The organism is Rhodopila sp. (assembly GCF_035548095.1).
Taxonomy (GTDB): domain Bacteria; phylum Pseudomonadota; class Alphaproteobacteria; order Acetobacterales; family Acetobacteraceae; genus Rhodopila.
In genome coordinates this window covers 1-57671 of sequence record NZ_DASZUV010000017.1, presented here as the reverse complement: position 1 = coordinate 57671, position 57671 = coordinate 1, and the positions used below count along the sequence as shown (strand labels likewise).

General features: G+C 68.1%; 47 protein-coding genes and 1 pseudogene. 24 read left to right on the top strand and 24 right to left on the bottom strand.

What is annotated here, in order from left to right; all coding sequences use genetic code 11:
- Window positions 1-68: 68 nt before the first annotated feature.
- The 5 genes from VHC04_RS13660 (at window position 69) to VHC04_RS13640 (ending at window position 5973) form a co-directional block, all read left to right on the top strand.
- Window positions 69-1106, top strand: a complete 1038-nt coding sequence (locus VHC04_RS13660; protein ID WP_325682108.1) for an MBL fold metallo-hydrolase — start codon at window positions 69-71, stop codon at window positions 1104-1106.
- Window positions 1107-1315: 209 nt separating this feature from the next.
- Window positions 1316-3616: a molybdopterin-dependent oxidoreductase gene (locus VHC04_RS13655; protein WP_325682106.1), complete on the top strand. Its 2301-nt coding sequence runs from the start codon at window positions 1316-1318 to the stop codon at window positions 3614-3616.
- A 269-nt stretch (window positions 3617-3885) separates the two neighbouring features.
- Window positions 3886-4197 carry a hypothetical protein gene (locus VHC04_RS13650; RefSeq protein ID WP_325682104.1) on the top strand — a complete coding sequence of 104 codons (312 nt, stop codon included), beginning with the start codon at window positions 3886-3888 and terminating at the stop codon, window positions 4195-4197.
- An 81-nt stretch (window positions 4198-4278) separates the two neighbouring features.
- Complete coding sequence (locus tag VHC04_RS13645; protein ID WP_325682102.1) at window positions 4279-5274, top strand: aldo/keto reductase; 996 nt, start codon at window positions 4279-4281, stop codon at window positions 5272-5274.
- A gap of 177 nt (window positions 5275-5451) precedes the next feature.
- A complete protein-coding gene (locus VHC04_RS13640) occupies window positions 5452-5973 on the top strand; it encodes an Hsp20/alpha crystallin family protein (RefSeq protein ID WP_325682100.1) in 522 nt (173 codons plus the stop codon).
- 298 nt (window positions 5974-6271) lie between these two features.
- On the opposite strand, the gene topA is transcribed toward VHC04_RS13640, so the two are convergent.
- From topA to VHC04_RS13615, 5 genes are all read right to left on the bottom strand, one after another.
- A complete protein-coding gene (topA, locus tag VHC04_RS13635) occupies window positions 6272-8986 on the bottom strand; it encodes a type I DNA topoisomerase (protein ID WP_325682098.1) in 2715 nt (904 codons plus the stop codon).
- Window positions 8987-9012: 26 nt separating this feature from the next.
- Entirely contained in the window at window positions 9013-10155 is a 1143-nt protein-coding gene (dprA, locus tag VHC04_RS13630) for a DNA-processing protein DprA (protein WP_325682096.1), read from the bottom strand.
- Window positions 10156-10201: 46 nt separating this feature from the next.
- Window positions 10202-10822 carry a glycerol-3-phosphate 1-O-acyltransferase PlsY gene (gene plsY, locus VHC04_RS13625; protein ID WP_325682094.1) on the bottom strand — a complete coding sequence of 207 codons (621 nt, stop codon included), beginning with the start codon at window positions 10820-10822 and terminating at the stop codon, window positions 10202-10204.
- An 11-nt stretch (window positions 10823-10833) separates the two neighbouring features.
- Complete coding sequence (locus tag VHC04_RS13620) at window positions 10834-11406, bottom strand: pyridoxamine 5'-phosphate oxidase family protein (protein WP_325682092.1); 573 nt, start codon at window positions 11404-11406, stop codon at window positions 10834-10836.
- A gap of 247 nt (window positions 11407-11653) precedes the next feature.
- Entirely contained in the window at window positions 11654-12094 is a 441-nt protein-coding gene (locus VHC04_RS13615; RefSeq protein WP_325682089.1) for a hypothetical protein, read from the bottom strand.
- Between the two features lie 497 nt (window positions 12095-12591).
- Here VHC04_RS13615 and VHC04_RS13610 point away from each other — a divergent pair, with 497 nt between their 5' ends.
- Window positions 12592-14673 (top strand): molybdopterin oxidoreductase family protein, encoded by a 2082-nt coding sequence (locus VHC04_RS13610; protein ID WP_325682087.1) that lies wholly within the window; start codon window positions 12592-12594, stop codon window positions 14671-14673.
- Between the two features lie 137 nt (window positions 14674-14810).
- Here VHC04_RS13610 and VHC04_RS13605 read toward each other — a convergent pair whose 3' ends face one another.
- Window positions 14811-17615: a DUF2339 domain-containing protein gene (locus VHC04_RS13605; protein ID WP_325682085.1), complete on the bottom strand. Its 2805-nt coding sequence runs from the start codon at window positions 17613-17615 to the stop codon at window positions 14811-14813.
- A 68-nt stretch (window positions 17616-17683) separates the two neighbouring features.
- Window positions 17684-18346: an SOS response-associated peptidase gene (locus tag VHC04_RS13600; protein WP_325682083.1), complete on the bottom strand. Its 663-nt coding sequence runs from the start codon at window positions 18344-18346 to the stop codon at window positions 17684-17686.
- A gap of 76 nt (window positions 18347-18422) precedes the next feature.
- Here VHC04_RS13600 and VHC04_RS13595 point away from each other — a divergent pair, with 76 nt between their 5' ends.
- The 7 genes from VHC04_RS13595 to VHC04_RS13565 all read left to right on the top strand — a co-directional run bounded on the left by VHC04_RS13595 (window position 18423) and on the right by VHC04_RS13565 (window position 25677).
- Window positions 18423-19250 carry an SDR family NAD(P)-dependent oxidoreductase gene (locus tag VHC04_RS13595; RefSeq protein WP_325682081.1) on the top strand — a complete coding sequence of 276 codons (828 nt, stop codon included), beginning with the start codon at window positions 18423-18425 and terminating at the stop codon, window positions 19248-19250.
- On the top strand, window positions 19247-20389 hold the full coding sequence (locus VHC04_RS13590) for an extracellular solute-binding protein (protein ID WP_325682079.1): 1143 nt from the start codon (window positions 19247-19249) through the stop codon (window positions 20387-20389). The genes VHC04_RS13595 and VHC04_RS13590 overlap by 4 nt, the downstream gene beginning before the upstream one ends.
- A gap of 6 nt (window positions 20390-20395) precedes the next feature.
- Complete coding sequence (locus VHC04_RS13585) at window positions 20396-21469, top strand: ABC transporter ATP-binding protein (protein ID WP_325682076.1); 1074 nt, start codon at window positions 20396-20398, stop codon at window positions 21467-21469.
- Window positions 21466-22305, top strand: coding sequence for an ABC transporter permease (locus VHC04_RS13580; protein ID WP_325682074.1), 840 nt, complete (start codon window positions 21466-21468; stop codon window positions 22303-22305). The genes VHC04_RS13585 and VHC04_RS13580 overlap by 4 nt, the downstream gene beginning before the upstream one ends.
- Before the next feature lie 56 nt (window positions 22306-22361).
- Entirely contained in the window at window positions 22362-23723 is a 1362-nt protein-coding gene (cysS, locus tag VHC04_RS13575) for a cysteine--tRNA ligase (protein WP_325682072.1), read from the top strand.
- Between the two features lie 151 nt (window positions 23724-23874).
- Window positions 23875-24687, top strand: coding sequence for an RNA methyltransferase (locus VHC04_RS13570; protein WP_325682070.1), 813 nt, complete (start codon window positions 23875-23877; stop codon window positions 24685-24687).
- Between the two features lie 207 nt (window positions 24688-24894).
- Window positions 24895-25677, top strand: a complete 783-nt coding sequence (locus VHC04_RS13565; protein WP_325682068.1) for an SDR family oxidoreductase — start codon at window positions 24895-24897, stop codon at window positions 25675-25677.
- Between the two features lie 86 nt (window positions 25678-25763).
- On the opposite strand, the gene VHC04_RS13560 is transcribed toward VHC04_RS13565, so the two are convergent.
- Window positions 25764-26192: an OsmC family protein gene (locus tag VHC04_RS13560; protein WP_325682066.1), complete on the bottom strand. Its 429-nt coding sequence runs from the start codon at window positions 26190-26192 to the stop codon at window positions 25764-25766.
- 306 nt (window positions 26193-26498) lie between these two features.
- Between VHC04_RS13560 and VHC04_RS13555 the strand changes: the two genes are divergently transcribed.
- Window positions 26499-28067, top strand: a complete 1569-nt coding sequence (locus tag VHC04_RS13555) for an acyl-CoA synthetase (RefSeq protein WP_325682064.1) — start codon at window positions 26499-26501, stop codon at window positions 28065-28067.
- A gap of 10 nt (window positions 28068-28077) precedes the next feature.
- The gene (locus VHC04_RS13550; protein WP_325682062.1) at window positions 28078-29235 is read left to right on the top strand and encodes an FAS1-like dehydratase domain-containing protein; all 1158 of its coding nucleotides are present in this window, start codon (window positions 28078-28080) and stop codon (window positions 29233-29235) included.
- A gap of 13 nt (window positions 29236-29248) precedes the next feature.
- On the opposite strand, the gene VHC04_RS13545 is transcribed toward VHC04_RS13550, so the two are convergent.
- The gene (locus tag VHC04_RS13545) at window positions 29249-29503 is read right to left on the bottom strand and encodes a GlsB/YeaQ/YmgE family stress response membrane protein (protein ID WP_413789115.1); all 255 of its coding nucleotides are present in this window, start codon (window positions 29501-29503) and stop codon (window positions 29249-29251) included.
- Window positions 29504-29707: 204 nt separating this feature from the next.
- A complete protein-coding gene (locus tag VHC04_RS13540) occupies window positions 29708-30421 on the bottom strand; it encodes a TerC family protein (protein ID WP_325682060.1) in 714 nt (237 codons plus the stop codon).
- A gap of 434 nt (window positions 30422-30855) precedes the next feature.
- Here VHC04_RS13540 and VHC04_RS13535 point away from each other — a divergent pair, with 434 nt between their 5' ends.
- Entirely contained in the window at window positions 30856-32877 is a 2022-nt protein-coding gene (locus tag VHC04_RS13535) for a cache domain-containing protein (RefSeq protein ID WP_325682058.1), read from the top strand.
- Between the two features lie 19 nt (window positions 32878-32896).
- On the opposite strand, the gene VHC04_RS13530 is transcribed toward VHC04_RS13535, so the two are convergent.
- From VHC04_RS13530 to VHC04_RS13485, 9 genes are all read right to left on the bottom strand, one after another.
- Window positions 32897-33895 carry a hypothetical protein gene (locus VHC04_RS13530; protein ID WP_325682056.1) on the bottom strand — a complete coding sequence of 333 codons (999 nt, stop codon included), beginning with the start codon at window positions 33893-33895 and terminating at the stop codon, window positions 32897-32899.
- Entirely contained in the window at window positions 33892-34938 is a 1047-nt protein-coding gene (locus VHC04_RS13525; RefSeq protein ID WP_325682054.1) for a hypothetical protein, read from the bottom strand. The genes VHC04_RS13530 and VHC04_RS13525 overlap by 4 nt, the downstream gene beginning before the upstream one ends.
- Before the next feature lie 81 nt (window positions 34939-35019).
- Entirely contained in the window at window positions 35020-35490 is a 471-nt protein-coding gene (locus tag VHC04_RS23165) for a UGSC family (seleno)protein (RefSeq protein WP_422662676.1), read from the bottom strand.
- A 239-nt stretch (window positions 35491-35729) separates the two neighbouring features.
- Entirely contained in the window at window positions 35730-36623 is an 894-nt protein-coding gene (locus VHC04_RS13510; RefSeq protein ID WP_325682048.1) for an NAD(P)/FAD-dependent oxidoreductase, read from the bottom strand.
- A gap of 6 nt (window positions 36624-36629) precedes the next feature.
- Entirely contained in the window at window positions 36630-37088 is a 459-nt protein-coding gene (locus VHC04_RS13505; RefSeq protein ID WP_325682046.1) for a nitroreductase family deazaflavin-dependent oxidoreductase, read from the bottom strand.
- Window positions 37089-37119: 31 nt separating this feature from the next.
- Complete coding sequence (locus VHC04_RS13500; protein ID WP_325682044.1) at window positions 37120-38352, bottom strand: CaiB/BaiF CoA transferase family protein; 1233 nt, start codon at window positions 38350-38352, stop codon at window positions 37120-37122.
- A gap of 135 nt (window positions 38353-38487) precedes the next feature.
- On the bottom strand, window positions 38488-39741 hold the full coding sequence (locus VHC04_RS13495; RefSeq protein ID WP_325682042.1) for a CaiB/BaiF CoA transferase family protein: 1254 nt from the start codon (window positions 39739-39741) through the stop codon (window positions 38488-38490).
- On the bottom strand, window positions 39738-41063 hold the full coding sequence (locus VHC04_RS13490) for a CaiB/BaiF CoA transferase family protein (RefSeq protein ID WP_325682040.1): 1326 nt from the start codon (window positions 41061-41063) through the stop codon (window positions 39738-39740). The genes VHC04_RS13495 and VHC04_RS13490 overlap by 4 nt, the downstream gene beginning before the upstream one ends.
- Before the next feature lie 43 nt (window positions 41064-41106).
- Entirely contained in the window at window positions 41107-41808 is a 702-nt protein-coding gene (locus VHC04_RS13485; RefSeq protein ID WP_325682038.1) for a TetR/AcrR family transcriptional regulator, read from the bottom strand.
- A 206-nt stretch (window positions 41809-42014) separates the two neighbouring features.
- Here VHC04_RS13485 and VHC04_RS13480 point away from each other — a divergent pair, with 206 nt between their 5' ends.
- From VHC04_RS13480 to VHC04_RS13455, 6 genes are read left to right on the top strand one after another with little or no spacing between them, the layout of a single operon-like run.
- Window positions 42015-43592: a class I adenylate-forming enzyme family protein gene (locus VHC04_RS13480; RefSeq protein ID WP_325682036.1), complete on the top strand. Its 1578-nt coding sequence runs from the start codon at window positions 42015-42017 to the stop codon at window positions 43590-43592.
- Window positions 43589-44464, top strand: coding sequence for a cyclase family protein (locus VHC04_RS13475; RefSeq protein ID WP_325682034.1), 876 nt, complete (start codon window positions 43589-43591; stop codon window positions 44462-44464). Before VHC04_RS13480 ends, VHC04_RS13475 begins: the two co-directional genes overlap by 4 nt.
- Window positions 44464-45576 carry a CaiB/BaiF CoA transferase family protein gene (locus tag VHC04_RS13470; protein WP_325682032.1) on the top strand — a complete coding sequence of 371 codons (1113 nt, stop codon included), beginning with the start codon at window positions 44464-44466 and terminating at the stop codon, window positions 45574-45576. Before VHC04_RS13475 ends, VHC04_RS13470 begins: the two co-directional genes overlap by 1 nt.
- Before the next feature lie 53 nt (window positions 45577-45629).
- Window positions 45630-46733 carry a thiolase C-terminal domain-containing protein gene (locus tag VHC04_RS13465; protein ID WP_408903814.1) on the top strand — a complete coding sequence of 368 codons (1104 nt, stop codon included), beginning with the start codon at window positions 45630-45632 and terminating at the stop codon, window positions 46731-46733.
- Window positions 46730-47911, top strand: a complete 1182-nt coding sequence (locus tag VHC04_RS13460) for a thiolase family protein (protein WP_325682028.1) — start codon at window positions 46730-46732, stop codon at window positions 47909-47911. The genes VHC04_RS13465 and VHC04_RS13460 overlap by 4 nt, the downstream gene beginning before the upstream one ends.
- A gap of 9 nt (window positions 47912-47920) precedes the next feature.
- Window positions 47921-48373, top strand: coding sequence for a Zn-ribbon domain-containing OB-fold protein (locus VHC04_RS13455; protein ID WP_325682026.1), 453 nt, complete (start codon window positions 47921-47923; stop codon window positions 48371-48373).
- Between the two features lie 78 nt (window positions 48374-48451).
- On the opposite strand, the gene VHC04_RS13450 is transcribed toward VHC04_RS13455, so the two are convergent.
- The gene (locus VHC04_RS13450) at window positions 48452-49669 is read right to left on the bottom strand and encodes an ABC transporter substrate-binding protein (protein ID WP_325682024.1); all 1218 of its coding nucleotides are present in this window, start codon (window positions 49667-49669) and stop codon (window positions 48452-48454) included.
- A gap of 24 nt (window positions 49670-49693) precedes the next feature.
- Complete coding sequence (locus VHC04_RS13445) at window positions 49694-50578, bottom strand: TauD/TfdA dioxygenase family protein (RefSeq protein WP_325682022.1); 885 nt, start codon at window positions 50576-50578, stop codon at window positions 49694-49696.
- Window positions 50579-51027: 449 nt separating this feature from the next.
- On the opposite strand from VHC04_RS13445, the gene VHC04_RS13440 reads away from it, so the two are divergent.
- A complete protein-coding gene (locus VHC04_RS13440) occupies window positions 51028-52680 on the top strand; it encodes an AMP-binding protein (RefSeq protein ID WP_325682020.1) in 1653 nt (550 codons plus the stop codon).
- Window positions 52681-53137: 457 nt separating this feature from the next.
- Here the strand turns inward: VHC04_RS13440 and VHC04_RS23065 are convergent.
- From VHC04_RS23065 to VHC04_RS13430, 3 genes and pseudogenes are all read right to left on the bottom strand, one after another.
- Window positions 53138-53482, bottom strand: a pseudogene (locus VHC04_RS23065) (glycosyltransferase); the annotation flags it as partial.
- Window positions 53483-53587: 105 nt separating this feature from the next.
- Entirely contained in the window at window positions 53588-54418 is an 831-nt protein-coding gene (locus VHC04_RS13435) for an alpha/beta fold hydrolase (protein WP_325682018.1), read from the bottom strand.
- A 6-nt stretch (window positions 54419-54424) separates the two neighbouring features.
- Window positions 54425-55705: an LLM class flavin-dependent oxidoreductase gene (locus tag VHC04_RS13430; RefSeq protein WP_325682016.1), complete on the bottom strand. Its 1281-nt coding sequence runs from the start codon at window positions 55703-55705 to the stop codon at window positions 54425-54427.
- Window positions 55706-55888: 183 nt separating this feature from the next.
- Between VHC04_RS13430 and VHC04_RS13425 the strand changes: the two genes are divergently transcribed.
- Complete coding sequence (locus VHC04_RS13425) at window positions 55889-57082, top strand: acyl-CoA dehydrogenase family protein (RefSeq protein ID WP_325682014.1); 1194 nt, start codon at window positions 55889-55891, stop codon at window positions 57080-57082.
- The last annotated feature ends 589 nt before the right edge of the window (window positions 57083-57671 follow it).

Sequence of the window (57671 nt, the reverse complement as noted above, 5' to 3'; positions counted from 1 at the left end):
AAAACTCTCGCCTCAATGGGGTAGAATGTGCAATACCATGCCATCATTCGCCTGAGCGGGAGGAAGGAATGATCTTTCGTCAGGTCTTCGATGCCGTGTCGGGCACCTACACCTATCTGCTTGCCTCGCGCCGCGGGGGCGAGGCGCTGATCATCGATCCGGTTCTGGAGAAGGTCGACCACTACATCCGCATGATCCGGGAGCTGGATCTGAAACTGGTGAAGGCGGTCGATACCCATCTGCACGCCGACCACATCACCGCGCTGGGTGCGCTGCGCGACCGGACGCGTTGCGTGACGGTGATGGGCGAGCAGTCGAACGTCGATGTCGTGTCGATGCGGCTGTCCGATGGCGACACGCTGCGGATCGAGGGGCTGGCGCTGCAGGCGCTCTACACACCCGGGCATACGGACGACTCCTACTGCTTCCGCATGGAGGACCGGGTCTTTACCGGCGATACGCTGCTGATCCGTGGCACCGGCCGCACCGACTTTCAGAACGGCTGCCCACGGGCGCAGTATGAATCGATCTTCAATCGCCTGCTGACCCTGCCGGAGGAAACGCTGGTCTACCCGGCGCACGACTACAAGGGCGACACGGTGAGCACGATCGGTGAGGAAAAGCGCTGCAACCCGCGCCTGCAGGTCCGGTCGATGGACGAATATGTCGACCTGATGAACAACCTGAAGCTCTCGAACCCGAAAATGATGGACATCGCCGTGCCGGCGAACCAGGTGCAGGGGATGAACCAGCGCGACATCCTGGAACTGGGATGGGCCGTGATGGCGGAGCAGGCGAAGGGTCTGGTCGGTGCCCCGGACATCGTCCTGGTGGATTTGCGGGAAAAGACCGAACAGCTCCGGCACGGCCAGATCCCGGGCGCGCTGCACGCACCATACGAAGACCTGGATGAGGCGATCCAGCCCGGCGGAGTGCTGCACGCGCTGACCGCCGCCACCGGACGGCGCCTGGTGTTCTACTGCGCGTTCGGCGAACGCTCCGCGATGGCGGTGAAGGCGGCGCATGCCGCCGGGTTGGACACGGCATGCCACCTGCACGGCGGGCTGGATGCCTGGAAGAAGGCCGGGGGCCCGATCCTGCAGTAGAGCGAGCGGCCGCGGAGAGACCGGCTGCGGCCCGGACGCAGCCGCGGTACAGACGGCGCCCTGCCGGCACCGCCGTCTTACGGTGCGCCCATTGCATTGCCCCCCATTGCGTTGCCCCCCATTGCGTTGTCCCTGGCGCTGACCCATGCTGCCCCGCACGCATCCATACACGCTCGGCCTGTCCCCTTCATCGGAACGGAGAATCTCGCTTGCCTCATTACACGGCGATGCATTGGGGCATCTACGAGATCGACGAAACCGGACCGGACCAGATCAGCCTGAAACCCTACCGGAACGATCCCGACCCCAATCCGATCGGCCTGCACGTGCTGGACGGCGACCTGGCGCGGCTGCGCATCCAGCGCCCGGCGGTCCGCCAGGGCTGGCTGGAGGGCGGCACCGCCCATACCGGCACCGGCCGCGGCAAGGAACCCTTCGTGGAGGTCGACTGGCCAACCGCCACCGCGCTCGTTGCCCGTGAAATCGACCGGGTGCGAACGACGCACGGCAACAGCGCGATCTTCGGCGGCTCCTATGGCTGGTCCAGCGCCGGCCGGTTCCATCACGCGCAGAGCCATGTGCACCGCTTCCTGAACATGCTGGGCGGCTACACGCGCAGCGTCGATACCTACAGCCTGGGCGCCGGCCGCGCGCTGATGCCGTTCATCGTCGCGCCGATGGATGATCTCAGCGCCTCCCACACATCTTGGGAATTGCTGGAAGGCAATACGGAGCTGTTCGTGGCGTTTGGCGGAGTGCCGCTGAAGAACACGCAAGTGGCTTCGGGTGGGGCAGGAGAGCACCGGGCGCGCGCCGGCCTGGCCCGCCTGGCGGCGGCCGGTACGCGTTTCATCAATATCAGCCCGGTGCGCGACAACCTGGTCACCGGCGGACCTGTCGAGTGGATTCCCATCCGCCCCAACACCGATGTCGCGCTGATGCTGGGCCTGGCCTGGCAGGTGCTGCATGACCCACGCTTCGACCGTGGCTTCGTGGACCGGTACTGCGTCGGCTTCGACCGGTTCCGCCCCTATCTGACCGGCGCCACCGACGGCGTCCCCAAAACCCCGGCCTGGGCCGCAGCCATCACCGGCGTGCCGGTTGACCGTATCGTCGCGCTGGCGGACGACATGCTGCGGTCTCGCACCATGCTGAACTGCGCCTGGGCGCTGCAGCGCGCCGCGCATGGGGAGCAGCCGTTCTGGATGATCGTGACCCTGGCGGCCATGCTGGGCCAGATCGGCCTGCCCGGCGGCGGCTTCGGCGTCGGTTACGGCCCGATGAACACGATGGGCACCTCCCACCCGAAATTCCGCGGCCCCGCCCTGCCGCAGGGCACCAACGGCGTGGCGGATTTCATCCCGGTGGCCCGCATCGCCGACATGCTGCTGAATCCGGGCAAGACATTTACCTATTGCGGTGAAACGCGGACCTATCCCGATATCCGTCTGGTGTACTGGGCCGGCGGCAACCCGTTCCACCATCATCAGGATCTCAACCGCCTGCGCACCGCCTGGCGGCGTCCCGAAACCATCGTCGTGCATGAGCAGTTCTGGACTCCCACGGCCCGTCACGCTGACATCATCCTGCCCGCGACGACGTCGCTGGAACGCAATGATATCGGTTTCGCGACGCGGGAGGGCCACCTGATCGCCATGCGCAAGGCCACCGTGGCACCAGGCGAGGCGCGGGACGATTTCGCCATCTTCACCGATATCGCCAAGGCCCTGGATGCCGCCGGTGCCTATACCGAAGGGCTGGATGAATCGGGGTGGCTGCGGCGGCTGTACCAGGAAACCATGTCGCGCATCGCGGCGCTGGGCATCAACCTGCCGGATTTCGAAGCCTTCTGGGAGGAAGGTATTCTGGCGTTTTCGCGGTTCCGGCAGCCAACCGTGCTGCTGGGGGATTTCCGAGCCGATCCGGTCCGGCACAGGCTGGGCACGCCGTCCGGACGGATCGAGATCTTCTCGGAACGGATCGCCGGCTTCAACCTGCCGGACTGTCCCGGCCATCCGGTATGGCTGGAACCGTTCGAATGGCTGGGCGGCGACCAGGCCGGCGCGCACCCGATCCACCTGCTGTCGGATCAGCCCAGCCGCCGGCTGCACAGCCAGCTCGATCCCAGCCCGTACAGCCGCGCGGGCAAGATCGCGGGACGCGAACCGGTCTATCTGAACCCCGATGACGCCGCCCGGCGCGGTATCGTCGATGGTGATGTCGTCGAGCTGTTCAACGATCGGGGCCGTTGCCTGGCTGGTGCGATCGTCTCCGACGACATCATGCCGGGTGTCGCGCGGCTGGCGACCGGTGCCTGGTTCGATCCCTGGCAGGATGGCGGCGACCGCCATGGCAATCCCAATGTCCTGACCCTCGACCGCGGCGCCTCCGGCTTCTCCCAGGGCTGCAGCGCGCATACCTGCCTGGTGGAGTTTCGGAAATTCGAGGGGGCGTTGCCGCCGATCCGGGTCTTCACACCGCCGGTCATCCTGCAGAACGGTTTCGCATGATGCGCATGACGCGGAAGCCCGGTCGCCGCCGGTAGCGGAACCGGCCGACCGCATGTCGTTCGTCGCTTCAGGTACGGACTTCGCCATGGCGGGGCGGGCGGCGATGAGGCAAGCTCCCGGGATGGAGATGACCGCCGGCCGTCGCCGGCCTCAGACCGGATCCTGACGGTATGCCAAGCCCGCGTTCTGCCGCCAAGGCCAAGCCGTCCGCGCGACGGCGACAAGCCCCGCGCCCGCCCTCCGGCCATTGGCGCCTGCTCGGCTGGCTGTTGACCGCCCTCCTGGTGCTGGTGACGTTCACCCTCGCCCTGATTGCCGATACGGCCTCGGTGGCGCGCCTCGTCTGGGCATGCCTGGCCGGACAGCTGGGCACATCGCCGCAGATCGTCGTGGCCGGGCTGGCGGCGACCGTGCTGACGGCCTGTGCCATCGCCTGGTGGCCCAGCCGCCGGTCGTCCGGCCCGTCCGCCCGGCGGCAGGCAGGCAGCACCGGTGGCCGGTCCGGCGGCACCCGGGCAACGGCCGCGCGCAAGCCGGCCGAGCGGCGGAAGCAGACGCGGACGCACGAAGCGAAGACATGACCCGGTATCGGCCCGCCGGATTTGCCGTCGGGGTGACAGGCGGGACTATACTGCCTGATCAAGCAGAGGGGAGGCTGGCTCATGCCAACGACCAGGCGGCTGCCGCATCGTGCCCTGGGAACGGGCGGACTATCGGTTTCGGTGATCGGGCTTGGCTGCATGTCGCTGTCGGGCGTCTATGGCGCGGCGGATGACGCGGCATCGGAGGACCTGATCCGCTACGCGATCGACCAGGGCGTCGATCATTTCGATTCTTCCGACATGTATGGCTGGGGCCATAACGAGGCATTGCTGGGTCGCGCCCTGAAGGGACGTCGCGACCGGGTCGTGCTGGCGTCGAAGTTCGGCCAGACGCAGAATCCGGGCGGCGCGAACGGCGTCAATGGCCGCCCCGACTACGTCATCGCCGCGTGCGATGCCAGCCTCAAGCGGCTCGGCGTCGATGTCATCGACCTGTATTACCAGCACCGGGTTGACCCCGCCGTGCCGGTGGAGGAGACGGTCGGTGCGATGGCCAGCCTGGTGCGGCAGGGCAAGGTCCGTTTCCTGGGCCTGTCGGAGGCGCGCCCCGACCGTATCCGGCGCGCCCACGCGGTGCACCCGATCGCCGCGGTGCAGACGGAATATTCGTTACTTTACAGGGCCGAAGCCGAGGAGACGCGGCGCACGACGCGGGAGCTGGGGATCGGCTTCGTCGCCTATTCGCCGCTGGGGCGCGGCTTCCTGACCGGCGCGATCCGCAGCCTAGCCGACGTGGATGGCCGTCGGGCGGCGCATCCGAGGTTCCAGCAGGAGAATTTCGAGATCAACCGGGCGCTGGTGGCAAAAATCGAGGCGATCGCGGCCGGGAAAGGCTGCACCCCGGCGCAGGTGACCCTCGCCTGGCTGCTGGCGCAGGGCGATGATGTCGTCGCCATTCCCGGCACCCGCTACAAGAACCGGCTGGATGAGAACCTGGGCGCGCTGGACGTTACGCTGACGGCCGAAGAGGTGCGGCGCATGTCGGACGCCGTGCCCGTCGGCGCCACGGCCGGCACCCGCTATCCTGCCGGCGGCATGAGCGGCGTGTACCTGTAGGACGCGACCGGTAGGACGCCACCGGCGGGGGCGATCGCGTGAAACCCACCATTCTTGCTCACACGCTTATGATCGCACTTCGGCGCCGTCGTTGATCCGTCTCAAACACCATGCGGGCGGGCCGGTGGTAAATAGCGGCCTTGGGTCCACCACCAAGCATCGCGAAAGGGTTTACCCATGGCCAATGCACCTGTCGAAGTTCGCAAGCCATCCGAGCCGAGCGCCAATGCGCCCGAATCCTGGCGGTCGTTCCGGACGGAGCTCGACCGGCTGTTCGACCGCTTCGCCACGGATTTCCGCATGCCCTCCCTTGGTCGCCTGTTCGATGCCTCGCCGATGGGCCGGCTTGCGGCGGCCGGCATGGCCGTGCCGGCCATCGATGTGACCGAGGATGCGGAAAGCTTCAAGCTGACCGCGGAACTGCCCGGTCTGACCGAAAAGGACGTGGACATCAGCCTGGCCGACGGCATGCTGACCCTGAAGGGCGAGAAGAAGCAGGAATTGGAGCAGAAGGACAAGAGCTTCTACCTGTCGGAACGGTCCTTCGGGTCGTTTTCCCGCAGCTTTACCTTGCCCGAAACGGTCAACGCGGAAGCTATAACGGCGGCCTTCGACAAGGGTGTGCTGACCGTGACATTGCCGAAGAAGGCTGAAGCGCAGGCGGCGCCGAAGAAGATCGAGGTCAAGTCCAGTACCTGACCTCGGGCGGAGCGGTCCGCGGGGGCTGATCGCTGCGCCAAGGCGCGGGGGCCGGGTCATGCCCGCCCCCGCGCTGGCGCGTCATGGGATGGGAGCGATTCCGGTCGTGGTTCCCGTCCGGCTGGAAACGCGCCAGCCGTTGTTCGCGAACAGTTTCCTCACCCTGGAGATCGCTACGCGATCCAGCCGGGATTGCCCTGTGACCAGGATTGCCCCCGGGATTGCCCCCAGGATTGCCCTGTGAAAAGCTGGGAACCGGCGGCTGGGCAGCGATAAGCTGCTATTCCACTGCCCGCCTTTATTCCGCTGCCCGCTTCGGCGTCGCCGTCCTTTTGCCGGCCGCTTTTTTCTTGGCCGCGGGTGCCTTCTTGGCTCCGGCCTTCGGTGCGGCGGCTTTCTTCGGCGCCGCCTTTTTCACCGCCGGAGCGGCCGGCTTCCTCGCGGCGACGAGGGCGGCCGACTTCGCCGGTGCCTTGCCCTTGCGGCCGGCGGCCCCGCGCGGTTTCAGCGTCTTGCCCTTCTCGGCCAGCAGCGCCACCGCCTCATCCAGCGTCACGTCGTCCATCGATACGCCGCGCGGCAGGTTGGCGACCGTCTTGCCGTGCTGCACATAGGGGCCGAACCGGCCCTTGCGCACGGTCACCGTATCCTTGTCGCCTGGATGCGGCCCCAGGCTGCGCACGCTCGCCAGCTTCTTCGCCAGCAGGTCGACCGCGCGGTTGATGCCCAGCGACAGCACGTCGTCGTCCTTGTCCAGCGATCCGAACACCGCGCCCATCCGCACGAAGGGGCCGAAGCGGCCGATCCCGGCCTCGATCCGTTCCTGCGTTTCCGGGTGGATACCGACCAGGCGCGGCAGCGACAGCAGCCCGAGCGCCTGCTCCAAGGTCAACTGGTCGCCATCCATGCCACGCGGCAGGGATGTGCGCTTGGGCCTGGCCTTCTTGTCCTCGGGGTCCGCCTCGCCCTGCTGCACGTACAGGCCGTACGGGCCGCGCCGGACGGTGATCTGCTCACCGGTTTCGGGATGCTCGCCCAGGACGCGCATGCCGTCCTTCAGCGTCTCCCCACCGTCCTCGCCCACGTCGATGCCCAGCCGGCGCGTATATTGGCACTGCGGATAGTTGGAACAGCCGATGAAGCTGCCGTAGCGTCCCAGCTTCAGCCCCAGCCGCCCGGTGCCGCAGGCGGTGCACAGGCGCGGGTCCGAGCCGTCCTCCCGCGCCGGGAAGAAGTGCGGGCCGAGATCCTCGTCCAATGCCGAGATGACGTCGGAGATCTTCAGTTCGCGCGTCTGCTCCACCGCGCGGGAGAACTCGTCCCAGAAGGAGCGCATGACGCTGCGCCAGTTGAGCGAGCCGGCGGAGATGTCATCCAGCTTCTCCTCCAGCGCGGCGGTGAAGCCGGTATCGACGTAATGGTCGAAGAAGCTGACCAGGAAGGCGGTGACCAGCCGGCCACGATCCTCGGGGATGAAGCGCCGCTTCTCCAGCCGGACATATTTGCGGTCCTGCAGCACCGACAGGATGGAGGCGTAGGTGGAGGGCCTGCCGATCCCCAGCTCCTCCATCTTCTTCACCAGGCTGGCCTCGGAATAGCGCGGCGGCGGCTGGGTGAAGTGCTGTGTCGCGTCCACCTTGGTGCGCTTCAGCGGGTCGCGCTCCGCCATCGGCGGCAGCATCCGGTTCTCGTCCTCCTCCGCCGCGCCTTCCGGCTTGTCGTCGGTATCCTCGCGATACAGTTTCAGGAACCCGTCGAAGGCGACGATGGAGCCGGTGGCCCGCAGCTTGATGCCTTTGCCGTCGGTGACCTCGACGCTGACCTGGTCCAGCTCCGCCGACTGCATCTGCGACGCCACGGCGCGCTTCCAGATCAGCTCATACAGCCGCCGCTGCTCCGCCGTCAGGTTGTGGCCGATGCGGTCGGGTGCGCGGGAGACGTCGGTGGGCCGGATCGCCTCATGCGCTTCCTGTGCGTTCTTGGCGCGGGAGGTGTATTCACGCGGCGCACCGGGCAGGTAGCGATCACCGAACGCGTCCTTCACATGGTCGCGGATCGAGAAGATCGCCTCCCGCGCCATCTGCACGCCGTCTGTCCGCATATAGGTGATCAGGCCGGTCGTCTCGCCGTCGATATCCACGCCTTCGTAGAGCTGCTGTGCCAGCCGCATCGTCTGCTGCGCGCCGAAGCCGAGTTTCCGCGACGCTTCCTGTTGCAGGGTCGACGTGGTGAAGGGCGGCGGCGGGTTGCGCTTGACCCGCTTGCGCTCGACGGAGCCGACATGGAAGGTCCCGGCCTCCACGGCGGCCTTGGCTTCCATGGCGGTGGGCGCGTTGTTCAGGTCGAACTGGTCCAGCCGCTTGCCGCGCAGATGGGTCAGGCGCGCCGTGAAGGGGGCGCCGGCCGGGGTCAGGAATTCGGCCTCGACCGTCCAGTATTCGCGCGGGCGAAAAACCTCGATCTCGGCTTCGCGCTCACAGATCAGGCGCAGCGCGACGGATTGCACGCGCCCGGCGCTGCGGCTGCCGGGCAGCTTGCGCCACAGCACCGGCGACAAGGTGAACCCCACCAGATAATCCAGCGCTCGGCGGGCCAGGTAGGCCTCGATCAGCGGCTGGTCCAGCGTGCGGGGGTGCTCGATCGCCTGGCGGATGGCGTTGCGGGTGATCTCATTGAAGGTGATGCGCCGGACCTCGACGCCCTTCAATGCGTTCTTCTCCGCCAGCATGTTCTGCACATGCCAGGAGATCGCCTCCCCCTCACGGTCCGGGTCGGTGGCCAGGTACAGGGTCTTGGCGCCCCTCAGCGCCTTGGCGATGGCCGAGACCTGCTTGTCGCCGCGGGCATCCGCCTCCCAGTCCATGGCGAAATCCTCGTCCGGGCGGACGCTGCCGTCCTTGGGCGGCAGGTCGCGCACGTGCCCGAAGCTGGCCAGAACAGTGTAGCCGCCACCCAAATAACGGTTGATGGTCTTGGCTTTGGCCGGGGACTCAACGACGACGACGTCAGACATAAGGCGGGTGCGCTATCCTATTCGCATCAGGCCGGCAAGAGCGCGACGCGGTTTCCTGGCAGCATCTCTATACGCCCTGCCAGTTCCAGTTCCAGCAGAACCGCCATCGTGGCGGCCGGCGGCAAGTGGCAATGCCGCACCAATTCGTCAAGCGCCGTGCCGTCCGGGGACAGCAGGGACAGGATCATATCCGGCGTGTCGGGCGGCGGCCGCGGCGGCGCAACCGCCGCTTCCGCCAGCGAAAACCGCGGTTTCGGCGCCACCGGCGCGGCGGGCAGGTTGTCCAGGATGTCGGCCGCCGTCTCCACCAGGACGGCGCCCTGGCGGATCAGGTCGTTGCCGCCCCTGGCGCGCGGGTCCAGTGGAGAGCCGGGGACGGCGAAGACCTCACGCCCGGCATCCTGCGCCAGCCGCGCGGTGATCAGGCTGCCGGACCGCTGGGCGGCCTCGACGACGACGACGCCCAGGCTCAGCCCGGCGATGATTCGGTTGCGGCGGGGGAATTGCCGCGCCTGCGGTTCGGTGCCGACCGGCGCCTCGGTCAGGACCAGCCCGGCTTCGGCGATGCGCGCCTGCAGGGCGGCGTTTTCCGGTGGGTAGGGCTGGTCGAGACCGCCGGCCGTCACCGCGATGGTGCGGCCGGTGCCCAAGGCGCCGTGATGGGCGGCGGTATCGATCCCGCGCGCGAGGCCGGAGGCCACCGGCAGGACAGGGGCCAGCGCCGCCGCCAGGGATTCCGCCATGCGCCGGCCGTTGAGCGAGGCGTTGCGGCCGCCGACCAGGGCGATGCAACCGGCTTGCGCCAGGGACAGGTCGCCGGCGGCGATCAGGCAGGGGGGCGCGTCGTCCAGCAGGGCCAGCAGCGGCGGATAGTCCGCGTCGTCCACGAACACCAGGCGGCCGCCGGCCTTGCGGGTCGCCGCGATCTCCCGCCATGCCTGATCGGCCGATGGGATCGCGGCCGGCACCGTCCTGCCGCCGGCCCGCGCGAGGTGGGGCAGCGCGGAAAGGGCGGCGGCGGGGCTGGCATAGCGCTCCAGCAGCCGGCGATAGGCGATCGGGCCGACGCCCTCGGTCCGGATCAGCCGCAGCCGGTCGATGATATCCTGGAGATCCCGCCGATCGCCATTCTGTCGGCCATCGTCCTGCTGTTCGGTCCTGACCGGCATGGCGCCGCTCTCCTGCCCTGCGGCGGGCGGCGGGCCCGGCCGGTTGTCAGGCGGCCTCCGCCTCGCCCTCCGCCCGGCGCTGACCGATCCGCGGTTCGGTGCCAGCGATCAGGCGGCGGATATTCGCCTGGTGACGGATGAAGACAAGCACGGCGATGGTAAACGCCAGCTTAACGACGCCGGCATCATCGAAAACCGCGGCCAGGATCGGGGTTGCCGCGAAGGCGATCAGCGCGGCCAGGGAGGAGATGCGGCCGAACTTCGCCATCAGCAGCCAGATGACGCAGGCGCCGACGCAGACGGGCCAGCTCGCTGCCAGCAGCACGCCCAGGCCGGTGGCGACGCCTTTGCCGCCCTTGAAGCGCAGCCAGACCGGGAACATGTGCCCGACCACGGCCGCCAGGCCGGCGAGCAGCGCTGCCTCCCGCCCGCCCAGCCGCCAGGCGATCAGCACCGCCGCCACGCCCTTCAGCGCGTCCAGCAGCAGCGTGCCCGCCGCCAGCCCCTTGCGGCCGGTGCGCAGCACGTTGGTCGCGCCGATATTGCCTGATCCGACGTTCCGGATGTCGCCCAGCCCCGCAGCCTTGGTCAGCAGCAGGCCGAACGGGATGGAACCCAGCAGGTAGCCGAGGACGGTCAGCGCCAGCAGCGGGAAGGCCCCGGTCATACGCGCCGGCCCTATTCCGCCGCCAGCGTTTCGGCGGCCGGTACGCCGGTGGGAAAGCCGTCGATGCTGAACCGGTTCTTGTGCCGCCAATAGGCGGCCAGGCCGTCCTCGCCCTTGGCTTCGGCCCAGCGGCGCAGGGTCGGCCGTTCCGCCTTGTAGTCGAACAGCGGCACGCCATAGCCGCAACTGGTCTGCACGCGGTCGGTGGTCAACCGGACGATCTGCCGTGCGCCGGGCGGCGCCTGGTTGCCGAAGGCGGATTTCAGCAGCGCGTCATACTCGGCCGAGCCGGCCGGATGGGTGTGGCCATGGCCATACAGGCGCAGGATCATCGGCACTGAGGCGAAGCCGCAGAACATGATGGTCATCCGGTCGAGCTGGCGCAGATGCGCCGCCGTCTCATTGCCGCTGCCGGTTTCGTCCAGATAGGCGACGGCGTTGGGGTTGAGGATTCGGAGGCAGCCGGTCGGACGGGGCGAGATGTTCACCCGCCCGGTCGGCGCGGCGGTCGCCGTGAAGAAGATGTGCTGTTCCGCGATGAAGGCGGCGATATGCGGCTCGATCTGGTCGAAGAACTTGGCCATGGCGTCCCCTCGGGTCCTGCGGCGGCGGTGGGGAGTCTGTGACAGCAAAGGAGGCGGCGGGCAACCGGTGCCTGCGCCGCCGTCCGGCTCATCCGCCGGAGTGGTCTCTCCCGCCGGCCATGGCGCCACCGGGCACAGTCGCTTCCGCGCCGAGCGGGCCGCCAGGCTGCCGACGTGGGCGTGTCAGGCTGCGTGTGTCAGGCTGCGTACGGGGCGTCAGGCTGACGGTACGGGCTGCCGCCGCCTGTCAGCAGGGGCCCAGGCCGTTGCGGACGGTCGCGCCAGACACGATGGCCGCGGACCCGTTGCAGAAATCCAGGGACCCATTGCTCTGCTGCCAGACCGTGTAGCTGAACGCGGCCGTCCCGTAATTGTACGAGACCGTGTCGCGGCCGGCGCCGGCGATCGACCATGAACCGATGGTCGCGGACGGGTCGATACGGTCGCCGGGGCCCTTCTTGTAGTCGATGATGTCGCCACCGGCGCTGCCGGCGTGAAACTCCTGATTGGTCCAGGTTCCCGTCCCGCCGACGCAGACCGTCTTGCCGCCGAGCGCGGCCGACAGCGCGTCCCCCGTCAGCTGGGTCGCCGGTGCGCCGCATACCGCCAGCGCGGCTGTCGTGCCGGCCAGGGTCATGACCACGGCGGCCAGGGCCGTCGAGCGGAGGCTGCGGTGAAACGGCGGCATGATTCGTGTTCTTTCCTGCAACGTAAGGCAGCCGGAGCACTGGCCGGCATCGTTTGTCGACGTTAATGAGAATCGGATGGCAAAAACAATGTCAAATTTGTATAAAGACGAAAATATTCTCTATTCTTGAGAGCGTCCGCGGCCTGCACTCGCCTGGACAAACAGTTCGATGCCGCAAGCTGCCCCTATCGGTTGCGAAACATCGTCGCGCCGTGCCGGATGGGCGAGCCGTCGCATCGATATCCCTATCGCACCAATATCCCATGCGCCGCCGTGGCGGGCGAGCTCTCCTGTCCATCCAGACGGCCTCACCGGCGACAGGCGCCTGCCTGCCGCGACCCATCTCCCGCCGCGACCCATGTCCCGTCGGCGCCCATGTCCCGTCGCGACAGAGACCCGACCAGGTGCCGCCGGTGGCCTCACGGTCTCGTCGGCGCGGGCGACATGCACGCGGGACGCGGTTGCCAGCCGTAAATATCTGTCGCTACGCTCCGCCCATGCCCAGCACCGTGGCCGCCTCCGTCTGCCCGCACGACTGCCCGTCCACCTGCGCGCTGTCCGTGGAGGTTGTCGACGGCGTCCGCATCGGCGCTGTCCGGGGCGCCGCCGATAACAGCTACACCGCCGGCGTCATCTGCACGAAGGTGTCGCGCTATGCGGAGCGGATCCATCATCCGGACCGCCTGACCCGGCCGCTGCTGCGTACCGGCCCGCGCGGCTCCGGCCAGTTCCGATGCATCAGCTGGAATGAGGCGCTGGATCGCATCGCGGATCGGTTCGGCCATGACGCGGCGGCGTTTGGCTCCGAAGCGGTCTGGCCGTTCTACTTCGCCGGCACCATGGGGCTGGTGCAGCGCGACGGCATCAACCGGCTGCGCCATGTCATGCGGTATTCCCGCCAGAAGCTGACCATCTGCACGTCATTGCCCGAGATCGGCTGGATCGCCGGCGCCGGGCAGGCCCGCGGCGCCGACCCGCGGGAGATGGCGCGGTCCGACCTGATCGTCGTCTGGGGCGGCAACCCTGTCTCCACCCAGGTCAACGTGATGACCCATATCGCCAGAGCGCGGAAGGAGCGCGGGGCGACGCTGGTGGTGATCGACCCGTACCGGTCGCCCACTGCGGCGGTGGCGGACATCCACCTGGCGCCGCGGCCGGGCACCGACGCGGCGCTGGCCTGCGCGGTGATGCACGTCGCCTTCCGCGACGGGTATGCCGACCGCGATTACATGCGCGCCTACACCGACTGCCCGGACCGGCTGGAGGCGCATCTGCGCGACCGCGGCCCCGCTTGGGCCGCCGGCGTCACCGGCCTGCCGGTCGAACGGATCGAATCCTTCGCCGCCCTGTATGGCCGCACGCAGCGCAGCTTCATCCGCATCGGCTACGGCTTCGCGCGCAGCCGCAACGGCGCCGCCGCCATGCACGCCGTCTCCTGCCTGCCCGCCGTCACCGGCGCCTGGAAGCACGAAGGCGGCGGCGCGCTGTGGTCCAACCGCGGCATGTACGGCATCAACAAGATGCTGATCGAGGGGTTGGATTCCGTCGACACCACGATCCGCGTGCTGGACATGAGCCGGATCGGCAGCGTGCTGACCGGCGACCGGACGGAGCTGGGGGACGGGCCGCCGGTCACCGCGATGCTGATCCAGAACCAGAACCCCCTCGACGTCTGCCCCGACAGCAACCGCGTGCGCCGTGGCTTCAGCCGGGACGACCTGTTCGTCGCCACGCATGAGCAGTTCATGACGGAAACGGCGAAATGGTCCGACATCGTGCTGCCGGCGACGATGTTCCTGGAGCATGACGACCTGTACCAGGCCGGCGGCCACAGTCACCTGCAGATCGGCCGCAAGCTGATCGAACCGCCGGGCGAATGCCGCTCCAACCACGAGGTTCTGCAGGGCCTCGCGAAACGGCTGGGCGCGCGTCATGCCGGGTTCGAGATGACGGCGATGGAGATCGTCGACGCCACGCTGCGCGCCTCGGGCTATCCCGGTGCCGACGAGCTGCTGGCCAGGCGCTGGCTGGACGCGATGCCGCCCTTCGGAAAGGCGCATTTCCTGGACGGCTTCCCGACGCCCGACAAGCGCTTCCATTTTGCCCCTGACTGGCGGGCGCTGGGTGATCAGCACGGCGTCATGCCGCCGCTGCCGGACCAGATGGACAACGTCGAATCCGCCCACCCCGACGCCCCGTTCCGCCTCATGACCTCGCCCGCTCGGAGCTTCCTGAATACAAGCTTCACCGAGATGGCCTACACGCGGAAACGGGAAGGAAGGCCGACCGTGCTGATGCATCCGGCCGACGCCAGGCGCTGCGGGATCACCGAGGGCGGCAAGGTCCGGCTGGGCAATGTGCGCGGCGAGGTGGTGCTGCACGCCAGCCTGTCCGAAGGCCAGCAGGAAGGCGTGCTGGTGGCGGAAAGCGTCTGGCCGTCCGATGCGTTCGAGGGCGGGATCGGCATCAACGCGCTGACCAGCGACGACCCCGGCCCGCCCTGGGGCGGCGCGGTATTCCATGACACCGCCGTCTGGCTGCGGGCAGAGGCGGCGGAAGTGCCGCTCGCGGCGGAGTAGGCGAAGCCCGGCTATCGGCGCCGGCGGATTAAAGTTGGAATGCGATCGCCTGAAGCCGGCGGTGGAAAGACGTGAATCGCGCTGTTGAATCAAAGAGGTGGCAAAGCATGGCAGGGCCAGCATGACCCTGCCATGCCCTATTGCTCCTTCCCGCCAGCCAGCCGCCGATACACCGTGCCCAGGCCGATCAGCGCCAGCCCCAGGCCCAGGAAGGACAGCACCCGCCACAGCCCCTCCAGCCCGCTCATGTCGACGATGAAAACCTTCGCGGTGCTCAGCGCGACCAGCGCCAGGCCGGCCAGCCGGAGCGCCTTGTCGTGCCGGCGCAGGCCGACCAGCAGCAGCGCCGCACCGAAGGCCAGCCATGCCGCCGACCAGGCCCATAGCTCCGCGTCCAGCACACCGGCCGTCAGGTCGATGTCGGGCCCGTGCCAGAGGTGCCGCAGTTCCAGCGTCAGCCAGGCGAACGCGGCCGCCAGCGCGTACACGCCCAGCACCCGGCGCAGCCAGCCGGGGTGGGCGGTGGCGGGATGCCGCATCGCCCAGGCGGCCAGGACGGCAGGCAGCAGGTAGGCCGGCAATAGCCAGTCCAGCAAAGGCCAGGATCCGGCCGGCGACCCGTCCAGCGCCGGGTTGGCCGGCCCCAGCAGCAGCACCGCGCCGGCCAGCGCCGCGGCCCCCTGCACAAGCCAGGCGGCCCGCAGCACCGGCCGGTTCAGGCGGGTCGCCAGGTGCATCGTGGCCACCGCCAGGATGCCCAGCGCCGAGACATGCAGCGCCGCCTCGCCGAACCCCGCCTCGCCGCCGGTCAACGAGCCGCCGCCGGCCGTCAGCCGGATTTCCAGCGCCACCAGCACCGTGGCGAAGGCAACCGCACCGAGCTCCAGCCCGGCGACGACCAGGTCGTCGGCTCGCCGCCGGAACATGCGGGCGGCGAGCCAGAAGGCGGCAGCAGGGATGCCGTAGGCCGGGATCAGGCCGTTCAACACGGGGATGGTCCCGAACGCGTAGTCCAGCACATACCAGTTCGCCAGCAGCCGGATCAGCACCAGCGCCGCCACCGCCAGCGCCACCCGGCGCAGCGGCGGCAGGTCCGCCTTCGCCTCCACCCAGGCCAGCGCCGGCAGCACCAGTGCGACCGCCAGGGTCAACCATTGATCCGCCAGCAGCATGGCGCAGCCTAGCGACAGCGCGGCCACGGCGCCGGCAGCGTGCACCCCGGCGATCTGGCGATGCAGATGGGCGCCTGGCGTTTCGTCGGGAGTGCCGCCGCGGAAGACGGCGGCGCCGCGGATCGCCAGCGCCGCCACGCCGGTCAGCCCGGCCGCCAGGGCAAAGGCGGCGGCCGCCCAATCGGCCCGTGTCTGCAGCAGGGTCACGCGCCAATAGCAGATGGCCAGGGTCAGGACCGGCACGGCGGCGGCCAGGCTCGCCCAGGGCAGCGGTTGCGCGCGGCGGTCCTGGAACCATAGCCCGCTGGCGGCCAGGAAGCCGGCGGTCAGCGCCGCGCAGCCGATCAAAGCACGCGCCTGGTCCGGGCCCCAGCCGGGCGGCGGCGTCAGCCAGGCGGACCATGTGGTGACATCGACCGCCCAACCGGCGAACAGCAGCAGCGACAGGGCGGCGGCAAGGAAAGGCAGGCGCCGGAGCCGGGGTTCGGTCGCGGCTTTGGCAACGGTGATCGGCACGAGCAGCAGCAGGCCGGCCCGCGTCTCCCAGCCTTGCAGGTCGTTCGCCAGCGCGAGCCCGGCCAGCCCCAACACGCCCACTGGCACCCAGGCCAGCCGGCGGCCGATCCGATGGTTCAGCGCCGCGCCCGGCAGCAGCGCCAGGTTCAATGCGGCGGCGGCTGGCACGAACAGGGCGGGGGCCCAGGCGTCGACCCCGGGTCCCATGGCCAGCGCCACCAGAACCCACAGGGCACCGGCCAGCGTGGTGGACCAGGCGAGCCAGATCCAGGCCGTATAGCGGACCACGCCCAGCGCCGCCGCCGACACGGCCAGCAGATAGACAAACAGCCCCGGCATCGACGGATGCTCGGTCTGCACCAGGGCCGGCGTCGCGAAGGCGCCGACCAAGCCGATGGCCGCCACCAGCGGCCCGTGCAGCAGCGCCAGCGCCAGTCCGGTGATCGAGACCAGCCCCATCAGCGCGAAGCCCAGCAGCGGCGGGATCAGTCCGTACAGCACTCCGGCACCATAGGCCGCGCCGAACAGGGCGCCGACGCCGCCCGCCGCCAGGGCGGATGGCGCCAGGTCCGGGCCGAACCGAGCGGTGGCGGAGGCGGCCGGCGGGGGGCGGCCTGTCCCATCGCTCAGGGAGGCGGCACCGGATGAGGTGTCGGCAAGACCGGCCGGTGCCTCGGGACGCCGTCGCAGCCATTCGGCGGCGGCGACCAGGGCCACGCCCAGCAGGGCGGCAAGGGTGCAGCGGACGGCCGGACCGAGCAGGTCCTGCTCGACAGCGTACCGGACCAGAAAGACCGCCGCCATCAGCAGCGCGGCGGCACCGGCCCAGGTGCCCCAGCGCGTGGTCAGCATCGCCTCCAGATCGCGCCGCGGGCGCGGCGCGTCGGCGGGCTGACCGGCGGGCGATGCCGCTCGTTCCACCATGGCGTCCGCGGCCACCGGTCCGGCAGGCGCCGGCTGCGTATCGGACAGCGGCGCGGACACGGCTTCTGGCATCGGTCCGGCCTGCGTGGCGATGGCGGGGCCAGCCGCTTCACTGCCCGCCCGAGCCCTTGTTGCCCGAGCCCTTGTCGCCTCGTCGGCTGCCGCCGGAATCGACCGCGCCGCAGACAGCTCGGCCGCCTGGTCCAGGCGCGTCCGCAAGAGTCTCAGCTCCGCCAACGCGCGACCGGCGCGGACGAATCCGATTACCCCCAGGACCCAGCCCGCGACAGCGCCGAAGCCCAGCAGAATGAACACCGCATCCTCATCCATGCGTCCATGGTCCCGTAGCCCGCCGCGTCGCGTCAACGCGCGGGGCCGCGCTATCCGGACGCCGGCGATCACACCGCCGCCAGCAGCTCCGCCGCATCATTGCGGACATTGTTGACCGCCGTGCCCACCCGCCACACCCGGAACATGGCTTCGGATGGCCGCAGCAGCCCGGCCACGTCGCCCTCCCGCTCACCCAGCCAGAGCGGCCATGCGTCGGGCTCCAGCACCACCGGCATGCGCTCATGCAACGGGCGCAGCGTCTCGTTGGCGTCCGTGGTGATGATGACGAAGCTGCGTATGACGGTGCCGTCGGCGCCACGCCACCCCTCCCACAGCCCGGCAAAAATCATCGGTTGCCCGTCCGCGCGGGCCACCGCGTGCGGGATCTTGCCGCCCGCGACCACCTGCCATTCATAGAATGCGTCCGCCGGCACCAGACAGCGCCGTTTGCGTGCATAGGCGTCCCGGAACATCGGCGTGCTCGACAGTGTTTCGGACCGCGCGTTGATCGACAGCCGCACCGTCTTGGGATCCTTCGCCCAGTGCGGCACCAGGCCCCAGCGCAGCAGGTCCAGCCGCCGCTCCCCCGTCGCGGGGTGGCGCCGCACCACCGGCGCGTCACGGGTGGGCGCCATGTTCCAGGTCGGTGCCCAGTTCGGTGTCGGCCCCACCGTATCGAGCAGGGCGACCAGCGCCTCGGCGGGCAGGGAGGAGACGTAGCGGCCGCACATCGGGTGCTCTTTCAGCCAGGAAAGCCGCCGGCTAGCATGCCCGCCGGATTCGCGGGCGAGCAAGGGAGGCAGGCCCATGACGATCGGGACCGGAACAGGCGGGACAGGAACGGACGGGACAGGAACAGGCGGGGCGGGCAGGACCGCGGTGGTCACCGGCTCATCTTCCGGCATCGGCCAGGCCGCCACCGCTCGGCTGCTCGCGGCCGGCTGGAGTGTCGCCGGCCTGGACGTCAATGCCGAGGATACTGGCGGCTGGGCGAACGGTTTTCAGGGCATTCGCTGCGATGTGGGTGATGCGGACTCGGTTGGGCGGGCCTTCGCCCGCGTCGGATCGCCGCTGCATGCGGTGATCTGCTGCGCCGGCGTGCTGCGCACCGGCCCGCTGGACTCCGTCGCGATCGAGGATTTCGACCTGGTGATGAGGGTGAACCTGCGCGGCACCTTCCTGTGCGCGCAGAAGGCGCTGCCGGCGCTGCAGGCGAGCGCCGTGCCGGACGCGCCGACGCGGATCGTGCTGCTGTCCTCGATCGCCGCGCTGCGCCCGAAAGTATCCGGTGGCGTCTATGCCGCGTCGAAGGCGGCGGTCAGCCAGTTGTGCCGGGTGATGGCGGCCGAGTGGGCGCCGAAGGGTGTGCTGGTCAACGCCATCGCGCCCGGGACCGTCGATACGCCGATGGTACGCGCGGTATCGAACCCGAACGCCGCCAGCGGCTACCGTCCGTCCGGCGTGTCACCGGTGGGACGGATCGCGCAGCCGGATGATATCGTCGACCTGATGATGTTCCTGCTCTCTGACGGAGCTCGTTACATGGCGGGCACGACGATTCCGGTCGACGGCGGCACCCAGGCCGCCTTCATCCCGCCCGGCGTCGTCTCGGATGCCCCCTTGGGCGGCGCATGATCCGGCCGCCGCTGCCTCTGGTCCTGGTTCCGGTCCTGCTGCCCCTGGTCCTACTGCCCCTGGTCCTGCTGCCCCTGGTCCTGGTATCGGCCGCGCTGCCGGCTCGGGCGCAGGACAGGGTCGTCAACATCTACAACTGGACCGACTACATCGATCCGGCGGTGCTGGATCAGTTCACCAAGGAAACCGGCATCAAGACCCGCTATGACGTGTTCGACAGCCTGGAGACGCTGGAGGCGAAGCTGCTCGCCGGGCATTCCGGCTACGACGTGGTGGTGCCGAGCAATGAGCCGACGTTTTCGCGGCTGATCAAGGCGGGCGCGCTGGCGGAGATCGACCGGCCGAAGGTGCCGAACTGGAAGAATCTCGATCCCGCCATGATGAGGCAGGTGGAATCCTCCGATCCCGGCAACCGGCACGGCGCGATCTATCTGTGGGGATCGATCGGGCTGGGCATCAATTCCGACAGGATCAAGGCGCTGGCGCCGGACGCGCCGCTGGATTCCTGGTCGTTGCTGTTCGACCCGCACTGGGCGAAGGCGCTGGCACCGTGCGGCATCGTGATGATGGATTCGGCGATCGATGTGGTCCCGTCGGTGCTGCATTACCTGGGCAGGAACCCCAGCAGCGGTGATCCGGCGGATTTCGCCGCGGCGGAAAAGACGCTGATGGCGATCCGCCCGTATATCCGCACCTTCGCCAGCGGCGGCGCGCTGGAATTGCTGGCCAATGGCGATGCCTGCCTGGTGTTCGATTATTCCGGCGATGTCGCCCAGGCGGCCACCCGCGCGGCGGAAGCGAACAAGGGCGTGCGGGTGGAATATGTGGTGCCGAGGGAAGGCGCCGAGATCGGCTTCGACATGCTGGCCATGCCCGCCGACGCGCCCCACAAGCCGGAGGCGCTGGCCTTCATCGACTTCGTGCTGCGGCCCGAGATCATGGCGCGCATCACCAACCTGACCCGCTACCCCAACGCGATCCCGGCCACGCGGGCGCTGGTGGACCCGGCATTGTTGTCCGACCCGCGGGTCTTCCCGCCGCCGGATGTCGCTGCCCGTTTCTTCACCATCACCCAGTCCGGCCCCGCCGCCGATCGCGCCAGGACCCGCATGTGGGCGCGCTTCAAGGCGGGTGGCTGAGGGTTCGTGGCCGACCGGCGGACGCCGTTGCTGACCATCTCTGGCGTCACCGTCCGCTATGGTGACCACCTGGCGCTGGACCGGCTGGACCTGACGGTGCACCGTGATGAGCTGTTCGTGCTGCTGGGTGGCTCCGGCTCCGGCAAGACGACGTTGCTGCGCGCCATCGGCGGCTTCGTCCGGCCACAGGCGGGGCGGATCCTGCTGGACGGTGCCGATTTGTCCGTGCTGCCGCCGCACAGGCGGCCGGTGAACACCATGTTCCAGTCCTACGCGCTGTTCCCGCACATGACCGTGGCGGCGAATATCGGCTTTGGCCTGCGCCAGCAGGGTGTCGGCCACGCGGAGACGCGGCGGCGGGTGGAGCAGATGTTGGCGTTGGTGCGGCTGGAGGGGTTCGGCACGCGCCGCCCGGCCGAGCTGTCGGGCGGCCAGCAACAGCGCGTGGCCCTGGCCCGCAGCCTGGCACCGCAGCCCAGGCTGCTGCTGCTGGACGAGCCATTCTCCGCGCTGGACGAGAATTTGCGCATGGAGACGCGCGCCGAGTTGGTGCGGCTGCGCCGGTCGCTGGGGATCAGCTTCGTGCTGGTGACGCATGACCAGCAGGAGGCGTTGACGATGGCGGACCGCATCGGCGTGATGCGGGATGGGCGCATGGCTCAGATCGGCACGCCGGCGGTGCTGTACGAGCAGCCGGCCGACCGGTTCGTCGCCGGCTTCCTGGGTGCCGCGAACATCTTGACCGGCATCGTCGCCGCGGACGGCGTCACCGTCCTGCTGCCTTCCCTTGGCGCGCAGGTCACCGCCGCGCGCCCGGCCGCACCCGGGCCCGCCTTGCTGGCATTGCGGTCGGAACGGCTGCGGATCGGCGGCGCCGGTGCACCGAATGGCCTGGACGGGATCGTCACCGACATCGCCTATGCCGGCGAGTCGCTGTCGGTCCGCGTTCGCATGGCGGATGGGTCGGAGCTGCGCGTGGTGCGCGGGCTGGCGGATGGGCTGGCGTCGGGGGCGGTGGCGATCGGCACGCCGGTGCGGGTGGGCTGGGAGCCGGATGCCTGCATCCTGCTGCCGCCATGATTTTCCGGCGGGTGATGCTGGCGGTGCCGGCGCTGTGGCTGCTGCTGATGATCGGGGCGCCGCTGGCGATCGTCGGGTTGATCGCCTTTGCCCAACCGGCGGACGGCATCCCGCCCTATGCGCTGGGGCTGTCGCTGGACAGCCTGGCGCTGGTGGCGACCGACCCGCTGTACCGGGATGCGCTGCTGCGCAGCCTGTGGGTGGCCGGGATCTCGACGCTGATCTGCGTGCTGGCGGGCTTTCCGATGGCGCTGGCGATCAGCCGGGCGCCGGCGCGCTGGCAGAACGTGCTGCTGATGGCGGTGATGCTGCCGTTCTGGACCGGCTTCCTGATGCGCATCAACGCCTGGATCGGCATCCTGGCCGACGATGGCTGGCTGGTCCGGCTGCTGGGCGGGCACCGGCTGCTGTTTACCGACACCGCGATGTATATCGGCATCGTCTATACATACCTGCCTTTCATGGTGCTGCCGCTATATGCCCGCCTGGCCCGGCTGGATCCGGCGCTGATGCAGGCCGCCGCCGACCTGGGTGCCCCGCCGCGCGTGGTGTTCGCGCGGGTGATCCTGCCGCTGTCCATGCCGGGGGTCGCCGCGGGCATTGGCCTCGTCTTCATCCCGGCCATCGGCGAATACGTGATCCCCGCGCTGCTAGGCGGACCGCAGGCGCAGCTGATCGGCCAGGTGCTGTGGCAGGAATTCTTTTCCAACCGCGACTGGCCGACCGCGGCCTCGGTCGCGGTGTGGCTGCTGATGGTGCTGGTGGCGGTGCCGGCCTGTGTCATCGGGCTGGGGCGTCTGCTGTTCGGGCGGCGGCTGGTGGCCGGTCAGGGCTGACCGCCGCACGCCGCCGTTGCGTCGGCCGCCGGTTTCGCGGACAACCCCGACTCATCATGGACCCGAACGCGCCCGCCCTGACCCTGCACAACAGCCTGAGCCGACGGGATGAGCGGTTCCAGCCGATCGACCCGGCCAATGTCCGTATGTATGTGTGTGGTCCCACCGTCTACGACCTGGCGCACCTCGGCAACGCCCGGCCGGTGGTGGTGTTCGACGTGCTCGCGCGCCTGTTGCGCGTGCTGTACCCGCGTGTCACCTACGTCCGGAACATCACCGACGTGGACGACAAGATCAACGCCAGGGCCAAGGAAAGCGGCGAGCCGATCGGCGCCATCACCGCCCGCACCACCGCCGACTTCCACGCCGACATGGCGGCCCTGGGCGCCCTGCCGCCGGACCGGGAGCCGCGCGCCACCGGGCATATCCCGGACATGATCGACCTCATTCAGCGCCTGATCGCTCGCGGCCATGCCTATGCCGCCGAGGGGCATGTGCTGTTCGCGGTGGCCTCGGACCCGGATTACGGGAAGCTTTCCGGCCGCAGCCAGGAGGAATTGCTGGCCGGCGCCCGCGTCGACGTCGCCCCCTATAAGCGCGATCCGGGCGATTTCGTGCTGTGGAAGCCCTCGACGCCCGACCTGCCGGGCTGGGACTCGCCCTGGGGCCGCGGCCGGCCGGGCTGGCATATCGAGTGCAGCGCCATGTCCTGGAAATACCTGGGCGAGACCTTCGACATCCATGGCGGCGGCAGCGACCTGATCTTCCCCCACCATGAGAACGAGCTCGCACAGAGCTGCTGCGCCTTCCCCGGCAGCCATTTCGCCCGCACCTGGGTGCATAACGGCATGCTGCAGGTGAACGGCGAGAAAATGTCCAAGAGCCTGGGCAATTTCTTCACCGTCCGCGATGTGCTGGCCAAGGCGCCCGGCGAGGCCATCCGGCTGCTGCTGTTGCGCACCCATTACCGGGCGGTGCTGGATTTCACCGACCAGGGCCTGGCCGAGGCGAGGCGGGAGCTGGACCGGTTCTACCGCGCGCTGTCCGTCCATCCGGACGCGACGGTCGGCGATGTCCCCGAACCGGTGCTGGCGGCGCTGTGCGATGACTTGAACACGCCGCTGGCGATCGCCCGGATGCGCTCCCTGGCGGACGCCGCGCTGGCCGGCGATGCCGCCGCCGCGGCCGGCCTGCGTGGGGCGGCATCGGTGCTGGGCCTGCTGGGGCAGTCGCCGGAAGCCTGGTTCCGCGGCGGCGTCGACGATGCCGCCGCGATCGAGGCCGCGATCGCCGCCCGCCTCGCCGCCCGGAAAGCCAGGGATTTCACGCGCGCCGACGCGATCCGGGCGGAGCTGGCGGCGAAAGGGATCCTGCTCGAGGATGGGCCGAAGGGCACCACATGGCGGCGTGCCGGGTAACGGGGCCCGGGGCTGAGATGACGCGGACTGAGATGAGGCGCGCTGAGATGAGGCCGGGGCCGGCCATGACGAGGGGAGAGCGCCGAGGTACGGCGCCAGCACCGGCGGCGGTGGCGCCCGGCGGGCGCTGCGCCGAGCGGGGGCGGCGCCGGTGACCGGCCGTGACGGCGGTGCCGATCTGCGCCCGATCGGCAACAGCCCGGTGGTGATCCTGGTGCGCCCGCAACTCGCCGACAATATCGGCGCCTGCGCCCGCGCCATGGCGAATGGCGGATTGTTTCACATGAGACTGGTTGCCCCGCGCGACGGTTGGCCGCAGGAAAAGGCCTGGCGCAATGCGTCCGGTGCCGACCGGCTGCTGGATGCCGCCACCGTCCATCCCACCGTCGCCGACGCGGTGGCCGATCTGCACCACGTCTTCGCCACCTGTCCGCGCCCGCGCCATATCGTCAAGCCGGTGCTGACCGCCCGCGGCGCGGCGGCGGAACTGCGGCTGATCACCGGTCGTGGCCTGCGCGCCGGCATCCTGTTCGGCCCCGAACGCGCGGGGCTGGATAATGACGATATGGCCCAGGCCGACACCCTGGTCCGCTATCCGCTGAACCCGGAGTTCATGTCGCTGAACCTGGCCCAGGCGGTCATGGTACTGGCCTATGAATGGTGGACCGCCGCCGACGGGACACCGCCGAACGTGCTGGTGACGCATGAGAGCCCGGTGGCCGACAAGGCGGCGCTGGAGAATTTCCTGGTGCATCTCGTCGACCAGCTCGACGCCTGCGGCTTTCTGCGGAACCTGCCGAAGCGGCCGGGCATGATCCGCAACCTGCGCCATCTGTTTCAGCGCGGCGAGGTGACGGAGCAGGAGTTGCGCACCCTGCATGGCGTGGTCACGGAGCTGGCGATCGGCCGGCGCCGCCGCGGCAGGCTGGAGCCCGAGGACGCGGACCCAAGCCGGGACGGTTGACCAGCCCAAACCATGACAGGGTCAGGTTGACCCTGTCATGGTCCATCACCTCTTTGATTCAAGTTTGATTCAAGAGCGCGATTCACGCCTTCCAACCGCCGGCTTCAGGCGATCGCGGTCCAGCGTCATGCCGGCTCGCCGTCCCCATGGCTCGAAGCGTCCGTCCCTGATATCGTTCCCCATCCAACCCGAGGGGAGAAGCGATCCATGGACCTGGGACTTCAGGGCAAGAAAGCCATCGTCTGCGCCGCCAGCAAGGGCCTCGGCCGCGCCTGCGCCATCTCATTGGCTCGGGAGGGTGTGGACCTCGTCATCACCGCCCGCACCGCCGCCGACCTGGAGGCCACGGCCGCCGAAATCCGCCAGATGACCGGCGCCAAGGTGACGCCGGTGGCCGGCGATATCTCCACCGAGGAAGGCCGAGCGGCGGCGCTGCGTGCCTGTCCGGCGCCGGACATCCTGATCAACAACAATGGCGGGCCGCCGCGTGGCGATTTCCGGGAATGGGACCGCGATGCCTGGATCAAGGCCGTCGACGCCAACATGCTGACGCCGATCTTTCTGATCAAGGCGGTGATCGACGGCATGATCGACCGGAAATTCGGCCGCATCGTCAACATCACCTCGGCATCGGTGAAATCGCCGATCCCCGAACTGGGCATGAGCAACGGCGCCCGCGCCGGCCTGACCGGTTTCGTCGCCGGGCTGGCGCGCCAGGTCGCGCGCCACAACGTCATCATCAACAACCTGCTGCCGGGCCCGTTCCTGACCGACCGGTTGCGCGGCGGCTTTCAGGAGGCGGCGAAGAAGACCAATCGTTCCGTCGATGAGGTGGTGCAGGAGCGTCTGGCCAACACGCCGGCGGGCCGGGCGGGTGACCCGGCGGAGTTCGGGGATGCCTGCGCCTTTCTGTGCACCGCCAAGATCAGCTTCATGGTCGGCCAGAACCTGCTGCTGGACGGCGGTGCCTTCAATTCCTCGATGTCGTAACGAACAGGCGTATCGGCGGCATGAACAGGCGTGCCGGCGGTATAAACAGGCGTGCCGGCGGCGGGACGGGACCGCCGGCCGCGCGATCATTCCAGGGTCGCGTCCAGCGTGATGTCGGCGTTCAGCACCTTGGACACGGGACAGCTCGCCTTCGCCTCGCCGGCCAGCTTCTGAAACGTTGCATTGTCGATACCGGGCACCTTCGCCTTCAAGGTCAGGTGAACGGCGGAGATCTTGAAGCCGCCCGGAACCTGGTCCAGCGTCAGCGTGGCGTCGCAGTGCAACCGTTCCGGCGGGTGACCGGCGCCGCTGAGCTGGAACGCCGTGGCCATGCTGAAACAACCGGCATGGGCGACCGCGATCAGCTCCTCGGGGTTGGTACCCTTGCCGTCGCCGAAGCGCGCGTTGAAGCCGTACGGCGTGTCCTTCAGCGTGCCGCTCTGGGTCGTCAGGCTGCCGGTGCCTTCCCTGCCGGTGCCCCGCCATTCCGCCGAGGCATGACGCTTGATTGCCATGGTTCCGTGACTCCTTGAAGCTACCCGGCCCCGGCCTGGGCAAATCCTGATCTGGCCGGCGACGATTTTGGCCAGCGACGATTTTGGCCAGCGACGATTTTGGCCAGGACGATATTGGCCAGGAAGATATCCAGCCGGGGACGATGCTGCGACATATGGGCGGTCCGATGGCGCGCGGCAGCCGCCTCACGGACGCGTGATGAGGCATCGCGGATGGCAACGCATCATCGCGCCTGCCTCCCCGCCGCGCGTTGACAAGCCGGGACAGCCCGTCTTCCATCGCCGGGACGGGAGGAACCGCCGGCAATGTCGATGCTGACGGACTATACGGGCTACGCCGACGCCCAGCGCGAATTCAGCAGTGCGCGCCTGTGGGATTTGTTTGATGGCAATCGTGACCGGCTGAACATCGCGCATGAATGCGTGGACCGGCATGCCGAACCGGGTCGGATGGCACTGCGCATCGCCCATGCCGACGGATCCGATGAAGCGGTCACGTTCGCCGAGCTGTCGGCCTGGTCATCGCGGTTCGCCCATTGGCTTGCCGCCAAGGAGGTACAGCCCGGCGACCGCGTGGCGATCATGCTGGAACCATCGCTGCTGTTCTACGCGGCCTTGTTCGGCGCGATGAAGCGCGGCGCGGTTGCGGTGCCATTGTTCACCCTGTTTGGTCCGGACGGCGTGCGGCTGCGGACGCAGGACTGCGAACCGCGCCTGCTGTTGAGCACACCGGACAAGGCCGCGTCACTGAGTGACGTGAACGGCCCGCGCGTCGTCGCCGCCGATGCCGGCCTCCTCGCCCGGCTTGGTGCGTTTCCGACACATTACGAACCCGCCACCACTGCCAGCGACATGGCGATATTTCAGTACACATCCGGCACGACGCGGGCGTTGCCAGAGGCGGTGCGGCATACCCACAGGGCCATCGTGGTGGTGATGAACGCGGCGCTGTACGGCACCGGGCTGCGGCCGGGGGACCGGTTCTTCTGTCCGTCCTCTCCGGCCTGGGGGCACGGGCTGTGGCACGGCACGCTGGCGCCGCTGGCGCTGGGCATCGAAACCGGCGCCTATAGCGGAAAATTCGACGCGGACAGGCTGCTGCGCGCCTTGCGGTCCTATGGCACCACGAACCTGTCGGCGGCGGCGACCCATTACCGCCTGTTGAAGGAAACCGGGCATCTGGAGGATGCCGGCCTGGCCTTGCAAAAAATGTCCTTCACCGGCGAGCCGATCGATTCGGAAACCGCGCGTTCCGTGCGGGATGCCTTCGGCATTCCCCTGTGCAGCATGTATGGCACGACCGAAGTCGGCGTCGTGCTGGCGAGCTACCCGGGCGCCGAGGATTTCGTCGTGCGGGAGGGGGCCCTGGGCAAACCCGTCCCGGGGGTCGAGGTCCAGGTGCAGCGGCCGGACGGATCACCCTGCGACCCGGGTGAGCCTGGTGAGATCAAGGTGCTGCGCCACGGCGCCTGGTTCGCCACCAGGGATCGCGGTTGGGTCGACGCCGACGGTTACGTGTTTCACGCGGGCCGCGCCGACGACGTGATCATCTCCGCCGGCTGGACCATGAGCGCGGTGGAGATCGAGGACGCGATCCGGGCCCATCCGGCCGTGCAGGACGTCGCGGTGATCGGCGCGCCGGACGCGCTGCGCGGGCTGGTCGTCAAGGCGTTCGTGGTGCCACGGCCGGATCATCCGGCGAACGACGATACGGCCGGCGCGATCCAGGCGCTGGTCCGCGCGCGGCTGAGCCAGCATGAATATCCCCGGCGGATCGTCTTCGTTGACGACCTGCCGCGTACGCCGGCCGGCAAGGTCAATCGCAAGGCGTTGCGCGATCAGGAAGACGCGGCGCAACAGACACAGCCAGTCTGATGAGGCAAGCATGACCGTTCCGTCCGCGCGCCGGTTTCCAGCCATCACCGATCAGGCGCTGGACGCGTTGCGGACCCGTATCGGCGTGCCGATCGAGAACTCGCTGGAACCTTGGTGCCATGAGGCGACACGCGACAACATCCGCCACTACGCGCACGGCATCGGCGACGACAACCCGCTGTGGTGCGATCCTGCCTATGCCGCGAAAACCCGATTCGGCGGCCTTGTCGCGCTGCCGAGTTTCCTGTTTGCAACAAGCCGTATCGTGTCGGGCTATGTCGGCGGCCTGCCGGGCGTGCATGCGATGTGGGCCGGCGCCGACTGGACCTGGCACAAGCCGGTCCGCCGCAACCGGCAGATCACCACCGAGGCCTGGCTGAAGGATCTGGTGGAGCATGACACGAAATTCGCCGGCCGAGCGGTGCAGCAGATCTATCATGTGCGGTTTTTCGACGATACGGGCGATCTGCTGGCCGAAGCCGACAGCTGGTGTTTTCGCACCGATCGAGACCATGCCCGGGAGCAGGGCACCAAATACGCGGACGTGAAGGCGCGGCCGCCGCGCGTATATACGCGGGACGAACTGCAGCGCCTGTATCGTCTTTATGAGTCCGAAACCATTCGCGGCGCGGTCCCGCGCTACTGGGAGGATGTGGCCGAGGGCGAGGCGCTGCCCACCATGGCCAAGGGCCCGATGACGGTGACCGGGTTCATCGCCTATGCGCAAGGCTGGGGCGGGCTGTACATCCGCGCCAACAAGCTGGCCTGGCGCCAGGTCAACCACCACCCCGGCCTGGGCATCGAGAACCGCTTCGGCATCCCCGATTGCCCGGAGCGGGTGCATTGGGAAGCGGATTTCGCGCTGATGGTGGGGGCGCCGGGCGCCTATGATTACGGGCCGGAGCGATGCTCCTGGCTGACCCACCACCTGACCAACTGGATGGGCGACGACGGGTTCCTGCGCAAGGCATCCTGCAAGATTCGCCGCCACAACCCCGAGGGCGATCTGTTGTTCATCGACGGCAAGGTGGTGCGCCGCTATGTCGAGGCGGGTCGCCACCTGGTGGAGATCGAACAGTCCGCCAGGAACCAGGACGGCGAACTCTCCGTCCTGGGCAGCGGAGTGGTGGAGCTGCCCTCGCGTTCCGGGACGTGCTCCGGCGGGTGACGCCGGTCGTGCTCTATGGCGAGCGGCGGGCCAGCAGCCGGTAGACGATCAGCAGGATGATGGCGCCGACAACCGCGCCGATGAAGCCGGCCGCCTGGTCCGGACGATACCAGCCGATCGCCTGTCCCAGATAGGTGGCCACGAAGGCGCCGACGATCCCCAGCAGGGTCGTGACGATAAAGCCGCCCGGATCGCGTCCCGGCATCAACAGTTTCGCAATGACGCCGACGATGAAGCCGATCACGATGGTTCCAATAATGTGCAGCACGGCTGCGATATCTCCCTCCTTGCAAGTCTGTGGCGCCCCGGGACGCCGCCGCGGGCCGGTTCAGGCCGTGGCCGTAAAGGATGGCACGTCCCGGCGTGGCCGTCGCGCTTGTGCTTCCGTTGCCGGCCTGTCACCGGCGGCGGCTTCCCGTGCTGCTCGCCAGAAACGGGGTTCGGCGTTGACGGGATCAGACCGCCCGGCTCATCATCGCGCCGTCTTGCGACGGCGAGCGTAATTCAACGCCTCCACCGCCGCCGAGAAGGCCATGGCGGCATAGATGTAGCCCTTCGGCACGTGTACCCCGAACCCGTCCGCCACCAGGGTCATGCCGATCAGCAGCAGGAAGCTCAGCGCCAGCATGCGCACCGTCGGATGGCGGTGGATGAAGCTGGAGACAGCCGAGGCGCCGGCGAGCATGACGCCCATCGCGATGACGATCGCCGCCACCATCACCGGCACCTGGTTTGCCATGCCGACGGCGGTGATCACGCTGTCCAGCGAGAACACGATGTCCAGCAGGCCGATCTGAACGATCGTGGTCCAGAAGCGCGCCGGCGGGCGGCCGGTTTCGGCCTCGTGCTCATCACCCTCGATCGTTTCGTGGATTTCGGTGGTGCCCTTATAGAGCAGGAACAATCCGCCCGCGAACAGGATGACATCGCGCCAGGACAGCCAGGCGAGGGCGCCGCCGAAGATCGGCTCTGTCAGCCGCATGATCCAGGCGATGCTCAGCAGCAGGCCAAGCCGCAGGACCAGCGCCAGCGACAGGCCGATGGCGCGCGCCTTGGCGCGCTGCGTCTCGGGCAGGCGGTTGGCCAGGATCGACAGGAACACCAGGTTGTCGATCCCCAGGACGATCTCCATCGCCGTCAGGGTGACCAGGCTGGCCCAAAGACTCGGGTCGCTCAGAACGAGCATGACGTCGTGATATCCCTGATGCCGAGGTCAAAACAACCAGGCGGCTCGGGCGGCCGGAGGCTTGGGCGCGGCAAGGCGCCGAACCGGCGGATGGAGGCATGACACGGGGTGGATGGTCGACACGAGCGACTCCTGCATGGCGGTTCAAGACGCCGCGCGGGGACAGGGTCGGAAGAAGGCGGCCGGGCCATCTGCCGCTCGCTGCGCAGCGCGCGGTGATCCGACATCGCGAGGTTGACCGGTTCCGTGACCGGCGTCCTGCCAGAGGGGCCCGGATCGTATCGTTGGTGCCCAGATGGTCACGGGCGGGGCGGGTTCAAGGGCGCGCGTCTGTGGAGGCGCCGTTACCGGGACCGCCGCCATTTTAATCTCTCCTTTACCGATTGGCTTTACCAAGGGCCCGCCTTGACCACCCGCTGCCGATAGGACCCGGAATGAGACGCCCTTCATGGAACCCGCTTGCACTGTCCATCCAGGCGCGGCTGCACGCCGCCACCGTGGCGGCGCTGGCGGCGGTCGCGGCCGTGCTGTTCACCGTATACGGCGCGGCCAGTGCCCAGCTGCTGGACGCACGCACGACGATGCTGCGTGCCATCACCGACTCCGCCGTCGCGATCGCGGCCGGCTACGAACAGGCCGCCCGCAACGGCCAGATGACGGAGCAGGAGGCCCAGGCCGCCGCGGCCACCGCGATCGGCCATTTGCGATATCTCGGGCCGGAATATGTCTGGATCAACGACATGCAGGCACGGATGGTCATGCATCCGGTCAGGCCGGACCTCAACGGCCACGACATGAAGGATTTCGCTGATCCGAACGGCAAGCGCCTGTTCGCCGCCATGGTGGACACGGTGCGCGACCGTGGTGCCGGCGCGGTCGACTACCTGTGGCCCCGGCCGGGCGCCCAGGAACCTGTTCCCAAATTGTCCTATGTGCAGGGCTTTCAGCCCTGGGGCTGGGTCATCGGCACCGGCGTCTATATCGATGATCTGATCGCCGCCCGCCGCCATCTGGCCTGGGTGATGGTCGGGTATGGCGCGATCGTGCTGACCCTGGTGGGCGCGGTGATCACTTGGCTGGCGCGCAGCGTGGCGCGGCCGGTTCGCCGCCTCGTCGATGCGACGGATCGGCTGTCCGCCGGCGAGCTGTCGGTGGCGATCGCCGGCGAGGACCGCGCGGACGAATTCGGCGCGCTGGCGCGGGCGCTGGCCGCACTGCGCGACGCCGCGCAGGAGCGTGTAAGGCTGGAGCGCGCCGCCGAGGCGCAGCAGGCGGACCGGAACCGCCGGCAGGTGGCGATGGAGCATCTGACCCAGGAGTTCGGGTCGGTGGTGGCCGGGGTGCTGGCGCGCCTCACTGCCGCGGCGCGGTCCATGACCGAAACCGCTCAAGCCCTGGCGACCGCGGCGCGGGAAACCCAGGCCAATGCGGCGGAGACGGCAGAGGGGTCCGCCTCGTCCTCCGCCGATCTCAGCACGGTTGCCGCCGCGACGGTGGAGTTGTCCGCCAGCGTCGATGAGATCGCCCGGCAGGTGACGACCGCCACCGGCGCCACGCGAAACGCGGTGGAGAAGGCATCGGAAAGCGATCGCGCGTTCATCAACCTGATCGAACTCGCGTCGAAGATCGGCCATGTCGGCTCCGCGATCGCGGCGATTGCCGATCAGACCAACCTGCTGGCGCTGAACGCGACCATCGAGGCCGCGCGCGCCGGAGAGGCCGGAAAGGGCTTCGCGGTCGTTGCCGGGGAGGTCAAGGCCCTGGCCGCCCAGACGGCGCGGGCGACCACGGAAATCCGCCAGGATGTGGAGGCGATGACGGCGGCGACCGAGAATTCGGCGGCCGCCATCCAGGCGGTCAACGGAGCGATCGACCAGATCGATGCCGTCGCGGCGGCGATCGCCGCCGCGATCGAGCAGCAGGGCGCGACGACGCGCGATATCGCCGCCAATGTGCAATCCGTGTCGCATATGGGCGAACGCGCGGCCGCGGCCATGGCGGCCGTGGCATCGGCGGCCGACCGCACCGGCGGCATGAGCCGGTCGATGCTGGCCGCGGCGCGAGAGATCGGCGACGTCTCCACCACGCTGCAGTCCGAGGTCGAGCATTTCCTAGCCGCCATGGCGCGCGATGACGGGGAGCGCCGACGCTATGAGCGCGTGTCCGGGCAGCGCACCGAGGTACAGGTGGCAATTGACGGGGCGTCCCCCAGGCGCGCCGTGATCCTGAATATCTCCCGCGGCGGCGCGGCGCTGCAAGGCCTGACGGAATGCGAGGCCGGCACCCCGGTTCAACTGCGGGTCGAGAGCGTTCCGGTTGCCATGGCTGGACGCATCGTGCGCGGCGCCGACGGGATAACGGCGCTGGTATTCAATCAGGACACCGAGACGCTGCGTGCCGTGGACGCGGTGCTGGACCTGCTGGCCCGGCACGAGGCGCGGCCGCAGGCGGCTTGAGCGGGGCCGGACTGTGCCGTCACATCGGCGGCAGGCGCCTGGTGACGCAGAGCGTGCCGCCGCCCCACGGGACCAGGCAGGTCATCTTCACGCCGGCACCGCCGGTGATGATCAGGTGAATGTCGTCTGCCGTCCGGGCGACCGGCCGGCTGGCAAGGCCGGCATCTCGCAGGAAGGTCCTGGCCCGCCCCAGTGTCCAACCGCCCTTCGCCAGCACGTCGGCCATCTCGGGCGGCAGCAGCAGGAACTGCTCACCAAGCTCGCGCTGCCGTCCACCGGAGCCGGCGTTCAGCCCGCCTTGCATCGCCGCCAGGGCCGGGCGCAGCACCGCCTCGGGCGTGGCGGCGCCGGCCTCGGGCAGCACCTCGATCGTGCCGGACAGGCCGATCACCGTCACCGCGCTGGCGGCCGGCGCCAGGCCGCGCCGGACGGACAGGGGCTCCGCCAGCGGATGTGCCGCCTCGGCGAAGGCCATGCCGTATTTCGCCGGCTGGCCCATCGTTGCCATATCGCCGACGGGCGGGCGGGCGCCGCCGATATTCGTCAGTACAAGGCGGAGCGCGCGGCCGATGCAGGCATTCGCGCGGTTGCCCGGGCCCAGGCAGTTGCTGCCGGCGTTCATGCCCAGTGCCGTGGTGGCAGGGCCGTGCACCAGCACCGCGGCGGTCGGCGTCCCGGTCGTGGTCTGGATGCCCAGCAGGTTGAATTCCGGCTCCAGCGTCGCCAGCGTGGCTTCCAGCACCACGGGAAACTCGGCCGGATGGCAGCCGGCGATCACGCAGCACCAGGCGACGGCCCGGGCGGTGATCTCCCCGAACAAGGGCGGCATCACGCCGAAGGTTTCGCTTGGGTCACGGCCGGCCAGCATGGCGTCCAGCCGCGCGCGCGTCGGCGGCACGATCGGCAGGCCGTCCGCCAGTTCCGCGTCCAGCAGTGCGGCCTGCGCCGTCTCCCAGTCAGCGTCGGACGCGAACAGCGGCGCATCGCGGTCCCCGACCGGAATGACCTCGGCGCTCATCCGGCCGGGGGCTTCACGCGGATGGAAATCGCCGCGGTGCCGCCGAAGGAGGGGATCCACGCCGAGTGCTTGCCCGCCCCGCCCGCCACCGCGACATGGATGTCGTCCGGGGTTGGCGCGACCCGGTAGAAGCCGTTTTCCGGCAGGTGCCCGGATTCCTGGTAGATCTGATGGTTCTCGGGCGACACCTGGTCCACCGGCACCCGCGCGGTGTCATAAAGGAACTGCTGGATCTGCTCCACCGTCCAGCTGTCCCGCGCCAGGGTTGCCGCGTGTTCGGGGCCGAACACGATGAAGAACGGTCCCTTGGCATAGATCGTGTTGGCGGCCGGCGAGGCGATACCGCCGGCGAAGGTGGTCAGCAGGCCCTTGCCCGTGGTGCTGCCATGGTCGTTCAGGTTGTGGTTGGGTTCGGCCGACATCACCGTCACCACGCTGTCCGCGGCATCGAAGCCGTGACGGACGTGGTAGGGGGCGAAGGGGCTTTCCTCCTCGTTCTCTCCGAAGCAGAACGTGTATTTCGCCGGTGAGCCGAAGGTGGAGCGGTCCATCACGGCGGGCTTCGCCCCGCCCACGTTCAGCAGGATCAATTGCAGTGCCCGGCCGATCGCGGCATTGGCCCGCCAGCCCTGGCCGAAGCAGTTGGTGCCGCAGTTGATGTTCAGCGCCTGGCGCAGCGGACCGTTCACCATGATCATCGGTGCGCAGGAATGCGTCGTGGCCAACGAGCCGTGCAGATTGTAGTCGGCTACCAGCACGCCGCGCAGCGCCGACAGCACCACCGGGAAATAGGCCGGACGGCACCCCGCCATAACCGCATTGGCGGCCAGGCTTCGCAACGTCGGAATCACTTGGCGCGGCGTGATGGCGGGAAACGGTTCATTATCGCCACGCGCGCCGTCCATCATGCGCGCGACGGCATCCTCGGTCGGCACCACCAGGGGCAGGCCATCCGTCCAGCCCTGAGCCTCGACATACTCCGCCCACGCATCGGCATCCATCTCCGGGACATCGAGAAGCTCGGCTTCGGCGGTATCGGACATGCTGCCTCCGTCACGCAAAGGGCGATCATGGAAAGGGCCGCGAGCCCATCCGCCCGCGGCCCCCGATCGACTTGGAAGGGCCTACCCCTTCATTTCCAGCTTCAGCCCCTCAAACGCGGTGTCGATCCGCTCCCGCAGCTCGGCCGCATTCAATCCGCCGACCGGATGCTTCACCACGATCAGGTGCGGCTCCAGCTTGCGCGCCTTCGCCTGGGCCAGGACCAGCGGCCGGAACGTTTCCGTGGCGATCACCACCCCGGTCAGTCCACGCTTTCTCAATTCGATGCTGTCGTGGAAACTCCACGATGAGCAGGACCCTCAGTCGCCCAGCGCGAGCAGCGCGATGCGATACTTGCGCGCGACTTCGTTGATCATGTCCGGCGGCGCCGGCTGGCTGGCGCTGCCCTTCGCGATGTAGTCGATATTGTCCACGCGGCGGATGGCGGCCAGGCGATCACGCACGCCTTCGAGCAATTCCCTCGCGTTGGGCTTGTTGTTCGAGAACAGGATGATCGGATCGTTGGCCCAGTCGACAAGGCCGGCGGTGGCCATTCCCTCACCTTGCGGCGCGATCCCATAGCTGGGATTGACGATGCGCATGCTGCGTTCCTCTCCAACGCCCACATCTCAGCACCGGTGCGGGCGATTTGCCAAGAGGGGCATGCCGAACAGACTCGCCCAGACTCGCCGAACCGGGTCGCGCCAAAGCCGGGCGTCAGGCAGAGCCGCGCTGCAACCAAAGCGGCGCTGCAAAAAGGCGGCGCAGAAAAAGGCGCAGAAAAAGCGGCGGCTCAGGGGTCGAGCGAGGCGCAGGCCGAGGACGCGGCGCCACGGCCATCCCGCATGGCGGCCGCCAGGGTGCGCGGGCTGCCCGCGCGGGCGTCACCGGCGGCGAACAGGTGCGGCAGGCTGGCGCATCCCCCGTCATCGGCGACCAGCCTTCCGTCGTCGTCACGGGCCAGCGCGTCCGGTGCAAAGCCCAGTCCGGGGCGGCGGCCGGTCTGAATGAACACGACCTCGGTCGCGATCGTAACGGCCTCACCGGACGCAAGCCGGACGGTGACTGCGGTCAGGCCGGGTGTCCCGTCCATCGCGACGATCCGGCCATCCAGCACGGTCGCCCGGTCGATCGCACCGCCCAAGGCACGGCCCGCGGCATCGTCAGTGCCGCCCTGCGTGATCAGCGTGACGCGGGACGCGGAGGTCAGCAGGTCCGCGGCTTCCTGCCGGGCCCAGCGATCCGATCCGGCGACCACCACCGGGCGTCCGGCGTACAGGGGGCCGTCGCAGGCGGCGCAGTGCGACAGGCCGCGCCCCTCATACTCCGCCTCCTGCGCAAGACCCAGCGTGCCGGGCTGCAGGCCGACGGCAAGGATGACGGCCCGCGCGGTGTGGGCATCCTCGGTGGTGCCGACATGCCAGAGCCCGTCGTTCCGGCGAAGCGACGTGACCTCGGCGATCGCCAGTTCCGCCCCGGCGGTGACCACCTGTTCCAACAGCCGGCCCGCGAGGTCGGGGCCTGCCAGGTCTTCCTCCAGGTCATGCAGCGGGCCGAGATTCATCAACTCGCCACCGGCGCCCATGCGGTCGATGACCAGGCAGGACCGGCCGGCCTCGGCACAGGCCGCGCCGGCGCTGAGGCCGGCGGCCCCGCCGCCGACCACCACCACGTCCCAGGCGGCCATGTCCGCTCAGACCGGGTCGAGAACAACCACCGGGATCTCCCGATCGGTCTTCTTCTGGTAGTCGGCATAGGGCGGCCAGAATGTCAGCGCCTGCTGCCACAGTTTCGCCCGCTCCTCCCCCGACGCGGTGCGGGCCTTGACCTTGATCTTTTTCGTGCCGACCTGGACCTCGGCCTCCGGATGGGCCTGCAGGTTGCGGTACCAGCCCGGGTGCTCGGGCGCGCCGCCCTTGGAAGCGATGATCAGGTAGCTGTTGCCGACCTGGCCGTAATACAGCGGGAACATGTATTTCTCGCCCGACTTGCGGCCGGTGGTCGTCAGCATCAGCGATGGCACGACCATCGGACCGTAGCCGGGCGGGTTGGCGCTGTACATGTGCCCGTCCGTGCCGCCGCTGGAGATGTAGCGGTTCGCATGGTCGATCATCCATTGCGGCAGGTTCGGGGCGAGCTTGGCTTCGGCCATGTGAAAAATCTCCTGTTCGGTGGCGCCGGGATCAGCCTAGCACGGACTCCGCCCGCAGTCGTTCAACCTCTGCGGAGCCCAGGCTGAGCCAGGTGGAGAGAACCTCCGCGGTGTGCTGGCCGAGGATGGGCGAGGCTTCGATCTTCGGCATGCTGCCATCGATCCGCACCGGCCAGGCGGGCATGCGCAAGGGCGGGTAGCTCGGGTGCTCCATCGACTGCATGACGCCGCGCCGGACGAATGTCTCGTCGTTCTGAAGCTCCATCGTGTCCAGCACCGCGCCAGCCGGAATGCCGGCGCCGCCGACCAGGGCCATCGCCTCGTGCTTGGTGTGCCGCATCGTCCAATCGCGGATGATCGGATCCAGCTCTGCATCGTTCTTCACCCGCAATGCCGGCGTGGCGAAGCGGGGATCATCGATCAGGTCCTCCCGCCCCATGACCTTGCACAGGCGGCTCCAATGCTCGGGGTTGCCGCGGCTGGTCATGATCCAGACATAGTCGTTCAATCCGCCGGGCGCACAGGGGTACAGCCCGGACGGTCCGTTGCTGCCGCCGCCGGAGCGGGTGCCGTCGCGCTCGACCGGCCTGCCGGTCTTGGCCTGGGTGGAAAAGTTCGTGCGCATGTAGTGCAGCATCGCATCCTGCATCGCGACCTGCAGGTGCGCGCCCTGGCCGGTCTTTTCGCGTTTGCGCAGCGCGGCCAGGATGGTCACCGCCATGGTCATGCCGGTGCCGGTATCGCCCAGGGAGATGCCCGGCTTCACCGGCTGGCGTCCGCGTTCACCGGTAACGCTGATCGTCCCGCCCGTGGCCTGCGCGATCATGTCGAAAGCGAGATTCCTCTCATAGGGGCTGCCTTCGCCGAACCCCTTCACCTGACAGTAGATGATGGACGGGTTGACGGCCTTCACCGCCTGATAGCCCAGGCCCAGCCGGTCGATCGTGCCGGGTGCCATGTTCTCGACGCAGATATCGGCCTGTTTCAGCAGGTCCTTCACCAGATCAAGGCCGCGCGGGGATTTCAGGTTCACCGCCAGTGATTTCTTGTTCGCATTGAACATCTGGAAATAATAGGGGTCGTCGTCCGGTTGCCCCTTGCGCAGACGGCGCCCGGGATCGCCCATGCCGGGATTCTCGATCTTCACGACCTCGGCGCCGAGCCATGCGAGGGCCTCGGTGCAGGATGGTCCGGCCTCGAACTGGGTGAAGTCGACGACGCGCACACCAGACAGAAAGTCGAACGACGCGGTTTGATCCGACATGGCTGTTGCCTCCCATTTTCGTCAGCTTGCCACAAGCGGCCTGCCTGCGCGAATCCCCGCACGAATCCCTGGGTGAATCCAGGGGCGATCTCATGGACGGTTCCGCGCGTGCCCGCGGACCCTCGGACCACGCCGTTAGACCACGCCGTTCTCCGCCAGCATGGCCAGGTCGGCTTTGGAAATCCCCAGTTCCTCACAATAAATATCCGCGTTATGCTCACCCGCCAGCGGGGCTCGGCGGGAAATCCGCCATGGCGTTCCGCTATAGATCGCCGGTTCGCCTGGATAGAGGACGTCGCGGCCCAGCTCCGGATGCGCCACCTCTTTCCAGAAGCCGCGGTCATGCAGATGGGGATCGTCCAGCAGCGTCTCGGGCGGCCGGACCGCGCCCCAGGTGAAGCCGCGCGCCTGCGCGGCGTGATAGACCTCCTCGGCCGGCAGGCTGGCGATGAAGGGCGCCAGTACCTCATCGATGATATGGGAGGTGGCGGCCGCGACGACGGCAGGGTCATCGTATTTCGGGTCCATCAGGTCGGTCTCCATGCCGTACTCGGCCGTCAAGGCCGCCAGCGCCTTGACGTTGCGCGGGTTCAGACCGCCCGAGATCAGGGCGGTGACATAGACGCCGTCCTTCGCCTGGAACTGCGTTCGCGGTGTCGGGCCGGCGGCATGGTGGCGGCCAGTCTGCCGCTTCAGCACCTCTCCGCGATAGACGTAGTTGGCGACGGCGGATTCCGTGGTCAGTGCACAGGCGTCGTGCACCGAGGCATCGATATATTGGCCCTGACCCGAAACGGTCCGGTAGACCAGCGCGGCCATGATGGCCATATAGGCGTAGTGGCATCCCATGTGCCAGGCGTTGCCGCCGCCGGGCGCGATCGGCGGGGCATTCGGGACATCGGCTTCGTCATAGCCGCAGGATGCCATTTCGCCGCCCGCGGCCATATGCAGCAGATCAGCGCCCAGATAGTCGCGCCACGGGCCGGTCTGCCCGAACGGCGTCAGAGAGCACATCACCAGCGCCGGGTGGCCGGCGCTCAGCGCCGCGTAGTCCAGGCCGAGCGACGCCAGATGGCCGGGGCGGAAGGCTTCCAGAATGACATCGGCGCCGGCCGCCAGGCGGCGAAACAAGGCCTGCCCGTCCGGGGTCGCCAGGTTCAGGGTGATGCCGCGCTTGGATGTGTTGTAGTACCAGAACGACAGGCTGCGGTCCGGATGCGGAACGTCGTCGACGAACGGCCCGACATGACGGCAGGGTTCACCGCCGGGCGGCTCGATCTTCACCACGTCGGCACCCAGGTCGCCCAGCAGCTTGCCACAGAACTGCGCCTTCTCATCCGACAGCTCCAGGACGCGCAGCCCGGACAGGGGACCCGGCGCTTCGGTCATCGCAGCATCTCCTCCTGGTACGGGAAACGCGCTCGCCTGGCCGGCCAGAAGGTGCCGTCCTCGAAGCCGGCGCGCAGCTCGTCATGACCGAGGCCCAGCAGCCCCTCGACGATCTCTTGCGTGTGCTGGCCGATCATCGGCGCCGGCGCGTGATTGAAGACGGGTGTCGCCGACATGGTGAACGGGGCGTTCTGAGCCTTGTAGGTGCCCAGCGCGGGATGCTCGATCGGTCGATACAGCCGGCGATGGCGCAGCTGCGGATCGTGCTCCACCCGGTCTTCGGCGCTTTGCACCGGCATGGCACGCACCCCGGCGGCCTGGCAGCGCTCGGTCACCTCATATTTGCCCAGTGTCTGCGTCCAGGCCTCGATATGGCTGTCGAGCTCGTCCTGATGGTGCAGCCGCGCGGCGGCGGTGGCGAAACGATCGGACGCGGCCCAATCGGACGAGCCCATCACCTGGACCAGCGCGCGCCATTCCGCGTCATCGTGGCAGACGATCACGCACCAGTCGTTGTAGCCGCCCGGATGGGTGCGATAGGCATTGTGCGGCGCCACCGTCGGTCCACGTCCGGCATTCGCCATCGGCGTGCCCGGCCAGTATGCCCGGTTGCCCGGCGGAAAGCCCGGCCGGCGCGTGCCGCGGCCATTGACGGTGAAGTCCAGCAGCACCGGGCCGTTCAGCGGCACGGCGGAGATCATCTGCGATTGGTCGATATGCTGGCCCTTGCCGGTGACGTTGCGGTGATACAAGCCGGTGAGCGCGCACATCGCGCCATACATGCCGCCGGTGTCGTCCATGTAGGACCAGCCCCAGCCGGCCGGCGGCTGTCCGGGCAGGCCCGACTGGAAGGTCAATCCAGACGCCGCCTGCGCCACCGGACCGAACGTCGTATAGTGGTGGTTGCGTCCGGTATGGCCGTAGCCCGACATCGAAACGTACACGATATCCGGCTTGATCCGGCACAGTTCCTCATAGCCCAGGCCCCATTTCTGCAGCACGCGGGAACTGAAGTTCTCGATCACGATGTCGGAGATCGCGATCAGCCGCTTGACGATCGCCAGCCCCTTCTCCGACCGGACGTTCAGGCTGAGGCTCTTCTTGTTGACGTTCGTGTCGGCGAAGTTGCCGGAGGTGTTGAGGTTGGTTTCCAGATGCTTCGGCGTGGTGGAGCTGGGCAGCCGGCCGCGCTCATTTTCGGGCCATTCGATCTTGATGATCTCGGCCCCCAGGGCGCCCAGCCAGCGTGTCGCCCACGGGCCGGCGCGCACCCAGCTGAAATCGACGACGCGAATCCCCTGCAGCGCCCTTGGACCGGCCATGGCCGCGTTTCCCCCGTTCTCCTGACGGGGAAATGTTAGGGTGCTACGCGGCGCTGGTCCAATCGCCGCAGGTGTCGACCAGCCGCAGAAGCTGGCTCACCATGGCCGGAGCCGCGCCGGCCAGGTCCGCCGGCCGCCCGTACAGCAGCCAGGTGATGATCATGTGAGTGATGCTGCCCATCAGGATCGTGGCGATCTGGTAGGGATCCAGTTCGCGGCTCCACTCGCCGCGGTCGGCGCCATCCCGCACCAGGGCCACGACGATGCGGCCGAAATCGTCGATCGCGCTGCGGACGCGCGCCTCCTCGATCAGCACGCTCGGCCAGATCTCCAGGTACAGCAGCCGAGCCCAGTCGGGGTTGCGGGCGGCGTATTCGGCGGCCATGCGCAGGAACAGGCGCAGCCGCTCACGCATCGTCGTCAGGGCACGGCCCTCGGCCAGGAACTCGGCGTAGAACTGCGCCAGGCGGCGGATGGGTATCTCGTACGCCAGGTCTTCCTTGCTGGGGTAGTAATCGTAGATCGACGACACCGAGATCCCGGCCTCGGTCGCGATATCCGCCATCTTGGCCTTGGCGATCCCGTCGCGCGCGAACACGCGCGTCGCCGCCTCCAGCAGATCGAGCTGCCGGCGCCGGCTGCGAGACTGCTTCGGGTCGCGCGGCCCCGCCTGACATCCGGCCGCCGCGCGCTCGGCAATCTCCAGCCACCGCTCCCTCGCCAGCGGTCTGGCCTCGTCCAGCATTGTCTGCCCAGGGTCTCCGTTCTGTTGGTGCTGATTCTTATCGGCGATATCATTCCTGGATAGAGCCAGAGAGGACCGCGGGGCAATGCCTGGCAGTGGCGGCGGATGCGCTTGACAGCCGAAAGAGGCCGCTCATAAAAAGCGAATTAAATTCGGAATTGGGCTCGGACGTTCTCCTGGCCCGGCAGAATGGCAGAGTGGGGCCAATGGAAGCGCCGTTCAGCAGAACGCTCGGGGACCTGCTTTTTGAGCAGGCTGCCCGCTATGGTGATGCACCGGCCGCGATCGCCGACGCTGAAAGCTTGTCCTATCGCGGCCTGCTGAACCGCGCGGCGCGCGTCGCCGGCGCGCTGCGGACCAGGGGCGTGCGGCGGGGCGATCGGATCGGCCTGCTGGTCAATAACCGCGCGGAGTGGCTGGAAGCGTTCTTCGGCATCGGCATGGCCGGCGGTGTCGCGGTGGCGTTCAGTACCTGGTCGACGGCGGATGAGCTGGACTGGCTGATCCAGGATTCCGGGATCCGTGCGCTGATCACGCTGGATCGTTTCGGTGACAACGATTTTGTCGCGGCGTTGCAAGGGCCGCTGGCGACCAGGGCAGCGGCGCTGAGCGACATCGCCGTGGTCGGCGATGCGGGCCCGTTCCAGCCCTTCGACACCTTGCGGGACGCCGATCCGCTGCCACGGCAGGCGCCGGGCGAGGTGCCCGCTGCGTGGGACGACGCGATCATCATCTACACGTCGGGGTCCAGCAGCCGGCCGAAATCCGTGCCGTTGTCGCACGGCGCAATCATCGAGAACGGCTTCAACATCGGTGAACGCCAGGGTTACGGGCCGGCCGATCGCGTGCTGCTGGTACCGCCGCTGTTCTGGTCCTATGGCAGCGCGAACGCGATGTCGGCGGCACTGACGCATGGCGCCGCGCTGGTGCTGCAGGGGCGGTTCGAGCCGGGGCAGGCGATCGAGCTGATCGAACGGCACCGCTGCACGGCGCTGTATACGCTGCCGGCGATCACCAGCGCGATCATTTCGCACGCCTCGTTCCGGCCGGATCGTGTCCGCAGCTTGCGCACCGGCCTGACGATCGGCGCGCCGCAGGATGTCATCGCCGCCGCCACCGTGCTGGGCGCGGCCGAGATGTGCAATGTGTACGGTCAGACCGAATCCTACGGCAATTGCTGCGTCACGCCGCATCACTGGCCGCTGGAGCGGCGGTCGGCCTGCCAGGGACCGCCATTGCCCGGCGTGACGGTGCGCATCACCGACGCGACGACCGGCCAGACGGTCCCGGCCGGTGAGGAAGGCATGATCGAGGTGCGCGGCTATCTGATGCGCGGCTATGTCGGCAGCAGCGCGGCGCAGACCGCGGCGGCGATGACGCCGGACGGGTTCTTCCGCACCGGCGACATGGGACGCCTGCTGGCGGACGGTTCATTGCAATTCAGCGGCCGCGTCAGTGAGATGATCAAGAAGAGCGGCATCAACATCTCCCCGGCCGAGGTCGAGGATGTGCTGATGCGCCATCCCGCCGTCGCCATGGCCGGGGTGGTCGGCGTCCCGGATCCGCTGCAGGGCGAATTGCTGGCCGCCTTCGTCGTGCCGAAGCCCGGCGCGGAGGTGCGGCCGGAGGAGCTGGCGGCGCATTGCCGCGGCCTCGCCTCCCGCTACAAGGTGCCCGACGTGATCAGGGTGCGGGACTCGCTGCCGGTGACGGTGACCGGCAAGCTGATGCGCCGTGATCTGAAGCGGATCGCGGCCTCGCTGGGCGCGGGGAACGCATCATGAGCCGGGATGCCTGGAATCGCTGGGGCGAACAGGATGAGCGTGGCGCGCTGAACCATATTGGGAGCGCACAGGTCCAATCGGCGGCCGGGCTGGTGCGGTCCGGCACCGTGCTGACCCTGGCGCAACCATTGTCACCCCGCACGCCGGTGCCGCGGCATCGCGCCGGCATCCAGCATTTCATGGGGCGCGACGGCGGCGACTATGCGGCCGGCGCGCGCAAGCCCGGCGGGTTCCAGTTCGCCGAGGACACGGTGGTGCTGCCGCTGCATATCGGCACCCACATCGATGCGCTGTGCCATGCCTGGTACGACGAGGCGTTGTACAACGGATTTCCCGGCAGCGGCACGCGCAGCACCGGCGGGGCAACGCGTTGCGGGATCGACAAGATGGGGCCGATCGTCGGCCGCGGCGTGCTGCTGGATATCGTCGCGCAGCGCGGCGGCCCGCTGCCGGATGGCACCGTGATCGGCGCAGCGGACCTGGAGCGGGCGGCGAAGGCGGCCGGCGTGACGGTCGGCACGGGCGATATCGTGCTGATCCGCACCGGCTGGGCCGAGGACCAGGCCCGCCGCGATATGGTTTCCTTCGATACCGAACCGGGCCTGGACCTGGAAGCCGGGCTGTGGCTGGCGGAGCGGGAGATCGCCGTACTGGGCGCGGACAATTTCGCGGTGGAGGTAGTGCCCTTCGCGCCCGGCACGGTCTTCCCGGTGCATCAGCGGCTGATACGGGATTTCGGCATCCCGCTGCTGGAGGGGTTGGTGCTGCGCGATCTCGCCGCGGCCGGGCAGGGCGCATTCCTGTTTGCCGCCAGCCCGCTGCCCGTCGTCGGCGGCACCGGCAGTCCGATCAGCCCGATCGCGATCCTGTAGTGTTCCGCTTGAACCATTGCCTGCGCGGCGTGCGGGTGCTGGACCTGTCCAGCTATCTGCCCGGGCCGTTTGCCAGCCAGGTGCTGGCGGATTTCGGTGCGCAGGTGGTGAAGATCGAACCGCCGCAAGGCGACGGCATGCGCCTGCTGGGGCCGCGGGACGCGGACGGCACGCCGGCGTTTCATGCCGCGCTGAATGCCGGCAAGACGATATGCCGCCTGGACCTGAAATCAGACGCCGGGCGAAGGCGCCTGGATGCCTTGCTGGTCGAGGCGGATGTGTTGATCGAGGGATTTCGTCCCGGCGTGATGGGACGGCTTGGCCTGGGATGGAATGACCTGTGCGCGGTGCATCCGCGCCTGATCTACTGCTCGCTCAGCGGCTATGGTCTCGCTGGTCCGGCGGAGCAGCGCGCCGGCCACGATGCCAACTATCTGGCGATGGCCGGCGTGCTGCACCGGAACGGCAGGCCGCCGCGCTTCTTCGATCCACCGATCGCCGACATGACCAGTGGCCTGTACGCCGTCATCGCCATCCTGGGTGCGCTGGAGGCGCGGCGGCGGGATGGCAGGGGCTGCCATATCGACCTGGGGATTGCCGATGTGGCGATGCCGTTGCAATCGTTTCAAATAGCGGCGCTGGGCTGCACCGGATCGCCGCAACCGGAAACGACCTATCTGAATGGTGGCGCGGCGTATTACCGGGTTTACGGCACGAAGGACGGCCGCCACGTGGTGCTGGGCGCGGTGGAGCGGAAATTCTGGCAGGCCTTCTGTCGGGCGGCCCAGCGCCCCGACTGGGTTGCGCGCCACGGCGAGCCGATCCCGCAGACCGAGCTGATGGGCGAGATTGGCCGTTTCTTTGCCGATCTGACCGCGGCCGAGTGCGATGCCCGCTTCGCCGCCGAGGATTGCTGCGTGACCCTGGTGCTGGACCTGGCGGAGGCGGTCGCCACGCCGCACCACCGCGAACGCGGCATCGTCCGTCGCGATGGGCAGGGACACACGCAGGTGCTGTTCCCGGCCAGGGTCGATGGCGAGGCGCCGACACCGCGGCAAGACTTGACGGAAACAGGAGAAGCGCGATGGGCTTGCGAAACCAGCCCGGCATAATCGGTTGCTCGATCAGGCCGGTGATCACGTCCCGGGATCGCTCCTTGGAAGAGGTGATCTACGACACCGGCCAGTTGGCGTTGAAGGACGCCGGGCTCGGTATCGAGGACATCGATGGTATCGTGGTTGCCGCCAACGACCAGTTCGATGGCCGGTCGATTTCCGTCATGATGGCGTCGGGCCCGACCGGCGGCGTGGACCGGGATATCATGTCCACGCCCTCTGCCTCGGAACATGCCTTCATTCTGGGCGCGCTGCGCGTCGCCACCGGACAGTTCCGCACGCAACTGGTCGTGTCGTGGAGCCCGACCGAGGTATCCTCGATGGCGGAGGCCCAGCGGCTGGGTGCCGATCCGTATTTCCATCGCGCGCTGCCGCTGGATGAATTGTCGGCGCATGCGCTGCAGGCTTCGGCGATCGAGCAGGCGCTGCCGGATGCGCGCGTGGCGGCGGAGAACGTCACGAAAAAGAACCGGGACCAAGGGCGGCTTGCCTGGCCGGATGCGCCGGCCCGACCGGCGGCCGGGCCAATGCGCTGGCCGGTGACGCCCGCCATGACCAGTGCCCCCGTCATGGGCGCGGTGGCGATGGTGCTGGCGGCGCCGGACTTCATCGCGGAGCGCGGCTTGCGCGATGTGGCCTGGATCGATGGCATGGGCTGGGCGACCGAACCCAGCTTCCTGGGTGACCGGGACCTGGCGACGGCGCCGGCGCTGGCCGCGGCGGCAGGGCAGGCCTATGCCGCGGCCGGCATCACCGATCCGGTCACGGCGTTCGACCTGGCGGAAATCACCGACGCGACGCCGTATGCCGAGCTGCTGGCCTATGAGGCATTGTCGCTCTGCCCGCGCGACCAATGGGCCGCTCGGTCTGCTGACGGCAGCTTCGCTCGTGGCGGCAAATTGCCGGTGAACCTGTCGGGCGGCGTGCTCACGTGGAATCCGGTATTCTGCACCGGCATGATCCGCATCGCCGAGGTGGCGAACCAGATCCGCGGCAGGGCCGGGCGGCATCAGGTGCCCAATGCAAGGCGCGGCCTGGCGCAGGCCGGCAGCGGCTTCGCCATGCAATATCAATCCGCCATCGTCCTGAGCAAGGCGGCGCGGACCAAGGGCGCACAGGTCGAGGGCGCACAGGTCGAGGGGACACGGCCATGAGTGGCAATCGCGTCGGCATCATCGGCATCGGCCAGTCGGAGTTCCGGTCGCGCCGCGACGATGCCAGCTATCCCGACCTCGTGCGCGAGGGCGTCATCCGCGCGATGGAGGATGCCAAGCTGGATTTCGATGCCATCCAGGCGGTGGTCTATTCGCTGTCGCCGGATGCGATGGTGGGTATCGGCAACGCGGAGCGGCTGGGCGTCGATGCCGTCGGCGGACGGAACAAGCCGTTCCTGCGCATCAACAACGGCGGCGCCACCGGCATCTCCTCGGCGGTGGCGGCCTATTACCATGTCGCGTCGGGCATGTTCGACGTCGTGCTGACCGCCGGTGCCGACAAGATCGGCGAATGCGGCGATTCGCAGACGGTGCTGAACAAGATCTGGGATCCGTCCTATGAGCGGCCATTGCCGCTGGGCACCATCAACATGCTGGCCATGTCGGCCGTCCGTTACATGGACCGCTATGGCATGACCGAGGAGGACATGGCCCGGGTGACGGTGAAGAACCGCCACCACGCCTCGCTGAACCCGAAGGCGCATCTGCGCAAGCCGGTGACGATCGAGGATGTGATGGCCTCGCGCCTGATTTCCTGGCCGATCAAGCTGCTGGACTGCTGTCCGCAATCCTCGGGCGGCGCGGCGCTGGTGCTGGCATCGGAACGGTTCATCAAGGACAATCACCTGGACGCGGTCTGGATCACCGGCGTCGGCCATTCGGCCGAAACCTATTGGATGGGCGACCGGATGGGCAACAATCCGACCGCCGAACACGCGGACGCCTATGCGCTGGGCCGGTCGTTCGAGAAATCCTATCGCATGGCCGGTATCACCGACCCGATGCGGCAAGTGCAGGTCGCGGAGCTGTATGCGCCGTTCAGCAACACCGAGTACCACTCGATCGACGCGGCGCGGCTGTCGCCGAAGCCGGTGGAGACGATTCAACGCATGCGGGACGGCGAGTACCAGATCGGCGGCCGCATCCCGATCAATCCCTCGGGCGGCACGCTGTGCACCAACGCCATCGCCGTCACCGCGATGGCGCGCGTGGCCGAGGTGGCGTTGCAGGTCTGGGGGCGCGCGGGCGACCACCAGGTGAAGGGTGCCAGGCTGGGTGTCGCCAGTGGCAACGGCGGCGACCATCAGATCTTCGGAACGATGGTGATCGAGGCATAGGAGCGGACGATGGAACTTCTGGAACGCCAGGAAACCTGGAGCATCACCTACAACCACGCGCTGGGCGAAACCGCGAGCTGGTTCTATGCCAAGATCCGCGACGAGGGGGCCATCTACGGCAAGCGCTGCGCCAAGAGCGGCCGCGTGCTCGTGCCACCACGGTCGTTTTCGGATGAAACCTTGCAGCCGACGACCGACTGGGTGAAGGTCGGCCCCGGTGGCCGGATCGAGGCCTTCACCATCGTCTATGAGAAATTCAACAACCTGCCGGACCCGCCCTATGCCTTCGGCTATGTCCTGCTGGACGGGGCGGATACCGCGCTGGGCGGCTATTTCAAGGGCGTCGACCTGGCCGACCCCGCGGCCGCGGCGGCCAGGCTGAAGGTCGGCACACGCGTGGTGGCGACATTCGCCCCGCAGCGTAAGGGCGAGATGCTGGATTTCTGGTACGAACTGGCCTGATCGCCGGCGGACGGGCGTGCCGCGGCACGCCCGCCTTCATGACGATGCCCGCCTTCGTGATTATGCCCGCCTTCGTGATTATGCCGGTACCAGCGGGCAGCCGAACTGGGCCGGCGGCGGAAATGCCTCGGGGGACGGGGTGACGCCGATCTGCTTGAACAGGTCGTACTTGTCGCTTGCCGGCGGCTGCTTCACCTGCCAGAGATACATCGTGTGCGGCACGGCCCCGTTGGGCATGATACGGATGTTCTTGTTGTAGAAGTCGTTCAGCGGCATGTCCCGCATCTTCGCGGCCACCGCGTCCGCGTCCAGCGTGCTGGCGGCCTTCACCGCCTTCAGCCAATGCAGCACGCCGGCATAGCATCCCGCGTTGTACTCGTTGGGCGGCCCATCCATCTTCGCCAGATAGCGTTTGGTCCAGGCCCGTGTTTCAGGCGACAGGTTCCAATAAAAGGAATTGGTCAGGACCAGCCCGTCGCAGACATCGCCGCCCAGCGAAACCACGTCATTGATGATCATCAGCAGGGTGGCGAAACGCTGGCCGCCCCTGGTGATACCGAACTCCGCGCCCTGCTTGATGCAGTTCTGCAGGTCGGTGCCGGCATTGGCCAGACCGATGACCTTTGCGCCCGATGATTTCGCCTGCAACAGATAGCTGGAAAAATCCGCGGTGCCCAGCGGCGCACGCACGCTGCCCAGGACCTTGCCGCCGGCTGCCTTGACGAAATCCTCGGTCGAGGCCTGCAGCGACGTGCCGAACTCGTAGTCGGCGGTGATGAAGAACCACGTATCGCCGCCGGCCTTGGACAATGCACCGCCGACGCCCTTTGCCAGGGCATAGGTGTTGGCCGCGAACTGGAAGCCGTAGGGGGAGCATTGCTTGCCGATCAGCGCGGTGGCGGTCGGGGTGCTCATGACGAAGATGCGCTTCTTCTCCCGCGCGATCTGCTGGATCGCCAGCGCCGCCGAGGATGCCGCCCCGTCGGCCAGCAGGTCGATCCCCTTATCGTCGACCCATTCACGTGCCAGGCCCGCCGCGACATCGGCCTTGTTCTGATTGTCGGCCTGCAGCACCTCGATCGGACGATCCAGGACGGAGCCGCCGAAATCGGCCACCGCCATCTCCGTCGTGACCCGGCTGCCAGGTCCGCCGACATGGCGGTATGGCCCGGCGACGTCGCTCAGCAGCCCGATCCGCACCGGCGCGGACGAGGTCTGCGCCCGTATCAGCGCCGGGCGCGCCAGGGGTGCGGCCGCAAGCGCGCCAAGCGCCGCGCGGCGTGTCAGTCTTGTCATGGTTTCCCCCGTTTCTTGTTGGAATCAGGCCGCCAGCACGGGCTCCGTACCGACGATGGTCGTGCGGTGCATCACCCGGCGCTCCCGCGGATCATGCGGGGTGACCTGATGCATCGTGCAACGATTATCCCACATCACGACATCATCCGGCGACCAGCGATGGCGATAGACGAAGCGGGGTTCGGCAGCGATCTCGGTCAATTGGGCGATCAGCGTCTTCGCTTCCTCGGCCGACAGGCCCTCGACCTCATCGTTGTAGATCGGGCTGATATACAGCGATGTCCGGCCGGTGACCGGATGCTTGCGCACCATCGGTTGCCAGACGGGCGGCATCGCGGCCTCTTCCTCCGGCGTCAGTGGCCGCAGGGACGCCAGCTTGTGCAGATGGCCGAAATTGTGCCGAGCCCTGCGGCCGTGGATCTGTTGCTTCAGCGAGTCGGGCAGCGCGTCATAGACGGCGTACATGTTGGTGAATTGCGTTTCGCCGCCGGTCCGGCTGGTCTCGACGCCGTGCAGCAGGGCGCCGGTACAGGGCACCTCGCGATAGCTGCTGTCGGTGTGCCAGAACTGCGCCAGCGAGACCTGCTTCACCGTCGGATGGTCCGGCGGCATCAGGTTGCCGTCGTCGTCGACGTTGGATACGCGGAATATCTCCGGCACGCGGCGCGATTTGATGATGTTCTGGTGGAAGATCTCAGGATCACCGAAATGGCGCGTGAAGGCCACGTGCTCGGCATCGCTGACGTGCTGTTCGGGGAATACCAGCACCAGGTGCCGCATCCAGATCTCATGCAGCGCGTCGAACGTCGCCTGGTCCAGCGGCCGGCGCATGTCGATGCCGCGGACCTCGGCGCCCAGCGCCGGGTGCAATGGACGAACCTCAAGCCGCTCCGTGACAGATGTTGCCATGATCGTTTCTCCGTGATTGGGCGTTCAGGCCGTGTGCCGCGTGAATGCCGGATGTTGTGTGGATGTGAAGCGCATCGCCATCGCAAGGCCAAGGATGCCACCGCCCTGGATGATCAGGATCCCGGATGATCAGGTCCTGGATGATCAGGATCAATGCCCGCTCATTGTCGCTGTTGCACAAGAAGCGTTCCGATACCGGCGGCGGCGCGATCGTCGGGGTTCGGGATGCCCCGCTGCCGACGCTTGCGAGCGCCGCGGTGGCCTTTCCGCGATTGGGCAGCGGCCCGACTTGGTCATCCGGCATCTTGCAGACGCTCCCGGCTTCACGCTTTCCCTGCTTGGGTGGAGCATTGAACGGAGTCCCGAACCCTGTCAAGATAACTCGAAAAATATTCGGATATTGTCGACCGCCCCGGAGCGGGATGACCGGCGCAGGAGGACGAACGCACATGCTGGGGCTCAATCTGGACTGCAAGCTGCTGCTATCGACGGTGATCGATCATGCAGCCGCGAATTACGGCGACACCGAAGTGGTGTCGTGCGGCCGGGCCGAGACCGTGCGCACGAACTATCGTGCCACGGCGGCGCGGGCGCGCCGCCTGGCTTCCGCGCTGTCGCATCTCGGGCTCGGGCCGGGCGGGTTCGTGGGATCGCTGGCCTGGAACACCCATCGCCATTTCGAACTGTTCTACGGCGTGAGCGGCTGCGGCGGCGTGCTGCACACCGCCAACCCCCGCCTGCCGCCGGAACAGGTCCTGTACGCCGTCAATTTTACCGGCTACAGGACCTTGTTCATCGATCTCGACACGGTGGCGCTGGCGGAACAACTGGCGCCGGGGCTGGAGACGGTCAGCCAGTTCGTGGTGATGGCGCAACGGGATGCCATGCCGGACACGGCGCTGCCAAACGTGCTGTGCTACGAGGATCTGATCGACAGCGGCGATCCTGGCTATGAATGGGCGGACCTCGATGAGCGGACCGCGTGCTCCTTGTGTTTCACGTCCGGCACGACCGGGAAGCCGAAGGGCGTGCTGTATTCCCACCGCGGGAACGTGCTGTCGGCGCTGTCCTCGGGTGGCGGCAATGCCTGGGCCGTGTCGGCGGATGACGCGATCCTGGGCATTCCGGGGTTCTTTCATTGCAATGGCTGGGCGGTCCCGTTCCTGGCGCCGATGTACGGCGCCAAGCTCGTGCTGCCAGGCCGGCGCGCGGACGATGAATGGCTGCATCGCCTGATCGTCGATGAAGGCATCACCGTTACCGCGGCGGTGCCGACCATCTTCCTGGGCCTGCTGGACCATTGCCGGCGGACGGGACAATCCCTGGGACGGCTGCAACGCGTCTTCTCCGGCGGCACGGCGCCACCAGCCGAGATGATCGATGCCTATCTGACGGAGTTCGGCATTCGGTTCTCCCATGGCTGGGGCATGACCGAAACGACGCATGGATCGACGGTCTCCTTCGCGGGGCGGGACCTGCCGCGCGATGCCGCGGTGGCCGCCATGCGGACCCAGGGCAAGCCGCTATATGGCAACCAGATCCGCATCGTCGATGACGAGGACAACGCGCTGCCCCATGACGGTAGGACCAGCGGCCACCTGCAATGCCGCGGCCACTGGATCGCCGGCGCCTATTTCCGGCAGCCGGAGGTGGACCTGCAGACGCCGGATGGTTGGATGCGCACCGGCGATATCGCGACGATCGATGCCGACAACACTCTGCATATCATCGACCGTGCCAAGGACGTGATCAAGTCCGGCGGCGAATGGATCAGTTCCCAGGCGCTGGAGGAAGCGGCAACGCGGCATCCAGCCATTCGGGAAGCGGCCGTGGTGGCGATGGCGCATCCGCGCTGGCAGGAGCGGCCGTTCCTGATCGCGGTGACGCCGGATGGCGCGCCGGTGCCGCATGCGGAGTTGCGGGACCTGCTGCTGCGGCATGTGCCGAAATGGTGGCTTCCGGACTGTATCGCCTTCGTCGCGGACCTGCCGCATGGACCGACGGGGAAGTTGCAAAAGGAGGCGATCCGCCGACAGGTGGCGCAGGGGGTGATCGTTCCGGTATCATTCGCTCAGGGGGCGGTCGCTCCGATAGCCCCATAGTCGGCGTCCGCAGCCTGGCGCATAGCGCCTGAAACAAGGCGCGGCCGTCGATCCCCGCCGCCTGCTCCCACGCCTTCACCGCGTCGATCATGTCATAGACGGCGCGCAGCAGGGCGACGGCGGCGGGATAGCCGGACGGGTCGGTGTCGGCTGTCCGCGCCGTCCAGTGATCGATCCGCTGATGCGCGAAGGCGGCGAATCCGTCCGGTCCGGCGCAGCAGCGGACGCGATCCGGGCGGGAGGTGTAGCGGTTGGTCTTTTCGATCCAGGTCGCCGTATCCTGATGGGACAGGTGATGGATGCAGACCCCGTCCTCGGGCCACACGGTCATCCTGCGCTCGGAATGGCATTGCACGCCGGCATGAACGGTGCGGCCGAAGCCGACCGCGCCGCGCCGGAACAGGCGCACATGGTGCTCCGGCCAGTAATACGCCCCCTCGTCGTGCATCCCCAGAATGTAGTGCCGCAGCGGGAACGCATAGATGTCGGCGCGCGGCCGTTGGATCTCCGATCGGATCCAGTGGGCCGCTTCCGGGTTCAGGCACTCATCGTCATCCAGGAACAGCACCCAGTCGTGCCGGCACAGCGACAGGGCGAATGTCCGCGTATCCTCCACCGTCGGCGTCCAGGGGACCGAGACCAGCTGATGCGCATACCGGGAGGCGATCGCCGGCGATGAATCGGTCGAGGACTTGTCGACGACGATCAGCTCATCCGCGAAGGACAGGGCACGCAGGCAGGTCTCCAGCACCTCGGCTCTATTGTAGGATATGACAAAGGCACTGAGTTTGGGATCGGACATCGCACCCGTATCATCGTTCCGGAGCGGCGGACGATAGGGGCGGATGGTAAAGGCTTGGTTAACGGCGGCGGGCGGATGGCATACATCCGCCCGCCGCCCGGCGCGTCAGCCTTCGGTGAAGCCGATGATCTGCTTCGCCACCTCGGCCGGCTTGTCGAGTTCGGCCAGATGCCCCGCACCCTCGATCACCCTGACGTCGGTCGGGCCGGCGATGCCCTTGGCGAAGGTCTCGGCATAGGCGCGCGGCATGATCGCATCCTTCTCCCCCCATAGCAGCAGGGTCGGGGCCTTGATCAGGCGCAGCCGCTTTTCGATCCTGGTGTTGCCCAGGGGCCAGAAGATACGGGCCGCGGCCTCATTCGCGCGTACCTGTTCGATCGGCCATTCGATCGAGTTGGCGCCGTCCGGCATGGTCTTCATCGCCTTCCAGATGTCCGGGTCAGCGCACATCAGGCCGGGTACGTTGTCGGCGCGTTGCGCCCAGGGATCGGTCGGCGGGTTCTTCTCATCGAACAGGCCGAACGGGGCGATCAGCACGAGGCGGCGGACCGAATCCGGCCACAGGGCGGCGGCCTCGGCGGCGAGCGACGCGCCGACGGAGCTGCCGGCCAGATCGGCGCCGGCCAGGCCCGCCTTGTCCAGGATTTCACGCACCGCCAGCAGCCAGTCCAGGTGATTGTCCAACACGCTGTGGCCGCGGTCGCCGCCGGGGAAGCCGGGCAGGGAGGGCACGATCACGGTGCGGGATTTCGCCAGCTCATCCAGGAACGGCATCCAGCGGGGCAAGCCGCCGAAGCCGGCGAGATAGCCGAGGCGCGGGCCGGAGCCCTTCTTCCATACGCGGGTGCTGAAGCCGTTGATGTCGATTGTCTGGACGTCCGGTGTCTGGACGTCCGGTGCCTGGATGTCTGGCGTCTGGGTGTCTGGTTCGGGCACGATGTCTTACTCCGCCGCGAGCGTGGGCATGAAGGCAGGGATCCGAGCACGCTGGGGACGCGCCATCGCCTTCGGCCACCAATGATCGGTCCAGCCGGCATGCACGTCCCGCAGCTTCGGGATCACCTGATCGGCGAACAGCCTGGTATTGTACTTGGTCAGCTCCTTGCTCATGTTGCCGTATTGCAGCAGCAGCATCAGGTGGCCGACGTTCAGTTGCGTGGCGACCTCACGCAGTTGCTCCGCCACCTCGTCGGGCGAACCGATGATGACGTAGCCCTTGTCGACGATCGCTTCCATGTCGCGGGCGACGGAGGCAAACCGCTCGCCGGTGGATTTGCCGCGCACGGCGGCGTCGGCGGCCTGCTTGACCTGGCTTTCGATGCCGGCGCGCTGGCTGCCTTCGCTGGTGTAGCCGGGCGGGGTGGCCCATTTCGGATCGACGTGCAGGCAGCGGCCATAGAAGTACTCAGCGGCCTCGGCATACAGGTCGAAGGCGTGCTGGCGGGATTCGCCGACGCCGATGAACTGCAGGAAGCCGGCCTGGTACGGATTGCGGTCCTTGCCCAACCGGTCCATTTCGGCCCAGAACCCGTCCATCGTCGCGCGGCCGGCCTTGTAGCCGTAATAGGACAGGTAGCAGTAGACGTAGTTCATCTCGGCGCACCAGCGCCACGTCTCCACCGATCCGCCGCCGGGCACCCAGACCGGCGGGTGCGGGTCCTGCACCGGGCGCGGCCAGATATTCACATAGCGCTGCTGGTTGAAGCGGCCATTGAAGGCGAATGTATCCTTCTCGGTCCAGGCGCGCATCACCAGGTCGTGCGCCTCCATGTAGCGCTGGCGCAGCTGGCTGGGGTTCGTTCCGTAGGCGTAGCATGTATCCATCGGCGTGCCGACCGGGAAGCCGGCGATCAGGCGGCCGCCGGAAATGCAGTCGATCATGGCGAATTCTTCCGCCACGCGGGTCGGCGGATTATACAGCGCCAGCGAATTGCCCATCACGCAGATCGCCGTATCGCTGGTGCGGCGGGCGAGGGAGGAGGCGATCAGGTTCGGCGACGGCATGAGGCCATAGCCGTTGGAGTGGTGCTCATTGACGCAGACGGCGTCGAAGCCGCAATCGGCGGCGTATTCCAGCTCGTCCATGAAGTCGTTGTACATCAGGTGCGCGCGCTTCGGGTCGAACAGCGACGAGTGGATATCAACCCAGACCGACGGATTGGCTTCCCGGAAATTCTCCGGCAGCTCCGTATATGGCATCAGATGGAACCACATCAGCTTCATACATATCCCTCCCACGACATTCGCGAAGATCGCGCGCACATCCGGCGCCCGGCGGCCCCTGGCCGCGGGCGGTCCCGCGCACTCTACCGGTGAGTATTGCTGCGACATGGTTGGTATGTCAAACTGTCGGACAATAGGGTCGGGCCGGGTATCGCGGGCCGCCGATAACAAGGAAACGGCTGGATGAATGGTGGCGGCTTGACCGCGCGAGCGGGAGACGCGGCGGGTTCTCTCGCCGAGGCGCGGGCCCTGATCCCGCTGTTGCGCGGCTCCGCCGCACGGATCGATGCGGATTGTGCATTGCCGCCGGAGGTGCTGGCCGCGATGCACGCGGCTCGGCTGTTCAAGCTGCTGCTGCCACGCAGCGTGGGCGGGCTGGAACTGCAGCCGGTGGACTACATCCAATGCGTGGAGGCGATCGCCCAAGGCGACGCCTCGGCGGCATGGTGCATGAACCAGGGATCCGGCTGCTCGATGGCCGCCGCGTATCTGGCCCCTGATATCGCGAGGGAAGTGTTCGGCGGCGCCGGCGACGTGCTCGCCTGGGGGCAGGGGCCAGGCGCCAAGGCGGTACGGGTCGCCGGCGGATGGCGCGTCACGGGCGCCTGGACCTTTGCCAGCGGCTCCCGCCACGCCACCTGGCTTGGCGCCAACTGCCCTGGGTTCGAGGCGGATGGCACGCCGATCCGCCATCCCGATGGCCGGCCATGGGAACGCACGCATCTGTTTCCGAGGCACCAGGCAGTGATCCGGGACGATTGGCAGGTGATGGGCCTGCGCGGCACCGGCAGCGATACCTATGTCATCGAGGATCTGTTCATCGATGACGCGCATAGCATTACGCGTGAGAGTCCGCGGGAGCGGCGGGAGCCGGGTGCGCTGTACCGGTTCCAGTCGATGCAGCTTTATGCGGCCGGGTTTGCCAGCGTGGGGCTGGGCGTGGCGCGGGCGATGCTGGATGCCTTCATCGAGCTGGCGAAGACGAAAAGCCAAGCCTGGCATACCGAGAGACTGCGCGACAACCACGCCGTCCAGCATCTCATCGGCTATTCCGATGCCTCCTGGCGCGCCGCTCGGGCTGGCCTGCACCAGGCGATGCGCGAGGCATGGGACGATGTCGCCGCGACCGGCGTGCTGTCGCTGGAGCAGAGGCTGCGTATCCGGGAGGCATCGACCTACGCCATCCATGCGTCGCGCGACCTGTGCCATCATGTCTTTCATGAGGCCGGATCGACGGCGATCTTCGACAGGCAGCCCTTCGAGCGTTTGTTGCGGGATATCAACAGCGTCTCCCAGCAGACCCAGGGACGCCGCGCGCATTTCGAAACGATCGGCACGTGGCTGCTGGGGGGCGAGCCGGACCGGCGCTGGCTGTAGCCTCGGCGGCTACGGCGCGGCGGGCTGGTCCCTGGAGCGCAGCCGGACAGGGGGCGGGGCGCGCCGGGATTCGTCTTGCGCGGGTTGCCGAGCCTGGCCTGAGGTCATTGGCGTTCGGCTGCCGGGTGCCGATCGGCGGATCGGAGACGATCCCCGGCCGCGGCGGCGATGCGGCCCAGGGGCGCTGATCGGTCCTGTTCGGACGCGTTGCATGAGGACGAAAACGGGGTCGGTGGCGACCCATGCTTGGGGCGCATGGCTACCCCGAGCCGTGGCGATTTTGGCATGAGGGGGGTTGTGGTCCTGTTTTTTCAGTAGGTTGCGGCGATGGTGAAAAACTTTGGGAGGCGTGTTTAATCGCGTTGACACATCCGGCGGGGGCGCATAAAAGCCGCCTCCCACGACGGACCCCCTGGTTCGGACGGACGGGACGGGAAGACCTCCCGGTGTTCTTTGACAGTAGCATATGGAATGGAAGGGATACGTTGGCGGCGCCCTTAGCCTGACGCGGGAGCGTTTTGGGGTTGGCTTGGCCTGGTATTGGGGATTTTGTGGGCTGGTGAGAGCTGGTTCGGAAGCTTTGATATCT

Bases quoted from the DNA above. Each gene is read 5' to 3' on its own strand.
- VHC04_RS13530 (WP_325682056.1), bottom strand. From the start codon at position 33,895: ATGAGCGCCGAGGTCATTCCGGTCGGGGACCGCGATGCGCCGCTGTTC.
- topA (WP_325682098.1), bottom strand. From the start codon at position 8,986: ATGTCTGACGTCGTCGTCGTTGAGTCCCCGGCCAAAGCCAAGACCATC.
- VHC04_RS13565 (WP_325682068.1), top strand. From the start codon at position 24,895: ATGGACCTGGGACTTCAGGGCAAGAAAGCCATCGTCTGCGCCGCCAGC.
- plsY (WP_325682094.1), bottom strand. From the start codon at position 10,822: ATGACCGGGGCCTTCCCGCTGCTGGCGCTGACCGTCCTCGGCTACCTG.
- VHC04_RS13455 (WP_325682026.1), top strand. From the start codon at position 47,921: ATGGAACTTCTGGAACGCCAGGAAACCTGGAGCATCACCTACAACCAC.
- VHC04_RS13600 (WP_325682083.1), bottom strand. From the start codon at position 18,346: ATGTGCGGCCGCTACGTCTCCTCCCTGCCCGCCGAGGCGCTGGTCGCC.
- VHC04_RS13550 (WP_325682062.1), top strand. From the start codon at position 28,078: ATGACCGTTCCGTCCGCGCGCCGGTTTCCAGCCATCACCGATCAGGCG.
- VHC04_RS13510 (WP_325682048.1), bottom strand. From the start codon at position 36,623: ATGGCCGCCTGGGACGTGGTGGTGGTCGGCGGCGGGGCCGCCGGCCTC.
- VHC04_RS13425 (WP_325682014.1), top strand. From the start codon at position 55,889: ATGAATGGTGGCGGCTTGACCGCGCGAGCGGGAGACGCGGCGGGTTCT.
- VHC04_RS13430 (WP_325682016.1), bottom strand. From the start codon at position 55,705: ATGAAGCTGATGTGGTTCCATCTGATGCCATATACGGAGCTGCCGGAG.
- VHC04_RS13500 (WP_325682044.1), bottom strand. From the start codon at position 38,352: ATGTCGGATCAAACCGCGTCGTTCGACTTTCTGTCTGGTGTGCGCGTC.
- VHC04_RS13525 (WP_325682054.1), bottom strand. From the start codon at position 34,938: ATGTCCGATACCGCCGAAGCCGAGCTTCTCGATGTCCCGGAGATGGAT.
- VHC04_RS13595 (WP_325682081.1), top strand. From the start codon at position 18,423: ATGACGATCGGGACCGGAACAGGCGGGACAGGAACGGACGGGACAGGA.
- cysS (WP_325682072.1), top strand. From the start codon at position 22,362: ATGGACCCGAACGCGCCCGCCCTGACCCTGCACAACAGCCTGAGCCGA.
- VHC04_RS13480 (WP_325682036.1), top strand. From the start codon at position 42,015: ATGGAAGCGCCGTTCAGCAGAACGCTCGGGGACCTGCTTTTTGAGCAG.
- VHC04_RS13645 (WP_325682102.1), top strand. From the start codon at position 4,279: ATGCCAACGACCAGGCGGCTGCCGCATCGTGCCCTGGGAACGGGCGGA.
- VHC04_RS13450 (WP_325682024.1), bottom strand. From the start codon at position 49,669: ATGACAAGACTGACACGCCGCGCGGCGCTTGGCGCGCTTGCGGCCGCA.
- VHC04_RS13615 (WP_325682089.1), bottom strand. From the start codon at position 12,094: ATGCCGCCGTTTCACCGCAGCCTCCGCTCGACGGCCCTGGCCGCCGTG.
- VHC04_RS13445 (WP_325682022.1), bottom strand. From the start codon at position 50,578: ATGGCAACATCTGTCACGGAGCGGCTTGAGGTTCGTCCATTGCACCCG.
- VHC04_RS13440 (WP_325682020.1), top strand. From the start codon at position 51,028: ATGCTGGGGCTCAATCTGGACTGCAAGCTGCTGCTATCGACGGTGATC.
- VHC04_RS13590 (WP_325682079.1), top strand. From the start codon at position 19,247: ATGATCCGGCCGCCGCTGCCTCTGGTCCTGGTTCCGGTCCTGCTGCCC.
- VHC04_RS13505 (WP_325682046.1), bottom strand. From the start codon at position 37,088: ATGGCCGAAGCCAAGCTCGCCCCGAACCTGCCGCAATGGATGATCGAC.
- VHC04_RS13460 (WP_325682028.1), top strand. From the start codon at position 46,730: ATGAGTGGCAATCGCGTCGGCATCATCGGCATCGGCCAGTCGGAGTTC.
- VHC04_RS13535 (WP_325682058.1), top strand. From the start codon at position 30,856: ATGAGACGCCCTTCATGGAACCCGCTTGCACTGTCCATCCAGGCGCGG.
- VHC04_RS13580 (WP_325682074.1), top strand. From the start codon at position 21,466: ATGATTTTCCGGCGGGTGATGCTGGCGGTGCCGGCGCTGTGGCTGCTG.
- VHC04_RS13560 (WP_325682066.1), bottom strand. From the start codon at position 26,192: ATGGCAATCAAGCGTCATGCCTCGGCGGAATGGCGGGGCACCGGCAGG.
- VHC04_RS13485 (WP_325682038.1), bottom strand. From the start codon at position 41,808: ATGCTGGACGAGGCCAGACCGCTGGCGAGGGAGCGGTGGCTGGAGATT.
- VHC04_RS13495 (WP_325682042.1), bottom strand. From the start codon at position 39,741: ATGACCGAAGCGCCGGGTCCCCTGTCCGGGCTGCGCGTCCTGGAGCTG.
- VHC04_RS13620 (WP_325682092.1), bottom strand. From the start codon at position 11,406: ATGGCCAAGTTCTTCGACCAGATCGAGCCGCATATCGCCGCCTTCATC.
- dprA (WP_325682096.1), bottom strand. From the start codon at position 10,155: ATGCCGGTCAGGACCGAACAGCAGGACGATGGCCGACAGAATGGCGAT.
- VHC04_RS13540 (WP_325682060.1), bottom strand. From the start codon at position 30,421: ATGCTCGTTCTGAGCGACCCGAGTCTTTGGGCCAGCCTGGTCACCCTG.
- VHC04_RS13475 (WP_325682034.1), top strand. From the start codon at position 43,589: ATGAGCCGGGATGCCTGGAATCGCTGGGGCGAACAGGATGAGCGTGGC.
- VHC04_RS13605 (WP_325682085.1), bottom strand. From the start codon at position 17,615: ATGGATGAGGATGCGGTGTTCATTCTGCTGGGCTTCGGCGCTGTCGCG.
- VHC04_RS13660 (WP_325682108.1), top strand. From the start codon at position 69: ATGATCTTTCGTCAGGTCTTCGATGCCGTGTCGGGCACCTACACCTAT.
- VHC04_RS13640 (WP_325682100.1), top strand. From the start codon at position 5,452: ATGGCCAATGCACCTGTCGAAGTTCGCAAGCCATCCGAGCCGAGCGCC.
- VHC04_RS13555 (WP_325682064.1), top strand. From the start codon at position 26,499: ATGTCGATGCTGACGGACTATACGGGCTACGCCGACGCCCAGCGCGAA.
- VHC04_RS13490 (WP_325682040.1), bottom strand. From the start codon at position 41,063: ATGGCCGGTCCAAGGGCGCTGCAGGGGATTCGCGTCGTCGATTTCAGC.
- VHC04_RS13610 (WP_325682087.1), top strand. From the start codon at position 12,592: ATGCCCAGCACCGTGGCCGCCTCCGTCTGCCCGCACGACTGCCCGTCC.